General features: G+C 47.4%; 60 protein-coding genes (2 of these 60 cut by a window edge). 36 read left to right on the forward strand and 24 right to left on the reverse strand.

Annotated features, from left to right (window positions below; all coding sequences use genetic code 11):
- Nucleotides 1–950, forward strand: the 3' portion of a protein-coding gene (gene pseC, locus MTBPR1_RS15245; protein ID WP_069189882.1) for a UDP-4-amino-4,6-dideoxy-N-acetyl-beta-L-altrosamine transaminase. The gene continues 190 nt to the left of window position 1, outside the view; the window shows 950 of its 1,140 coding nt (coding positions 191–1,140); its start codon lies off the left edge, out of view; it ends in the stop codon at nt 948–950.
- 84 nt (nt 951–1,034) lie between these two features.
- On the opposite strand, the gene flgH is transcribed toward pseC, so the two are convergent.
- From flgH to flgF, 4 genes are read right to left on the reverse strand one after another with little or no spacing between them, the layout of a single operon-like run.
- A complete protein-coding gene (gene flgH / locus MTBPR1_RS15250; RefSeq protein WP_069189883.1) occupies nt 1,035–1,790 on the reverse strand; it encodes a flagellar basal body L-ring protein FlgH in 756 nt (251 codons plus the stop codon).
- A gap of 54 nt (nt 1,791–1,844) precedes the next feature.
- A complete protein-coding gene (flgA, locus tag MTBPR1_RS15255; RefSeq protein WP_069189884.1) occupies nt 1,845–2,855 on the reverse strand; it encodes a flagellar basal body P-ring formation chaperone FlgA in 1,011 nt (336 codons plus the stop codon).
- A gap of 14 nt (nt 2,856–2,869) precedes the next feature.
- Nucleotides 2,870–3,655, reverse strand: a complete 786-nt coding sequence (gene flgG / locus MTBPR1_RS15260) for a flagellar basal-body rod protein FlgG (RefSeq protein WP_069189885.1) — start codon at nt 3,653–3,655, stop codon at nt 2,870–2,872.
- 53 nt (nt 3,656–3,708) lie between these two features.
- Nucleotides 3,709–4,440, reverse strand: a complete 732-nt coding sequence (flgF, locus tag MTBPR1_RS15265) for a flagellar basal-body rod protein FlgF (RefSeq protein WP_069189886.1) — start codon at nt 4,438–4,440, stop codon at nt 3,709–3,711.
- 340 nt (nt 4,441–4,780) lie between these two features.
- Between flgF and MTBPR1_RS15270 the strand changes: the two genes are divergently transcribed.
- From MTBPR1_RS15270 to speE, 11 genes are all read left to right on the forward strand, one after another.
- Nucleotides 4,781–5,329 carry a flagellar basal body-associated FliL family protein gene (locus tag MTBPR1_RS15270; RefSeq protein WP_069189887.1) on the forward strand — a complete coding sequence of 183 codons (549 nt, stop codon included), beginning with the start codon at nt 4,781–4,783 and terminating at the stop codon, nt 5,327–5,329.
- 61 nt (nt 5,330–5,390) lie between these two features.
- Nucleotides 5,391–6,524: a flagellar motor switch protein FliM gene (gene fliM / locus MTBPR1_RS15275; RefSeq protein ID WP_069189888.1), complete on the forward strand. Its 1,134-nt coding sequence runs from the start codon at nt 5,391–5,393 to the stop codon at nt 6,522–6,524.
- 5 nt (nt 6,525–6,529) lie between these two features.
- Nucleotides 6,530–7,024, forward strand: a complete 495-nt coding sequence (locus MTBPR1_RS15280) for a DUF6468 domain-containing protein (RefSeq protein WP_083223141.1) — start codon at nt 6,530–6,532, stop codon at nt 7,022–7,024.
- 18 nt (nt 7,025–7,042) lie between these two features.
- Nucleotides 7,043–7,816, forward strand: a complete 774-nt coding sequence (locus MTBPR1_RS15285; RefSeq protein WP_069189890.1) for a MotE family protein — start codon at nt 7,043–7,045, stop codon at nt 7,814–7,816.
- A 174-nt stretch (nt 7,817–7,990) separates the two neighbouring features.
- The gene (locus MTBPR1_RS15290) at nt 7,991–8,377 is read left to right on the forward strand and encodes a chemotaxis response regulator CheY (protein WP_069189891.1); all 387 of its coding nucleotides are present in this window, start codon (nt 7,991–7,993) and stop codon (nt 8,375–8,377) included.
- A 41-nt stretch (nt 8,378–8,418) separates the two neighbouring features.
- Nucleotides 8,419–9,081, forward strand: coding sequence for a protein phosphatase CheZ (locus MTBPR1_RS15295; protein WP_069189892.1), 663 nt, complete (start codon nt 8,419–8,421; stop codon nt 9,079–9,081).
- Nucleotides 9,082–9,100: 19 nt separating this feature from the next.
- On the forward strand, nt 9,101–10,015 hold the full coding sequence (locus tag MTBPR1_RS15300) for a flagellar motor protein MotB (protein WP_069189893.1): 915 nt from the start codon (nt 9,101–9,103) through the stop codon (nt 10,013–10,015).
- Nucleotides 10,012–10,746 carry an OmpA/MotB family protein gene (locus MTBPR1_RS15305; RefSeq protein WP_083223142.1) on the forward strand — a complete coding sequence of 245 codons (735 nt, stop codon included), beginning with the start codon at nt 10,012–10,014 and terminating at the stop codon, nt 10,744–10,746. Before MTBPR1_RS15300 ends, MTBPR1_RS15305 begins: the two co-directional genes overlap by 4 nt.
- Nucleotides 10,747–10,768: 22 nt before the next feature.
- Nucleotides 10,769–14,188, forward strand: coding sequence for a tetratricopeptide repeat protein (locus MTBPR1_RS15310; protein WP_069189894.1), 3,420 nt, complete (start codon nt 10,769–10,771; stop codon nt 14,186–14,188).
- A 176-nt stretch (nt 14,189–14,364) separates the two neighbouring features.
- On the forward strand, nt 14,365–14,853 hold the full coding sequence (speD, locus tag MTBPR1_RS15315; protein ID WP_069189895.1) for an adenosylmethionine decarboxylase: 489 nt from the start codon (nt 14,365–14,367) through the stop codon (nt 14,851–14,853).
- Complete coding sequence (gene speE, locus MTBPR1_RS15320; protein ID WP_069189896.1) at nt 14,850–15,695, forward strand: polyamine aminopropyltransferase; 846 nt, start codon at nt 14,850–14,852, stop codon at nt 15,693–15,695. Before speD ends, speE begins: the two co-directional genes overlap by 4 nt.
- A gap of 67 nt (nt 15,696–15,762) precedes the next feature.
- On the opposite strand, the gene fliP is transcribed toward speE, so the two are convergent.
- The 4 genes from fliP to MTBPR1_RS15340 are packed head-to-tail and all read right to left on the reverse strand — an operon-like array spanning nt 15,763 to nt 17,605.
- Nucleotides 15,763–16,554, reverse strand: coding sequence for a flagellar type III secretion system pore protein FliP (gene fliP, locus MTBPR1_RS15325; protein WP_069189897.1), 792 nt, complete (start codon nt 16,552–16,554; stop codon nt 15,763–15,765).
- The gene (locus MTBPR1_RS15330; RefSeq protein WP_069189898.1) at nt 16,551–16,886 is read right to left on the reverse strand and encodes a FliO/MopB family protein; all 336 of its coding nucleotides are present in this window, start codon (nt 16,884–16,886) and stop codon (nt 16,551–16,553) included. The genes fliP and MTBPR1_RS15330 overlap by 4 nt, the downstream gene beginning before the upstream one ends.
- A gap of 21 nt (nt 16,887–16,907) precedes the next feature.
- Entirely contained in the window at nt 16,908–17,234 is a 327-nt protein-coding gene (locus MTBPR1_RS15335; RefSeq protein ID WP_069189899.1) for a hypothetical protein, read from the reverse strand.
- Nucleotides 17,231–17,605 (reverse strand): EscU/YscU/HrcU family type III secretion system export apparatus switch protein, encoded by a 375-nt coding sequence (locus tag MTBPR1_RS15340; protein ID WP_069189900.1) that lies wholly within the window; start codon nt 17,603–17,605, stop codon nt 17,231–17,233. Before MTBPR1_RS15340 ends, MTBPR1_RS15335 begins: the two co-directional genes overlap by 4 nt.
- Nucleotides 17,606–17,838: 233 nt before the next feature.
- Between MTBPR1_RS15340 and flgB the strand changes: the two genes are divergently transcribed.
- The 7 genes from flgB to MTBPR1_RS15375 are packed head-to-tail and all read left to right on the forward strand — an operon-like array spanning nt 17,839 to nt 23,692.
- Entirely contained in the window at nt 17,839–18,240 is a 402-nt protein-coding gene (gene flgB / locus MTBPR1_RS15345; RefSeq protein WP_069189901.1) for a flagellar basal body rod protein FlgB, read from the forward strand.
- 60 nt (nt 18,241–18,300) lie between these two features.
- A complete protein-coding gene (gene flgC, locus MTBPR1_RS15350) occupies nt 18,301–18,714 on the forward strand; it encodes a flagellar basal body rod protein FlgC (protein WP_069189902.1) in 414 nt (137 codons plus the stop codon).
- Nucleotides 18,715–18,737: 23 nt separating this feature from the next.
- The gene (gene fliE / locus MTBPR1_RS15355) at nt 18,738–19,055 is read left to right on the forward strand and encodes a flagellar hook-basal body complex protein FliE (RefSeq protein ID WP_240492930.1); all 318 of its coding nucleotides are present in this window, start codon (nt 18,738–18,740) and stop codon (nt 19,053–19,055) included.
- A 12-nt stretch (nt 19,056–19,067) separates the two neighbouring features.
- Nucleotides 19,068–19,334: a flagellar biosynthesis protein FliQ gene (fliQ, locus tag MTBPR1_RS15360; RefSeq protein WP_069189903.1), complete on the forward strand. Its 267-nt coding sequence runs from the start codon at nt 19,068–19,070 to the stop codon at nt 19,332–19,334.
- A 12-nt stretch (nt 19,335–19,346) separates the two neighbouring features.
- Complete coding sequence (locus MTBPR1_RS15365; RefSeq protein WP_069189904.1) at nt 19,347–20,108, forward strand: flagellar biosynthetic protein FliR; 762 nt, start codon at nt 19,347–19,349, stop codon at nt 20,106–20,108.
- Nucleotides 20,109–20,132: 24 nt separating this feature from the next.
- Nucleotides 20,133–21,203 carry a flagellar biosynthesis protein FlhB gene (flhB, locus tag MTBPR1_RS15370; RefSeq protein WP_069189905.1) on the forward strand — a complete coding sequence of 357 codons (1,071 nt, stop codon included), beginning with the start codon at nt 20,133–20,135 and terminating at the stop codon, nt 21,201–21,203.
- Nucleotides 21,200–23,692 carry a hybrid sensor histidine kinase/response regulator gene (locus MTBPR1_RS15375; protein ID WP_083223143.1) on the forward strand — a complete coding sequence of 831 codons (2,493 nt, stop codon included), beginning with the start codon at nt 21,200–21,202 and terminating at the stop codon, nt 23,690–23,692. The genes flhB and MTBPR1_RS15375 overlap by 4 nt, the downstream gene beginning before the upstream one ends.
- 19 nt (nt 23,693–23,711) lie before the next feature.
- Here MTBPR1_RS15375 and MTBPR1_RS15380 read toward each other — a convergent pair whose 3' ends face one another.
- Nucleotides 23,712–23,897, reverse strand: coding sequence for a hypothetical protein (locus MTBPR1_RS15380; protein ID WP_069189906.1), 186 nt, complete (start codon nt 23,895–23,897; stop codon nt 23,712–23,714).
- Nucleotides 23,898–24,334: 437 nt separating this feature from the next.
- On the opposite strand from MTBPR1_RS15380, the gene recA reads away from it, so the two are divergent.
- From recA to MTBPR1_RS15395, 3 genes are all read left to right on the forward strand, one after another.
- Entirely contained in the window at nt 24,335–25,405 is a 1,071-nt protein-coding gene (recA, locus tag MTBPR1_RS15385) for a recombinase RecA (protein ID WP_069189907.1), read from the forward strand.
- Between the two features lie 169 nt (nt 25,406–25,574).
- Nucleotides 25,575–28,214 carry an alanine--tRNA ligase gene (alaS, locus tag MTBPR1_RS15390; protein ID WP_069189908.1) on the forward strand — a complete coding sequence of 880 codons (2,640 nt, stop codon included), beginning with the start codon at nt 25,575–25,577 and terminating at the stop codon, nt 28,212–28,214.
- Between the two features lie 25 nt (nt 28,215–28,239).
- The gene (locus MTBPR1_RS15395; protein ID WP_069189909.1) at nt 28,240–28,815 is read left to right on the forward strand and encodes an NnrU family protein; all 576 of its coding nucleotides are present in this window, start codon (nt 28,240–28,242) and stop codon (nt 28,813–28,815) included.
- On the opposite strand, the gene MTBPR1_RS15400 is transcribed toward MTBPR1_RS15395, so the two are convergent.
- Both MTBPR1_RS15400 and MTBPR1_RS15405 read right to left on the reverse strand, forming a co-directional pair.
- Nucleotides 28,809–29,555, reverse strand: a complete 747-nt coding sequence (locus MTBPR1_RS15400; protein ID WP_069189910.1) for a Stf0 family sulfotransferase — start codon at nt 29,553–29,555, stop codon at nt 28,809–28,811. The two genes, MTBPR1_RS15395 and MTBPR1_RS15400, sit on opposite strands and share 7 nt — an antisense overlap.
- Nucleotides 29,552–30,361, reverse strand: coding sequence for an AraC family transcriptional regulator (locus MTBPR1_RS15405; protein ID WP_165602687.1), 810 nt, complete (start codon nt 30,359–30,361; stop codon nt 29,552–29,554). The genes MTBPR1_RS15400 and MTBPR1_RS15405 overlap by 4 nt, the downstream gene beginning before the upstream one ends.
- A gap of 76 nt (nt 30,362–30,437) precedes the next feature.
- On the opposite strand from MTBPR1_RS15405, the gene MTBPR1_RS15410 reads away from it, so the two are divergent.
- From MTBPR1_RS15410 to MTBPR1_RS15420, 3 genes are all read left to right on the forward strand, one after another.
- Nucleotides 30,438–31,628 carry an MFS transporter gene (locus tag MTBPR1_RS15410; protein WP_240492932.1) on the forward strand — a complete coding sequence of 397 codons (1,191 nt, stop codon included), beginning with the start codon at nt 30,438–30,440 and terminating at the stop codon, nt 31,626–31,628.
- A gap of 66 nt (nt 31,629–31,694) precedes the next feature.
- Nucleotides 31,695–32,537: an AAA family ATPase gene (locus MTBPR1_RS15415; RefSeq protein WP_069189912.1), complete on the forward strand. Its 843-nt coding sequence runs from the start codon at nt 31,695–31,697 to the stop codon at nt 32,535–32,537.
- 3 nt (nt 32,538–32,540) lie between these two features.
- The gene (locus MTBPR1_RS15420; protein WP_069189913.1) at nt 32,541–33,716 is read left to right on the forward strand and encodes a vWA domain-containing protein; all 1,176 of its coding nucleotides are present in this window, start codon (nt 32,541–32,543) and stop codon (nt 33,714–33,716) included.
- Between the two features lie 15 nt (nt 33,717–33,731).
- Here the strand turns inward: MTBPR1_RS15420 and MTBPR1_RS15425 are convergent, their stop codons facing one another.
- The 4 genes from MTBPR1_RS15425 to MTBPR1_RS15440 all read right to left on the reverse strand — a co-directional run bounded on the left by MTBPR1_RS15425 (nt 33,732) and on the right by MTBPR1_RS15440 (nt 38,097).
- Complete coding sequence (locus MTBPR1_RS15425) at nt 33,732–34,505, reverse strand: potassium channel family protein (RefSeq protein ID WP_069189914.1); 774 nt, start codon at nt 34,503–34,505, stop codon at nt 33,732–33,734.
- An 85-nt stretch (nt 34,506–34,590) separates the two neighbouring features.
- Complete coding sequence (gene der / locus MTBPR1_RS15430) at nt 34,591–36,021, reverse strand: ribosome biogenesis GTPase Der (protein WP_069189915.1); 1,431 nt, start codon at nt 36,019–36,021, stop codon at nt 34,591–34,593.
- A gap of 45 nt (nt 36,022–36,066) precedes the next feature.
- The gene (locus MTBPR1_RS15435) at nt 36,067–37,386 is read right to left on the reverse strand and encodes a PQQ-like beta-propeller repeat protein (protein ID WP_069189956.1); all 1,320 of its coding nucleotides are present in this window, start codon (nt 37,384–37,386) and stop codon (nt 36,067–36,069) included.
- A 45-nt stretch (nt 37,387–37,431) separates the two neighbouring features.
- Nucleotides 37,432–38,097, reverse strand: a complete 666-nt coding sequence (locus MTBPR1_RS15440; protein ID WP_069189916.1) for a tetratricopeptide repeat protein — start codon at nt 38,095–38,097, stop codon at nt 37,432–37,434.
- A 181-nt stretch (nt 38,098–38,278) separates the two neighbouring features.
- Between MTBPR1_RS15440 and MTBPR1_RS15445 the strand changes: the two genes are divergently transcribed.
- The 3 genes from MTBPR1_RS15445 to MTBPR1_RS15455 all read left to right on the forward strand — a co-directional run bounded on the left by MTBPR1_RS15445 (nt 38,279) and on the right by MTBPR1_RS15455 (nt 40,446).
- The gene (locus MTBPR1_RS15445; RefSeq protein ID WP_083223147.1) at nt 38,279–38,881 is read left to right on the forward strand and encodes a tetratricopeptide repeat protein; all 603 of its coding nucleotides are present in this window, start codon (nt 38,279–38,281) and stop codon (nt 38,879–38,881) included.
- A gap of 75 nt (nt 38,882–38,956) precedes the next feature.
- Nucleotides 38,957–40,009 (forward strand): quinone-dependent dihydroorotate dehydrogenase, encoded by a 1,053-nt coding sequence (locus tag MTBPR1_RS15450; RefSeq protein WP_069189918.1) that lies wholly within the window; start codon nt 38,957–38,959, stop codon nt 40,007–40,009.
- A 29-nt stretch (nt 40,010–40,038) separates the two neighbouring features.
- Nucleotides 40,039–40,446, forward strand: coding sequence for a hemerythrin domain-containing protein (locus MTBPR1_RS15455; RefSeq protein ID WP_069189919.1), 408 nt, complete (start codon nt 40,039–40,041; stop codon nt 40,444–40,446).
- On the opposite strand, the gene MTBPR1_RS15460 is transcribed toward MTBPR1_RS15455, so the two are convergent.
- From MTBPR1_RS15460 to MTBPR1_RS18025, 7 genes are all read right to left on the reverse strand, one after another.
- Entirely contained in the window at nt 40,443–41,402 is a 960-nt protein-coding gene (locus tag MTBPR1_RS15460; protein ID WP_069189920.1) for an acetyl-CoA carboxylase carboxyltransferase subunit alpha, read from the reverse strand. The two genes, MTBPR1_RS15455 and MTBPR1_RS15460, sit on opposite strands and share 4 nt — an antisense overlap.
- 94 nt (nt 41,403–41,496) lie before the next feature.
- A complete protein-coding gene (locus tag MTBPR1_RS15465; protein WP_069189921.1) occupies nt 41,497–43,080 on the reverse strand; it encodes a SulP family inorganic anion transporter in 1,584 nt (527 codons plus the stop codon).
- 132 nt (nt 43,081–43,212) lie between these two features.
- Entirely contained in the window at nt 43,213–44,385 is a 1,173-nt protein-coding gene (locus MTBPR1_RS15470; protein WP_083223148.1) for a GGDEF domain-containing protein, read from the reverse strand.
- Nucleotides 44,386–44,531: 146 nt separating this feature from the next.
- Nucleotides 44,532–45,578 (reverse strand): HpcH/HpaI aldolase/citrate lyase family protein, encoded by a 1,047-nt coding sequence (locus MTBPR1_RS15475; RefSeq protein ID WP_069189922.1) that lies wholly within the window; start codon nt 45,576–45,578, stop codon nt 44,532–44,534.
- Nucleotides 45,579–45,734: 156 nt separating this feature from the next.
- The gene (xerD, locus tag MTBPR1_RS15480) at nt 45,735–46,658 is read right to left on the reverse strand and encodes a site-specific tyrosine recombinase XerD (protein WP_069189923.1); all 924 of its coding nucleotides are present in this window, start codon (nt 46,656–46,658) and stop codon (nt 45,735–45,737) included.
- 3 nt (nt 46,659–46,661) lie between these two features.
- The gene (locus MTBPR1_RS15485) at nt 46,662–48,404 is read right to left on the reverse strand and encodes a hypothetical protein (protein WP_069189924.1); all 1,743 of its coding nucleotides are present in this window, start codon (nt 48,402–48,404) and stop codon (nt 46,662–46,664) included.
- Between the two features lie 5 nt (nt 48,405–48,409).
- Nucleotides 48,410–48,625 (reverse strand): hypothetical protein, encoded by a 216-nt coding sequence (locus MTBPR1_RS18025; RefSeq protein ID WP_126465286.1) that lies wholly within the window; start codon nt 48,623–48,625, stop codon nt 48,410–48,412.
- A 96-nt stretch (nt 48,626–48,721) separates the two neighbouring features.
- Here MTBPR1_RS18025 and MTBPR1_RS15490 point away from each other — a divergent pair, with 96 nt between their 5' ends.
- The 5 genes from MTBPR1_RS15490 to MTBPR1_RS15510 all read left to right on the forward strand — a co-directional run bounded on the left by MTBPR1_RS15490 (nt 48,722) and on the right by MTBPR1_RS15510 (nt 52,912).
- On the forward strand, nt 48,722–49,270 hold the full coding sequence (locus MTBPR1_RS15490; RefSeq protein WP_069189925.1) for a shikimate kinase: 549 nt from the start codon (nt 48,722–48,724) through the stop codon (nt 49,268–49,270).
- Between the two features lies 1 nt (nt 49,271).
- Nucleotides 49,272–50,399 (forward strand): 3-dehydroquinate synthase, encoded by a 1,128-nt coding sequence (gene aroB / locus MTBPR1_RS15495; protein WP_069189926.1) that lies wholly within the window; start codon nt 49,272–49,274, stop codon nt 50,397–50,399.
- A 26-nt stretch (nt 50,400–50,425) separates the two neighbouring features.
- The gene (locus MTBPR1_RS15500) at nt 50,426–51,685 is read left to right on the forward strand and encodes an HlyC/CorC family transporter (RefSeq protein ID WP_069189927.1); all 1,260 of its coding nucleotides are present in this window, start codon (nt 50,426–50,428) and stop codon (nt 51,683–51,685) included.
- Nucleotides 51,686–51,794: 109 nt separating this feature from the next.
- Nucleotides 51,795–52,250: a CBS domain-containing protein gene (locus MTBPR1_RS15505; RefSeq protein WP_069189928.1), complete on the forward strand. Its 456-nt coding sequence runs from the start codon at nt 51,795–51,797 to the stop codon at nt 52,248–52,250.
- Between the two features lie 107 nt (nt 52,251–52,357).
- On the forward strand, nt 52,358–52,912 hold the full coding sequence (locus MTBPR1_RS15510) for a DUF2889 domain-containing protein (protein WP_069189958.1): 555 nt from the start codon (nt 52,358–52,360) through the stop codon (nt 52,910–52,912).
- A gap of 60 nt (nt 52,913–52,972) precedes the next feature.
- Here the strand turns inward: MTBPR1_RS15510 and MTBPR1_RS15515 are convergent, their stop codons facing one another.
- Nucleotides 52,973–53,281, reverse strand: coding sequence for a ribbon-helix-helix domain-containing protein (locus MTBPR1_RS15515; protein ID WP_069189929.1), 309 nt, complete (start codon nt 53,279–53,281; stop codon nt 52,973–52,975).
- Between the two features lie 168 nt (nt 53,282–53,449).
- On the reverse strand, nt 53,450–53,731 hold the full coding sequence (locus MTBPR1_RS15520) for a BolA family protein (RefSeq protein ID WP_069189930.1): 282 nt from the start codon (nt 53,729–53,731) through the stop codon (nt 53,450–53,452).
- Between the two features lie 202 nt (nt 53,732–53,933).
- On the opposite strand from MTBPR1_RS15520, the gene MTBPR1_RS15525 reads away from it, so the two are divergent.
- From MTBPR1_RS15525 to cobS, 3 genes are all read left to right on the forward strand, one after another.
- Nucleotides 53,934–54,308, forward strand: coding sequence for a helix-turn-helix domain-containing protein (locus tag MTBPR1_RS15525; RefSeq protein ID WP_069189931.1), 375 nt, complete (start codon nt 53,934–53,936; stop codon nt 54,306–54,308).
- A gap of 147 nt (nt 54,309–54,455) precedes the next feature.
- A complete protein-coding gene (locus MTBPR1_RS15530) occupies nt 54,456–55,046 on the forward strand; it encodes a J domain-containing protein (protein WP_240492934.1) in 591 nt (196 codons plus the stop codon).
- 17 nt (nt 55,047–55,063) lie between these two features.
- On the forward strand, nt 55,064–55,681 hold the 5' portion of the coding sequence (gene cobS / locus MTBPR1_RS15535; protein ID WP_069189932.1) for a cobaltochelatase subunit CobS. Its footprint extends 381 nt past the window's final position; 618 of the gene's 999 nt are visible here — the first part of the coding sequence; it begins with the start codon at nt 55,064–55,066; the stop codon falls past the right edge of the window.

Below are 55,681 nucleotides of genomic sequence, written 5' to 3' on the forward strand. Positions count from 1 at the left end.
CTCTCGCAATTGGATTGAAGCCGGGGGATAAGGTGGTCGTGCCTGCTTTGACTTTTTTAGCCACAGCAAATGCGGTGCGTATGTGCGGGGCTGATGTGGTTTTTTGTGATGTTGATCCTGACACAGCCATTATGACGCTGGAGAATTTAAAAGCGGCTGAAGAAAAAGCAGGGGAGGGGATTGTTGCGATCTATCCCGTACATATCGGTGGACATTGCGCCGATATGAAAAGCCTTTCAGACTATGCAAGGTCTAAGGGCTGGAAGATTGTGGAAGATGCCTGCCATGCTTTGGGCGGCACCAACCAAGCTTATCCTGTTGGGGCATGCGCTTATAGTGATTTGGCGTGTTTTTCCCTTCATGCGACGAAAAGCTTTACGTCTTGTGAAGGCGGGATGGTCACAACAAATGATGCGCAAATGGCTGAGCGCATGCGCATTTTGCGCAATCACGGTATGCTGCGCGATGAAAAAACTGGGCCATGGGCTTATGAGATGAATGAGCTTGGTTATAACCACCGTTTATCAGATGTTCACGCAGCCCTTGCCATTTGCCAATTAAGCCGCCTTCAAGAGGTTGGGCAGCGCCGTATGGAGATTGTCCAGAAATACCGTGAGGAGCTGGATGGTCTTTCGCCTTATATCAAATCGGTCTCGCCAACTGAAAATGGGGAGCCATTGCTGCATCTTTTTCAGTTGTTGATTGATTTTGATAAACTAGGCAAAAAACGCCCTGAGGTTTGTAAGGCCTTAATGGAAAAAGGGGTCGGCACACAGGTGCATTATATTCCGGTGGCTAATCAGCCCTATTATGTTGAGCTTTACGGTGAGCCAAACCTGCCCGGTGCACAGCTTTTTTATGAACGGGTTCTGGCCCTGCCGCTTTATTCCTCCCTGAGTGAGGCTGAGGTGAATGAAGTGATCAGCGCTGTTAAAGACGTTCTTTTATAATCACAAAAAAAAGGCCGAAGTCAGATGACTTCGGCCTGTGAGTTTCCTAGTGTCTTAGAGCGATAAGAGCTAGGGCATAGAAACTTAGAATGGTGCGATGATATCGAGGACCTGCATACCCCAACGTGGTTGTTGCAGTTCAGATACGTTACCGCGCCCACCGTATGTCACACGCATTTCAGCAATTTTTGTGTGGTCGATGGTGTTGGCAGAAGTGATATCTTCGCGACGAATAATTCCTGTAATATTGAGTTCACGCAGCTCGTAGTTCACCAATGTCTCTTGGCGACCGTTGATCACAAGATTGCCGTTTGGCAGGATTTGGGTGATCACAGCGGCCACTGTCATGGTGATGCTTTCATCTCGTGCGATCTTGCCTTCACCTGATGTGGTGTGGTCTGTGTTCAAGCTTACAGTTGAAGCGTTATCCACATTGGAGGAGACGATTTTGGCAAGGCCGGCTTCAAAGCCGAAAAGGTTGGTTAAATTACCTGTCTCGCCGTCAGCGCGTGTGCGTTCTGTTTTATTGTTGATGCTTGCGTTATCAGAAATAGCGATGCTGACTGTCAGGATATCGCCCACTTCGTTGGCACGATTGTCTTTAAAGAAAGCGCGTGCCCCGCTGCGCCAAAGTGAATTTGGGTTGATATGGGCGGCTTTTGGTGCGGGCATCGGCATGCTGACAGGCTGATAATCCGGGCGTTTTGTCGGGTTGACGATTTCTGTTGTTTTTGGGCCGTCACCAACATGGGACAGGCGGGTAAAGAGACCGCAGGCAGAAAGTGTGGACATTAAGGTCACAATGGCTGCAAGGCGGAGAATATTTTTAAATTGTAACATGTCTAGTCTCCTATACATATGCTCTAAGAACGGGGCTCAAGTTCGCTTTTAAAATTAATTGATTGATGCGAGTTGAGCTGGTTGGTCAAGGATCGGAAGAACCGTGACCATGGAGCTACCGATAACGATAGCGTCAATTGTGCGTTTTGTTTTTGTGTTGTTGATGCGGATGGTGTCACCATCAGCGCCATTTTCCATAGCGCGCCCTTTTGAAGTGAGGGTCATGCCGGGTTTTTTCAAAATGATTGTAACAACACTGCCTTTAGGGACGATCACAGGGCGCTGAATGTCCATTGTGCGAATAGGCTGTTCTGGTCGCAAAGAGCGTTTCGGTGTCATGCCGACCACATCTTGCAACTCAGTGATCACGCCGCGTTGGGCACGATCTGCACGAAGCTTGACCCAAGTAATATCATTTTGGGCAATCACTTCACCTTTACTAAGGCGACGTGCCAATGTTGGGATTTCAATCATCTGATGAACTTGGCCTGTTACACGAACACGTTGGCTGGCGTTCATGTTTTTCTCACCCACGCTGAGCATAGCGGCAAAGCGGTTGGTGCGGCGGTTATAGCTCACATCTTCAACAGAAACTTCTGCCATGATCTCACTTGGCACATGAATGCGCAGGTGCTTGTTGCTCAGCTCAATATGTGGGTTAGATGGCAGATCATAGTCATTAAGGGAGGCCATCAAGGCATCAATGATTTCGTCTTTTTGAATTTGGATGCTGTCACGCGTAACCATGGTGCGCAGGTCTGAAGAAAGCGGACGCCATTTCAAGCCATAGGCACGCGCCACACGGTATAACCAACGGGCATCGAAAGAAGCGCGACGACCTGGTTTTGGCGCATAAGCCACCGCTGTTTCGGCTTTGTCGATCGGTGCGTTTGCAAACAGATCGCCCAAACGGATATAGGCACCAGAGACCACAATGTTTTCGCGCAAAGCAATCGGGCCAGTTTCGCCTGTTGCCATTGTGTCGAGGGTATCGGTTGTGGCATTGCCAGCAGGGGCAAACAACAAAGTACCAAGTAAACTTGCAAGAAAAATAAAGTGTTTCATGACTTAGTTCCTTCCTAGCGCATCTGCGACAAGGTGCCCATCATCTCATCAGAAGTCGAGATCACCTTGGAGTTCATTTCGTAAGCACGTTGGGCTGAGATCAGGTTGGTTACTTCTGAAACAGCATTTACGTTTGATGTTTCAAGAAAACCTTGCAGGATTGACCCATAACCTGTTGAGCCCGGAACGGCCGTTGCAGGCTGACCAGAAGCTGGCGTTTGCAGGTAATAGTTAGAGCCTTGTGCGCTCAAGCCCGCTGTGTTTGGGAAGTTTGCCAATGTCAATTGACCAACATTTTGCAGATCAACTTGACCATCGATTTTTGCAAGAACTTCACCAGAAGAGTTAACCGTTACATCAACAGCGTTTGCTGGAATAGTCAGGCCCGGTTGAACGAGGTAGCCATCATGTGTGACAAGCTCGCCATCACCGTTAAGCTGGAATGTACCATCACGTGTGTAAGCTGTTTGACCATCTGGCAGAGTGATCTGGAAGAAGCCGTTACCTTGGATAGCAAGATCAAACGTGTTGTCGGTTGCCGTCAGGTTGCCTTGTTCGTGAATACGATAAACAGAAGCAAGTTTCACACCCAAGCCAAGCTGTACACCAGCAGGAACGACTGAGCCGTCATCTGCAGAGGTGGAACCCACACGACGGATGTTTTGATACAAAAGATCGTGGAACTCTGTACGACGACGTTGGAAAGCCGTTGTGTTCATGTTTGCCAGGTTGTTTGAGATGACTTCAACATTTTGTTGTTGAGCCAGCATTCCTGTAGCACCGATACTTAATGATCTCATTTTCTTTACTCCTAAACTTCTTCGCTCTAGCTAGCCGTTTGATCGGCGCTTACTTATTGGTCTCTAACTAATGAAAGGGCTTTGCGCATACGTTCATCTTCTTTGGTGACAAGGTTCTTTGCCTTTTCGTATGAACGGTGTACCTCAATCATGCGGGTCATTTCGATGATTGGCTGTACGTTGGAAAGCTCAAGTTTGCCCTGAATAACGTGTGGCATTTCAACCTGTGTGCCCGCATCAGCTGAGCTATACAGGGTGTTGGATACCTTTTTCATGAACTGTGGGTTTTCAAATTGAACAATACCCAGTTTGCCGATTTCGCCTGCATCTGTGTAAATCTGACCCGTGCGGCTGATTTCGATGCGGGTGTCGGTTGGGTTTGTCTGGATTTGCTCACCATCTTCAGTCAGAACCGGGTTGCCATCAGAAGTCACAACCACGCCTTCGTCATTGAGTTGGAAGTGGCCGTTACGTGTGTAGCGGTTGCCACCTTCTGTTTCCACAACGAAAAAACCTTCACCGTGAACCGCAACATCAAGAGGGTTGCCTGTTTCTTCTAGGCTTCCTTCTGACATGTCGCGATATTGGGAAACGTCACGAACGAACATCAATTTGTCGCCCATGATGGCGTCGCCACCTTTACTACGCATCAGGTAATCATCAAACATCATGGACTCACGCTTATAAGCATGTGTGTTCATGTTGGCGATGTTGTTAGCCACAGATGCCATTTCACGCTTGAGTGTCGTTTGTCTCGACAGTGCAATGAGTAATGAATTTTCCATTTGGCTATGCCTCTTAAACTTAATTCGCTCTAGTGTGCGACATTTTGCCGCGTTGTTGCGAGTATATATGCAGAGACCGTGCCAGTTTTAAAATATGATTAAAATCAATAAGTTATGTCTTTGTGAGGGTGGAGGTGGAACAAAATGTTCCGGTAATTTTTGTTGCCGGGCGGCAATAAATTCCATGTCAATCTGGCCTCTAAGGGACTATTTTTGCCTTTAAAGAAAAAAAACTCTTTAAACCTGTTGTTAACCACTTGCTAATTATGGTGTAAATAAGGGTAGCCATGTATAGTGGCGACCAATGAATGTATTTGACTATAAGTGTGAGTATTAAGACATGGCTGATGATGATCTCGACGACGACATGGATGACGACGAAGATCTGGATGATGAGGAAGGCGGCTCCGGCGGGGGCGGGGGGAAAAAGAAAATCCTCATGTTGGCCATTCCTCTGGTTCTGATTATTGGTGGTGCGGCAGGTGCTTATTTTACGGGCTTGCTTGACCCGTTGATCGGTGCGGAAGAAAGCGCAGAAGGCGAAGGTGGTGAAGGCGGCGAAGGTGGCGGTGAAGCTGCTGGACCTGTTGCTTTTACAGACTTGCCTGAAATTTTGGTGAACCTGAATACAACAGGGCGTAAATCCAGCTTCTTGAAAATCCGTGTAAGCCTTGAAGTGCCCAATGCCTTGGAAGTTGATAAGGTTGTTGCTGTGCAGGATCGTGTTGTTGATGCTTTTCAGGTATACTTACGTGAGTTACGTGTTGAAGACTTAAAAGGCTCAGCAGGCATGTATCGTTTGCGCGAGGAGCTTTTGGCGCGTGTAAATGCGGCCGTGGCTCCGGTTAAAGTCAATGACGTGCTTTTTAAAGAAATGCTGGTACAATAATTGCGAAGATTATTATCGGTAGTTTTGAGACTGTAAGAGAAGATAGTGAAGGACAGGGTTTATGACTGTCGCCGATGACGAAGGTGAAGATCTCGCTGCAGAATGGGAAGCAGCCCTCGGTGATGACGAGGCGGAAGGTGAAGACGACGATCTCGCCGCAGAATGGGAGTCCATGGTCGGTGACGATGGTGGTGGCGGTGCTGACCTCTTAGGGGCGGTTGGCGGTCGTGAATCTACGCGTGTCCTAAACCAGGATGAGATTGATAGCCTTCTTGGTTTTGACGAAGACCATGATGAAGAAGGCGGGCAAAGCGGTATTCAGGCAATCCTGAACTCTGCCCTTGTTTCTTACGAACGTCTGCCCATGCTGGAGGTGGTTTTTGACCGCCTTGTACGTATGATGTCCACATCCATGCGTAACTTTACATCCGATAACGTAGAAGTTTCGCTGGATAACATTGTATCTATCCGTTTTGGTGACTATCTTAACTCTATCCCTCTGCCGGCCATGCTTGGTGTATTTAAGGCGGAAGAATGGGATAACTACGGTCTTTTGACCATTGACAGTTCCATGATCTATTCCATCGTGGACGTGTTGCTTGGTGGGCGCCGTGGTACGGCGGCCATGCGTATTGAGGGGCGGCCCTATACGACCATTGAACGTAACCTAGTTGAACGAATGGTTCACGTGGTGTTGAATGATTTGTCCGCCGCCTTTGACCCGCTGTCACCTGTGTCGTTCCGCTTTGATCGTTTGGAAACAAACCCACGCTTTGCAACCATTTCACGCCCAAGTAACGCCGCGATTGTTGCCAAGCTGCGTATTGATATGGAAGACCGTGGTGGTCGTGTGGAAATGCTCTTGCCATATGCGACCTTGGAACCTGTTCGTGAACTTCTCTTGCAGATGTTCATGGGTGAGAAATTCGGTCGTGACAGTATTTGGGAAACCCACTTGGCGCGTGAGCTCTGGCAGACCGATGTGGATCTGGAAGCCGTGCTGGATGAGCAATATATGGAACTGACCGATATCATTAATTTGAAGATCGGTTCACAAATTATGTTTAATGCCACACCGGATTCCGATATTGAGATTCGCTGTGGCGGCGTTTCCATGTATACTGGTAAGATGGGGCGCAAAGGCAATAATATTGCCGTGCGTATTGACGACGAAATTACGAAGCAGAAAGGATAAAGGCAGTGCCATTTGCATTAATTTTGGACATGCTGATTGCGATCTTGTTAATCGCGACAATTGCCTACGCGGTCATGTTAAACCGTCGCCTTTCTGATTTGCGCAAGGATCAGTCTGAGCTGGAAGAATTGGCCAATCAATTTAATGATGCCACCATCCGTGCAGAAGAAAGTATTCATAAGCTGACCGGATCAGCCGATGATATGAAACGCGATGTTCAAGAGACCTTGCGAAAAGCAGAAGCCTTGCGCGATGATTTGAACTTCCTGATTGATCGCGCTGGTGCATCGGCTGATAAACTGGAAGATAGCGTGCGCAACAATCGCCCTGAGACTCCTTCTTATGCAGGTAAAAAGGTCAAGGATACGGTTGCACCACCTGAGCCTGCCGCTGCTGCCCAGCCTAAAGCAGCTCAGCCAGCAGCGCCGCAAGAAGATGATTTTAAACCGAAGTCTGATGCAGAACGTGAATTGTTAAAAGCATTGGAGTCGGTCCGTTAAGGGCGGGGAGACACAATTATGATGTCCATGTTGAATAAATTACGCGTCTTACCCGTGACAATCTTTGTTGCGGCCTTTTTGCTGACCATTAAAGTCAATGCCATCTGGGAAGGTATGGGCGATTGGATGGATGGTGTATCAGTGACAAAAGCTGAAGCCGTTCAAAAGACCCCGCAGGAACGCCCCAAATCAGCCTCTGAAATTATGAAAAGCCGCCATCCGGCACCGCCTAAGGTGCTTGAGCTGGCCCAAGCTGATACTGAAGAGTTAAGCGAAGAAGAAAAACAGGCCATAGCTGAGGAAGAAGCGGCTGAAGAAGCAGATGATGAGGAGACATCTTCTGTGGATGATCCGACATTTTATACTCAAGCAGAAGTTGACTTGTTGCAGAAGCTTGCTGAGCGCCGCGAAGAAATTGAAGCCCAAGCCCGCGAGCTTGATGTGCGAGAGAATCTACTTAAGGCAGCTGAAGGCCGAATTGATAAAAAAGTACAATCCCTCAAGGCACTGCAACGAACCATTGAAGACAAGATGATCAAATATGATGACGAGCAAGATGAAAAGCTGGTCAATCTGATCAAAATTTATGAGAATATGAAGCCGAAAGATGCTGGGCGAATCTTTGAAGAACTTGAGATGGATGTACTCTTAGAAGTCGCAGAAAAGATGAACAAACGTCGTCTTGCCCCTATTTTGGCGAAAATGGACCCGAAAAAAGCACGTGATGTGACAGAAGAATTGTTTAGATTACGCAGATTGCCTAAGCCGGGCGAGCTCGAAGGCGGTCAATAACCGCAGAAACATGTAAAAATGAAAAAAAATTGGGCTAATGCGTTGGTTTCTCTTTTAAAAAGGTTGCTTCCTGCGCTAAGCTCAAGTACTAAATCTAAAGAAGCCTTTTTTGCGGCCCGTTCGTGGGGAAGGTAAGCCGATTAAAAAAAAGATACTTTTATCTGGGAGTGCTAGATGGCTGTCGATCCTAATATGCCCATCCTGATTGTGGATGACTATAAAACAATGTTGCGTATCATCCGCAACCTACTTCGTCAGTTGGGTTTCACCAACATTGATGAAGCAACTGATGGTAGCCAAGCGTTACAAAAACTTCGTCAGGCGAACTTTGATCTGATCATTTCTGATTGGAACATGGAACCAATGACGGGTTTGCAATTGTTGCGCGAAGTTCGTTCCGATGCAAAACTGAAGCACATTCCGTTCATCATGGTTACTGCGGAAAGTAAATCCGAGAACGTCATTGCTGCGAAAGAGGCGGGTGTATCTAACTACATCGTGAAGCCATTTAACGCAGAGACGCTCAAAGGTAAAATGGTGAGCGTGATTGGTGACTTCTAAGTTCCCATTCGTAAGATTTGATTCGAGTTCATGAGCCGCTAATGTCAGTACCTTCAAAAGTCGATCCCGACTTGACAGCACGATTAGACGAGCTTCGCGATACTTACGGCGATACCGTAAAAGTCGAAGAAGTGGTCGAAGTCGTAGACGGTCTCCTTTCTACCATGAAAGGTGACGTAACGTCTGCTGACATGGAGCTTTATAACGAACTCGAATCCCTTGCGGATTATATCCATAGCGCCAAGGCTGAAATTGCCCAACTCCGGCCCGACGATGTGAAGGAAAAATACCTGACATCGGCGAGTGATGAGCTTGATGCAATTGTTGATGCCACTGCGGATGCGACCAATAATATTATGGACGCAACGGAGATGATTGAAGAAGCTATGGGGCATGTGGAGCAGGAAATCAGTGATAAGCTGATGGATGCCACCACAAAAATTTACGAAGCCTGTTCGTTCCAAGACATTACAGGCCAGCGTATTACAAAAGTAGTCTCAGCACTGCAACATATTGAAGAGAAGATCGATGCTCTGGTTGAGGCATTCGGGTCTGAAATCGATAAATATAAATCTGAAAACCCTGACACTGAAGATGATGCGCCTAAAGAAATCACGGATGAAGACCTGCTTGAAGGTCCTCAGCTTGATGGTCAAGGCAAGAGTCAGGAAGATATCGACGCCTTACTTGCCAGTTTCGATTAACAAATTTTATTAGAAGGCCATGAACCGAGTAAGGGCAAACTTTAATGGGGGCGATAGACCCAAAAGTGACGCCGGTCGGACGATTACGCTTTTCTTATCCCTTTATCTGCTAGTTCTCGCCTTTTTTATCCTGCTCGTCAGTATTTCTTCCATGGAAGAAGTTAAGTCCAAAGCTTTGATGGAAAGTCTGAGCTCGACTTTTTCCTCTGTCTTGCCACCTCGTATGGACTTGACCGCTTTTAATGCCACAACAGGTGAGTTTCTTGCCGCTGATGAATTTCAGCGCCAAGTCACAGGACTGTTTTCTACTGTTATTGGGGTGGTGAAAGTTGATGCCATCCAGCCCGGTCGCCTTATGCGCATCGAACTTGATGGTGATGGGCTGTTTGAACTTGATCAGGATGTCATTCGCGAAGGCCAGTATGGCTTTATGGACCGTTTGGTGGCAGCACTAAGTGCCAACCCGCCGGGTTTGCGTTTTGAAATGGAATTTGTTGTGCCGACGGCTTGGTCGTCTCAACAGACTTTGCCCACAGACCAAAGCCTCGCCATTCGCCGTGCTGGTGCCTTTGCACGTGATTTGCTCAATCGGGGGGCACCTCCGGGCTCTGTCTCTATCGGGATGAAGGGGAGTAATGATAAAACGGTTGAAATTTGGTTCCATATCCGTGGACGAATGGAAAACCGTATTAAATTTGAAGAGTCGCCTCTCATCAAAATGCCGAAAAAGGTTGAGGCTCTTCCCGAGAAAGTTATTCCGGCACCCGTGACCCTTGCGCCCGTTCAAATGGATGATGGCGGGGTAAGTGCGATTTTACCTTTAGCGCCAGAACCTTTGCCTCAGACGATACCTGAAAGCGTTCCCCAAGAAACCAAGCCCGATGGGCTATTGGAAATCACCCCACCTAAATTACGATTGGGGGTGCAGCAATGAGAAGGCAAACCCGTCAGGTTGGTTTAACGTCTTTTGTGACAAAAACGCAGGATGAAGGAAAAAAAGGCGCATGGATGGTGACTTTCACCGATCTGGTGTCTTTGCTTCTCACCTTTTTTGTCATGCTCTTTTCCATGGCGACAGTGCAGATTGATAAATGGGATGCGATCACAGATTCCCTTTCCACCACGCTTAACCCACAAAAAACACAAACGGTGGCGACTGCCACGGCGGATTACAATATCTCTACCGTTTTTAGAAAACGTGCGATTAATCTGGAATATTTACAGGCTGTTTTAGCTGAAAAAGTAGAAAAAGATGATATTCTAGGGCGCTCAATGATCCAGCTCCTTGATGACCGATTACTCATTTCATTGCCCGGGGACCTACTTTTTACCAGTGGAAGTAAAAACTTAAGCACCCGTTCGCAAGAAACTATGTTAAAAATTGGTGATGTTTTACGACATGTTAGTAATCAGATTGTTATAACTGGACATACGGACCCACAGCCGTCTGAAGGTCAAGATTATGCCTCAAATTGGGAATTATCACTTTTTAGGGCAATTGCGGTGGGAAATGCGCTAAGAAAGTCTGGCTTCACGCAAGAATTCTTGGCATATGGATATGGGGATAGCGGTTATGACCAGTTACCTGCTATACCGGATGAACAAAAAGCGGCACTGGCCCGGCGTGTAGATATTATGGTTCTGCAAACCGGCGTGTTAAAATAGACTAAGAGGTAAGACAAACCATATGGCGTTGCGCGCACTTATAAGCTTGATGGTCTTTATGATCAGCATGTTCGCTGTTGAAGCGGCATGGGCTGAGCGTATTGCCGTGCGCGCAGGCGGGCATCCCGGTTATGGGCGGATTGTCTTTAAATGGTCTATCCCGGTGCGCTACACAGCCAATGCTGAAAACGGTGTTTTAAAAATCACTTTGGGCGAGCCTGCTGAAACATCTTACAATGATGTGCGCCGTAACCTTAAAAAATATATCTCACGCGTAACGCCATCAAATGGCGGGCGCACCATCACCATGCAGCTAACGGGTGATTATGGTGTGCGCAGCTTTTATAGCGGCAGTTACCTTGTTGTGGATATTATTGGGGAACCTGAGAAAAAGGCCCCAGCGCCACAGCCTCAACCTCAAGCACAACCCGCTCCCCAACCTGTGGCCCAGCCCGCACCACAGCCTGCCCCGCAACCCGTTGCCCAACCACAGCCAACGCCTGCACCACAAGCAGCGCCTGCTCAAACGGTGCGCCCTGTGGCTGTGCAGCAGTCTGTCGTGCCCACCAGTGGGCCAAATGTGCGTGTGCGCAAAGGCGAAAAAGGTAACTTTACCCGTATCGTTTTTGATTGGCCGCGCAAGATCAATTATTCCATTGGGGATTATCAAGGTAAAACAATCGTTAATTTTGCCGAGCCTGCCAAATATAACCTTACTGCAGCCAAACGTAACCTAAGTGGTGAAGTACGTGGTTTGCGCCAAAATGGTAATAATGTGGAACTGGACGTGACGTCGGGCTCTCGCATTAAGCATTTCTATGTGGGCTCTAAAGTGGTGGTCGATGTCTATCGTGATCGCTTGGCGCAAAAACCTGCGCCACCTGCAACCACTCAAGTTGCACAAGCTCAGCCCCAGCCTGTTGCTGCACCAGCGCCAACACCTGCACCGCAGCCACAAGCCGTTCAACCGCCAAAACCAAAAGCAGCCCCTGTTGTAAAAGTAGCTGAACCTCAACAGCTAGCCGCACCTGCGCAGGTGACACCAGCCCCGGCCCCTGTTGTGAGCGAACCAGCACAAAATGCAAGTGGTTTGGCAGCAGCCTTTTCCTTGCGCTTTGAGTTTGGGGAGCCCGTTGCAGCCGCCGCCTTTAGGCGCGGGGGCAATGTCTGGCTGGTATTTGATAAGCAGACTGAACAAGACGTAAATGCCATGAAGGCCCTTGCTAAGGGTAGCATTGTTGATATTGAACAGATCGCCATTCCACGTGCCACGGTTTTGCGTATTGAAACGGTTGATGGCTTTAACCCACGCCCAAAACGCGAAGGTCTGGCTTGGGTGTTTGATTTTGGCAAGTTGCCTTTGCTGGCCTTGCAGGAAATTGATGTCCAGTCCCAGCCGCATTCACCTGCGGGCGCACGTATGTTTATGTCTGTCCAAGAAGGTGGCCTGCCTGTACCAATTCAGGACCCGGTTGTTGGCGATAACCTTGTCATCGTACCTGTCATTCCGTTGGGCCATGGTGTTAATACACCGCGCTCATATCCACAGTTTGATATTTTGGCCTCTGCCCAAGGAGTGGTCTATCGCCCCTTAAGTGATGACTTGCGCATACGCACGTTGAAGTCCGGTATTGAGATGACGGCGGCCTCAAGCCTGAAGCTTTCTGATACGGGTAAAAAGGCGGTTGCGCAGGCGAAAATGGGGGGCTTGCGTGGGGTCAGTCGGATTTTCCATTTTGATAAATGGAAAGTCGGCGAGATGGATGAATATCGCAAAAACCGCCAAGACCTTGAAAAATCAGTTGCGGGCTTAAAAGGGCCACGTCGTGAAATTGCGCGTGAAAAGCTCGCCCAATATTACCTGTCTCATGGCATGGGACCAGAAGCGATAGGCGTGTTGAACGTCATTGCCAAATCCAACCCGCAAAAAGCCAAAGAACCGGAATTTATTGCCAAACGTGGTGTGGCTAATTTCATCTTAAACCGCTTGGATGAAGCTGAAGAAGATTTATCAGGTGAGGAAATTTCCGCTAAGGATGAAGGCCAGTTCTGGCAAGCCGCTGTTCAAGCAGCAAAAGGGGACTATTCACAAAGTGCCTTGGATATGAAACGGCTGGGTGGGGTGATCCGTAACTATCCACCACGCCTGAAATTCCCACTGGGTCTGTTATTAACAGAAGCCGCCCTTGAAACAGGTGATGTGCGCCAAGCTGAATCTTATCTTGAAGTGCTTGAAGCTGAAGGTTTGAATAACCGCCAAGATGATGCGGTTAAATACCTGCGTGCACGCAGTAAGGAAATCAGCGGCGACCCTGATGGGGCGGTTGTGGTATATGAAGAAGTTGAAGCGGGCAATCATCGTCCTTCACGTGCCAAGGCGGCCTTGGCCAAGAATGAGCTTCTCTATAAGCATGAGCGTATCGAAGATAAAGAGCTGATCGAGGCACTGGAAAAACTCCGCTTTGCATGGCGTGGGGATGACTTTGAGTTTGATCTGTTGCGTCGTCTTGGTGATATGTATGTGAAAACGACAAACTATCGCGATGGCCTGCGCACCATGCGTCAAGCCGCAACGTATTTCCGCAAACATCCAGAAGCGGAAAGCGTTACCCAAGAAATGATCCGTATCTTTGAAGAGCTTTATCTTGAAGGTAAGGCTGATGAGCTACCGCCTGTAACAGCAATTGCGCTTTATGATGAGTTCCGCGAGCTGACCCCAGCCGGGACAAAAGGTGACGAGATGATCCGCAAGTTAGCGGACCGTTTGGCAGCTGTTGATTTGTTGCGCGAAGCCGCTGAGTTGTTAGAAAACCAAGTTCAGTTCCGCCTAAGCGGGGAGAAGAAATCTCAAGTCGGTACCCAGTTAGCGGTTGTTTACCTTGCTGCCAGCAGTCCGAAAAAAGCCATTCGGGCGCTCAAGAAAAGTAAACGCACAAAAATGACACCGGAAGAGATTGTGCAACGTCGCCATCTTGAAGCGCGTGCCTTAATCGACATGGGGCAATCTGATAAAGGCATCAAGATGCTGGATGATGCGGAAGATGAAACCGTTGCAGCCGATCTCTTGCGCTCAGAAGTTTATTGGAATGCCAGTGATTGGCGCAATTCAGCCGCGACATTGAAACGCATTGCCCTTGCTAAAGGCGCGCGTCGCAACAAGCCGCTTAATGAAGAACAGGCCCGTTTGATCTTGAACCTTGCGGTCTCTTATACGCTGGGTAATAACGAGCGTGGGGTTGCGCGCATTCGTGCCGATTATGGCGGGGCGATGGAGCAAACTTCCTTGCGTGATGCCTTCCGTTTGATTGCCTCGCGTGAAAATGCCGGTATGTTAGACCCACGCACCATCACCCAATTGGTGAAGCCTGCTGAGAACTTCACCAACTTTATGGGTGAATATAAAGAGCGCCTTAAAGCAGGTAAGTTGAGCGAGATTAACTAAAACCTATCGCTTTGTTCATGGTGCGAACATGCAACGGTTTTTGCGAAATATCTAAAAAATGTAACTTATGGATAAATTTGTCTTGAGTTTCACAGTAAACTCAGGCATTCACGTCGCCTTGTCCGCAGAGATTAATTTGCGGTGCCTCTATCTACTGGTTTGGAAAAGGGTTAGAAATGGCTAAAACAGCTGCTCTTGCCGAACTGGGGATGGACTCGGGGACGACACCGAGCGAGACCCAGATCCGCGAAAATGAAGACACTCAATCAGGCTTTGCCGTGATTGAAAATAACAAAGACTATTTTATCGAACGAAACGGCATACGTTATGCCGGAACCCACTTGCTGATTGACCTTTGGGGTGCAAGCAAGCTGGATGATATTGATTTGATTGAACGCACGTTGCGCGCCGGTGCAGATGCAGCAGGGGCAACCATCCTGCATTGTCATCTCCATCATTTTGAGCCCAACGGTGGTGTCTCTGGCGTATTGGTGCTGGCTGAGTCTCATATCAGCATCCACACATGGCCTGAGGCGTCTTATGCGGCCTTGGATGTGTTTATGTGTGGTGATTGTGACCCGCATAAAGCCGTTCCTTTCCTTGAAGACGCCTTCACACCTGATCGTGTGGATGTGGATGAGCAACTGCGAGGAAAAGACGTATGAGTCGCTGGATTTCAGAAACCCTTTATGCGGACTATCAACAACGCTTTAAAGCCACGGATGTTTTGTTTGAAGAAAAGACAGAACATCAAGATCTGATCATTTTTGAAAATGATTTCTTTGGTCGGGTGATGATGCTTGATGGGGTTACCCAAACAACTGATCGTGATGAGTTTGTCTATCATGAGATGATCTCCCACGTGCCGATCATGGCCCATGGGGAGGCCAAGAAGGTTTTGATCATTGGTGGGGGTGATGGTGGTGTGTTGCGCGAAGTGCTGCGCCATAAAGACATCCAATGCACCATGGTGGAAATTGATGCTTCCGTTGTGGAAATGTCAAAAAAATATTTCCCTGATCACAGTGCGGGCGCTTTTGAAAATGAGCGTTGTAATCTGGTTATCGCTGATGGTCTAAAGTTTGTGAAAGAAACAACTGAGCGCTTTGATGTGATCATTGTGGATTCAACAGACCCCATCGGGCCGGGTGAAGTACTCTTTACTTCCGAATTTTATCAAGACTGCCAGCGTTGTTTGAGCGAAAAAGGCATTTTGGTCACGCAAAATGGTGTGCCGTTTTTCCAAGGCGATGAAATCACCACAACGCAGGAACGTATGTCCCCGCACTTTAAGGATATGTCTTTTTATGTGGTGGCTGTGCCAACCTATGTGGGTGGTTTTATGACCCTTGCCTGGGCGTCAAATGATGAAAACGCGCGCACACAATCGGTTGATGTGATTAACGAGCGTTTTGTGGCAGCAGGTTTTGAGACCAACTATTACACGCCGGGTGTGCATGTCGGGGCCTTTTCTTTGCCGCGCTATATTGAAAAATTGTTGAAGTAAATCATTTACGCTGGTTTTGATCGCGCCATGTGAAAAGGGCTTCTTGTTTGTGCAAGGAGCCCTTTCTTCATTCTAATATGCCTTGGCCGAAGCTCTTAACGAGCGAGCCGACAAGCATGTACCAGCCATCCACCAGTACGAAGAAGATGATCTTAAAGGGCAGGGCGATAATAATCGGCGGCAGCATCATCATACCCATGGACATGAGCACCGAGGCCACGATCATATCAATGACCAAAAACGGGATGAATAAGAGAAAGCCGATCTCAAAGGCGCGGCGCAGTTCTGAAATAATAAAGGCCGGAATAAGCGCTTTAAGCGGAACAGCATCCGGGGCAATATCTGGTGATACTTGAGCGATGCCTAAAAAGAGATCAAGGTCTTTATCACGCACATGTTGCATCATGAAACGTTGAAAGGGTTGTACCGTTTTTTCAAAGGCGGCGATTTCTTCAAGGTCGCCTTCCATATAGGGTTTTAAACCTTCATCATAAGCTGCTTCAAAAGTGGGCATCATGATGAAGAAGGTTAAAAACAGGGCAAGTGAGACAATCACTTGGTTGGGCGGGGCTTGCTGGGTCCCCATGGCGGTACGCAAGAAGCTAAAGACAATGACCAGGCGGGTAAAGGAGGTCACCATAATCAGGATACTGGGCGCGATGGACAGGACCGTTGTAAGGGCGATCAACTGAATGATGCGCGAGGTGGTACTTTCCGGCCCGCCTACGTTTGGGTCCCCAAAATCAAGGGTAAAGCTTTGGGCCAGCGCTTCTGAATTGAACAGCGCCATCACCATGAAGGCAAGGCCTGAAATAAAGCCGCCGCTTAGAGAGAGTTTTAAAACCTGTCCTTTGGTCATGCTTTTTCAACCTCCTCAATCTCTTGTGAAGAAGGCGTGTTGTTGAGATGCTCGGAAAAACTCATATCGTCTTCAATGATGTTCTGTTCCACAACAAGGTCCGTTGTTCCGCCAATAACCAGTAGATGTTCTTTATCATCGCGTTTGATTAAAACCAAACGGCGTTTCCCATCTAAGGGCATGATTTCTGAAATGCTTAAACGTCTTTTAGCAGTTCTGGGGATATTGCGATAGCCCATACCATAGCGCTTGGCCATAAAGGCGAGCAAGCCGATGAGTGCAATCACAAAGGCAAGTGCAAACACAAAGCGTAGATAGTCCGCGATATCCATCTTTAATCAAGATCCTTAAAATTACTCATCTTCGTCATCACTGACTTCTTGTGCCATCAAAGGATTGACATGTCCTTGGTTAAACTGCAAGCGCTCAGTCAGCGCATCATGCTGCATATTTAAATCTTTTTCCAGCCGTTCAATCGCATTAAAAAGGTTTTCGATTTGGGGCAGAAGTGGTTTTGCTTCTTTTGGAGGGAGCTTTTCAAGCTCGAAGCACAGCTGGGTCGTGTGGGCTTCAAGGGCGGCCACATCAACCATCTTTTCCTGATAGATGAGCTTTTCAGCAGTTTCAATAAAAGCTGAAATTTTTGCGATTTGTTGTTGGATATCTAAAGGAGTCGTCATTCTGTGTTCTTTTCCTCCTCATCAAGGCTGTCCAACATTGTATCGGGATTTGGTTTTAAAGGTGTATCGACACCGGGAAAGGGTTGACCATTAGCCTGATACACATATGACAGGATTTCTGCAACCGTTGCAAAAGCCTCAATGGGGATTTCTTCGCCCACATCCAAAAGACTGAGGATTTGGGCAAGATCGGCATCTTCGCGCACCTTCACCCCTTCGGCAAAGGCGATTTGTAAAATCTGTTCAGCAACCGCACCGTGACCAGAGGCAAGGATTTCAGGCGCCTTATCTTCAATGCCGTCATATTTAAGCGCGACCGCAATTTGGTCGGGGTCAAAATGTTCTGGCAATTTTTTCTTAATGTCGCTCACGGATATTGATTTCCAGCCATAGGGAAGGGGTACTTGAATATCTTATTCTAAAGACTTTTAAAAAATCTTAAAGAACCCCATATAATAAAAACACTTACACTGCCCTTTACCATTTGTTAATATAGGGGCTGCATAGTAAATTGGTACCAATGGGCAAAATACGTGTGCGTTTTTACTATATGCTGATTTTGTTCTTGGGAGGTCGAGGGCATGTGTCAGTTTAGGAGTTCGAAATGGACTTAGGTAAAATGTCTCTGTTCGCTGTGTTGAAAAAGCGGATGGACTACATTGGAAATAGACAGGAAGTATTGGCGGATAATATCGCAAACGCCGATACACCAAAATATGTCGCTAAAGACTTAAAACCGTTCAATTTCAAAGATTTGATGCGGCGTCAGTCTATGCATGTCCAACCGATCGGCACCAACCCGAACCATATCGGTGTGCAAGCGGCGCGCATTCGTGATTATGCAACAGATGAACCAAAACCATATGAATCATCTATCAACAAAAACCAGGTGGTTTTGGAAGAGCAAATGACGAAAATGAGTGAGACGCAAGTAGATCACGAATTGACCACACAAGTGTATAAAAAGAATATGCAGTTGTTCCGAATCGCACTGGGCAAGAGATAGGGCGTTTCTTTTTCTTGTTTTTTATTGAGATGAGGGCCAAAGAGGTTTTGAGGTTCAATTATGGATGATCTTTTCAAAAGTATGCGTATTTCCACAGCGGGCATGAAAGTGCAAGGCGCGCGCCTGCGTGTGATTTCTGAAAACGTGGCCAACGCGGACTCTTTACCGACAAAACCGGGCGAGAACCCGTACCGTCGTAAAAAGATCCTGTTTCGCAATGAGTTGGATAAAAATATTGACGCTCATACGGTGCGTGTCCATAAAGTAAAAGAAGACAGTACGGCAAACTTTAAAAAGTTTTTTGACCCGGCCCATCCGGCTGCGGATGAAAACGGGTATGTTTTGCGCCCCAACGTCAATTCATTGATTGAAATGATGGATATGCGCGAAGCACAGCGTTCTTATGAAGCCAATGTAAATACCATCAAGGCGTCAAAGAAAATGTTGCAACAAAGTATTGGGATTTTGCGCTAAGCGCATGAGGAAGGATAGAGGATATGGCTGATAATATGATGGCTTCTGCGGCAGCCGCCTATGCCAAACAAGCCCAAGAAATGAACAACCTGCCGACGCTTGATAGTACCAAGCAGGCAGAAGAAGGCGGTTTTGCAGACCTGTTGAAAGAAGCTGTTCAAGAAGCGGCAAGTATTGGGTATAAATCCGAAGCCATGTCTTTAAAAGCAGCGGCTGGTCAGGCTGATGTAAATGATGTTGTGACCGCAGTTGCAGAGGCTGAAGTGACATTGCAAGCCGTGACAACCGTGCGCGATAAGGTCATTCAGGCCTATCAAGACATCATCAAGATGCCGATTTAACGGTGACATTTTATGAATGATGTTGGTGTAATTGAAATTGGTCGCGAGGCATTTTGGGTCATCCTGCAAACAGGTGGCCCCATTTTGATTGCGGGTCTGGTCATCGGCCTGTTGATTGCCCTGTTTCAGGCCCTGACCTCCATTCAGGAAATGACCCTTGTGTTCGTTCCTAAAATCATCGTGATCTTTTTTGCACTGATGGTCATGCTACCCTACATGATCAATAATATGGTCGCCTTTGGGGAAACGATCTTTGACAAGATCATTGCCCTTGGATAGCGGGCATATTTGATGCTCAGCGAAATCTTCACTTTCAACATTTTTCATTTTGGCTTGATCTTTGCTCGTATGAGCGGGGCTTTAATCGTCATGCCGGGGATTAGTGCGTCATTTGTTTCTGTACGGGTACGCTTGATGTTGGGGTTGATGCTGGCTTTTATTTTGGTGCCAGCGGTTTCAGAAAATTTCCCGCCTTTTCCCATACACCCTTTGGAATTGATGGTTCTGCTTGGTGGGGAAATTCTGGTGGGGTTTTTCTTTGGCATGTTGATGGCAATTATGTTGAGCGCCATGCATGTGCTGGGTACGATCATCGCCTTTGTGGCTTCGCTTTCAAACGCCTTCTCATTTGATGCGGTCTCACAGGCTCAGGGCTCAATCATTGCGACTTTCTTTGTGAATTTAGCCCTGATCACCATTTTTGTCACCGACCTTCATCATTTGATGTTAACGGCTATTGTGGATAGCTACAGCCTGTTTGAGCCCGGAAAAATGCCGCCCATTGGGGATTTTGCTAGTTTTATGACCCGCACTGTCGCCGATGCTTTTAAGATCGGGGTGGAATTGGCTTCGCCCTTTATTTTAATGTCTTTTGGTTTTCAACTCTCCATGGGGTTGATCAGCCGCCTAAACCCGCAGTTTCAGGTTTATTTCGTCGCCATGCCCGCGCAGATTTTGCTCGCGTTGCTAATGCTAATGTTTACAATCTCTGGCATTATGATGGTATTCTTGACCTATTATCAAAATGGTCTCATCGGTTTCTTGGAACCGTAAAAAGAGACGATTTAAAGGATTGATATGGCAGAAGAAGACGACGCGTCAAAAACAGAAGAACCGACCGAGAAGAAACTTTCCAAGGCAAAGGAAGAAGGTCAGGTCTCACAGTCGCAAGAGATTAAAAGCTGGGCGACGTTCTTTTCTGCTGCCTTGTTCGTCATGTTTATCGGGCCGTATTTTGCCAAAAGCGTTGTAGAACCGATTATTTTTTACTGGGCAGATGGCTATCAGGTACGCATTGATGAAAACAGCATTATTGTGTTGTTTGAACAGATGCTCAGCGATATGGGCATCCGTGTTCTGCCGCTTCTCTTTGCTTTTATGATTACAGCCGTGCTTTCAGGTGTGTTTCAGACAGGTATGATCTGGGCACCTAAGAAGATTGAGCCGAAACTATCAAATATCTCTTTGAAAAAAGGGATCAAGAAAATGGTTTCGGTGCGCTCTGTTGTGGAACTGGTTAAAACCATTTTCAAAATGACCTTGGTTGGCGGGGCGGCCTTTGCGGTTGTTTTACCTGTTTATACCAACGTGGAAATTTTACCGTCTTATGATGTCTTCCAGCTTTTAGAACTCATGTATGACGTTTCCATTTATATTTTGATTACGGTAACGGCGTTAATGTCTTTGATTGCCGGGCTCGATTTTGCTTATCAGCGCTATACCTTCATGAAACAGATGAAAATGACCAAGCAGGAAGTCAAGGATGAGCATAAACAGTCCGAAGGTGACCCACAGATCAAGGCGAAAATTCGTCAGTTACGTATGGAACGTGCGCGCCAGCGTATGATGGCAGCGGTGCCGACCTCTGATGTGATCGTGACCAACCCGACCCATTACGCCTGTGCATTGGAATATAAACAGGATGATATGCAGGCCCCTAAATTGGTCGCAAAGGGCATGGACGATCTTGCCATGCGTATTCGTGAGGTTGGTGAAGCCAATGAAGTTCCGATTGTGGAAAACCCGCCCTTAGCGCGCGCACTTTATGCCAGTGTTGAGATCGATCAGGAAATTCCGGCAGAACATTATGCCGCGGTGGCAGAAGTAATCGGTTATGTTATGCGTTTGAAAGGGCAGCTCAATCAATGAAGCCATTAAGCCTGTCTATGCGTTTAAAAAGACGCGCCAACCGTATGGTCCGCCAACCCGTCAGCTGGGGTTTATGTGCGTGGGCGACCTTGTTGCTGGCTGCAGGTAATCATTTTTTGATTGAGGCCCATGTGGCATGGACCTATGTGCCATTACTTTTATCTATGATCTGTCTTTCTATGCTCGGCTGGGCCATTGGGTCTGCGGGTAACGCAGGTGCTTTTGGTGATTTATTGCGCCAAGCCATTGATGTTTTGCCCGAAGCCCGCCTGATAACCGCGCGTGATGGCTCAACCGTCTATGCCAATCCGGGCTTTAAACGCTTAATGCCCTTAATGCCGGGTAAGGTGGAACTGGCTGGTATTATTGATCTTCTTGATGGCGATCATGCTATTGAGGAATTTAAACGTCTGCAAGCCAATGCGAGAAACGGTATTGGCGACCATACGGAAATCCCTATTCGCTTAACCAATGGCAGTCGTGAATGGCGCCGTATTTCAGTTGCCCCGCTTGGCAAACCTGTGGGCTTTTCACTTTGGCTGATGCGTGATGTGAGTGCGCGCCGGGAAATGGAAACCGCGCAACGCAAAGAGTTTCGCCAGACCTTTGATTTTGTCGATAATCTACCCATCGGTTTTTTCAGTTCAGATCAGCAAGGGCGCTTTCGTTTTGTGAACCAGACCTTAGGTGACTGGCTTGGAGTCTCACCGGAAATGGTGCGCGCCAGTGGCTTGGGCCTATCTGATTTTGTGGTGGAACTGAAAGACGGGGCCAAAGGGGCGATGAGCCTGAAGGGCGCAGATAGCAAACCTTTTGAAGTTCATGTGCGCCAAACTGAGCTTTATGATGAGCAAGGCCAGTTCGTGCATAATCGCTGTGTTGTTTTGCGCGAAGGTATCGAATTTGGCTCTGTGGCAACAGAACGCCCCTCACAAAACTCTCAAAAAGCCGCTCTTGGCTTTGATCCACGGGTGCGCTGGCTGTTTAATGAAGCACCTGTGGGGATTGCCGTGCTGGACTTGGACCGCACGGTGGTGGATTGCAACCGGGCCTTTCTTAAAATGCTCGGGCGCCATCAAGATGCCATTGTCGGGCGGCCTTTATTTGACCAGATCAAGCAGGATTATCATGAAGACGCCACACGTCAGCTCGGCAAAGTGGCCATGGGGACCATTGCGGCTGTGCGTTTTGATGTACAGATGCAAACCGCAAAAGGCCGTATGTTGACGGTGAGTGTTTTTGCCGGGCACATGGAAGATGAGGCCGGGCAGATCAGTGGGCTTGTGCTGCACTTTATTGATGCAACTGAACAGCGCGATCTTGAGCTGCAATTTACTCAAGCCCAGAAAATGCAGGCCATTGGTCAACTCGCAGGTGGAGTAGCCCATGATTTCAATAACGTGTTGACCGCCTTGACCGGTTTTTGCGAAATTCTGTTGGAGCGCCATCCAAAGGGTGATCCTGATCATCAGGAATTGCAGCAGATTTATCAAAGTGGTAACCGGGCAACCGATCTTGTGCGCCAGCTTTTAGCCTTTTCACGCAAGCAGACACTGCGTCCCAAAATTGTTGATATTTCAGAAGTAATTTCAGACCTGTCTGCCATGTTGAATCGCTCTTTAGGGGAGACTGTACATCTGCGCATTGAACATGGTCGCGACCTTAACCAAATTCGCGTGGATACAGGGCAGCTTGAACAAGTGGTGGTGAATTTGGCCGTTAATGCCGGACATGCCATGAATGGGGAAGGCGAAGTGATTATTCGCACCCTGAATGCGGAAATTAACGAGGCTGTTGAGCAGGCCCATGACACTATGCCACCGGGACAATATGTTTGTGTGGAAGTTTCTGATACGGGCTGTGGTATTGCAAAAGAAAACCTGACCAAGATTTTCGAGCCGTTCTTTACCACCAAAGATGTGGATAAGGGAACCGGGCTTGGGCTATCAACCGTTTACGGTATTGTGCGCCAGACGGATGGTTATATTTTTGTCGATAGTATTATTGGACAGGGCACGACCTTCACCATTTTCTTCCCCGCCATCGAAGAAGATGCCGAGGCCCCTAAGGAAGAGAAAAAAGCCCAGCCTGATCTGTTTGATCATGCCGATCTTACCGGAACGGCAACCATTTTGTTGGTGGAAGATGAAGACCCTGTGCGTTTGTTTGGTGCGCGTGCACTGAGCGCGAAGGGCTATGAAGTGCTGGAGGCTTCCAGTGGTGATCTAGCATGGGAGATCATGAAGTCAGAGGCCAATAATATTGACCTCATTATCACCGATGTGGTGATGCCGGGCATGAAAGGCCCTGACCTCATTGAGTTGGTGCGCACGCAAGTGCCTGATATGAAAGTGATCTTCATGTCAGGCTATGCTGAAGACGTCATTCCTGAAGGTATTGAAAATGACCCGACCATTCACTTCCTGCCTAAACCGTTTAAGCTGAAAGACCTCGCCTATAAAGTGAAAGAAGTTCTGGGCGAGATTTAACAGACAGGCTTTTTTTGGGTTAGAGGCGATCAACGCCCTTAAAATCAATTTCAACAATCTTCCCAAGTGAAGATGTATAATGTGCTTCTGCTTTTTGGGTGAATTTTGCTTTGGCATCATCTTCATTTTGAGCTGTAACCTTAAGGGCAACTTTTTTAATGGTTGTGTCAAAGGTAAGGTTTGCTTGAATTTGATACTGTGACATTGATTTTAAACTCCATGTAATTCAATAAGGTTAGCTTTATTTCGGATTTAGTCGCGTTAAACGCGAGTTCTACAGCTGTTTTTAACAATGCTGTATAAACACCCCGTGTTACTTTCTACTCTTTGGTCCCTTATTAACTGGGCTTTTCGAAAGATTGATTGATCTGAATCAATCTTTTGAGCCCATCTGTAGATTGAATATCAAAAAAAGGACAATAAAGGCAATCAAAAGATAAGAAAAAAGTAGAGCTCCTTGCTACGCAATAATGGAGAATCGGATGTTCCTATATCCGATTCGCATAGAATTTAATGAGAACATTGTAAAAAAGAGTATTTAAAAACAATGAGTTCACAAATGTTCTTGCTAATGAGAACATTATGAGTACATTTAAATCAATTGCAACGGCCCTGTTACTTGTGGAATAAGGGAGTACTGATATGTCTCAGACCGCACTAAAGCTCGTGGATAAGGATACAATGGATAAAAATAAAGCATTGGAAGCAGCAGTCGCACAGATCGAACGATCTTTTGGCAAAGGCTCCATTATGAAGTTGGGCCAGCGTGAAAACGCGGTGGAAACAGAAGTTATTTCAACAGGTTCTTTGGGCCTTGATATCGGTCTTGGGATCGGCGGTGTGCCAAAGGGGCGTGTCGTTGAGGTTTATGGTCCTGAAAGTTCCGGTAAAACAACTTTGGCCCTGCATATTGTGGCTGAAGCCCAGAAAAATGGCGGCACCTGCGCCTTTGTGGATGCCGAGCATGCACTTGATCCGGCTTATGCCCAGAAACTGGGCTGTAATGTGGATGATCTGTTGATCTCCCAACCTGATGCGGGTGAGCAGGCTTTGGAAATTACCGATACATTGGTGCGCAGTGGTGCGGTTGATGTCTTGATCATTGATAGTGTGGCCGCCCTTGTGCCGCGCGCTGAACTTGAAGGCGAGATGGGCGATACCCACGTTGGCCTGCAAGCGCGTTTGATGAGCCAAGCTTTGCGTAAATTAACCTCGTCGGTTTCACGTTCCAACACATTGGTGATTTTCATCAACCAGATCCGTATGAAAATTGGTGTGATGTTTGGTAACCCTGAAACCACAACAGGTGGTAACGCCCTTAAATTCTATTCTTCTATCCGCATGGAAATTCGCCGTATCGGTCAGATCAAGGACCGTGATGAAGTGGTGGGTAACCAGACCCGTGTGAAAGTTGTGAAGAACAAGATGGCACCGCCGTTCCGTACCGTTGAATTTGACATTATGTATGGTGAAGGCATTTCCAAAATGGGTGAAATCCTTGATCTGGGTGTTAAAGGCGGGATTGTTGAAAAATCCGGTTCGTGGTTCTCTTATAATTCCACACGCATTGGTCAGGGGCGTGAGAATGCCAAGAATTTCTTGCGTGAAAATACTGAAATGACACAGGAAATTGAAACCCTTATTCGCCAAAATGCAGGGCTGATTTCTGATGCCATGACAACGGGTGAACCTGCCAAAGGGGATGACGATTAAGTTCGTCGACATGATGGTATAATGAAACGAGCCCTAAGCAACCTTGTTTAGGGCTCGTTTTTTTTGGATACAAAATGATAAGGATTCAGGAGTTACGCTGGACAGGGCAGAATTTGCACGGTAAAAACGACACTCTTGAATTCATGATAACCACTTAAAGTGAAGACCTATGCAAAGTGCGAACGACATCCGTAAAACGTTTCTTGAGTATTTCGGTAAAAATGGTCACGAGATTGTAGATTCATCTCCTCTTGTGCCACGAAATGACCCGACCTTGATGTTTACAAACGCAGGGATGGTGCAGTTCAAAAATGTTTTCACAGGGGTTGAAAAACGTGAGTATAGCCGTGCGACCACATCACAAAAATGTGTGCGCGCCGGTGGTAAACATAACGACCTTGAAAATGTTGGCTTTACAGCGCGTCACCATACATTCTTTGAAATGTTGGGGAACTTCTCTTTTGGTGATTATTTTAAAGACAATGCCATTGAGCTCGCCTGGAACCTGATCACTAAGGAATTCGGCCTGCCCAAAGACAAACTGCTCGTCACGGTTTATCATGAAGATGACGAAGCTTTTGATCTGTGGAAAAAAATTGCGGGCCTAAGTGATGATAAAATCATCAGGATCCCGACCTCAGATAACTTCTGGGCTATGGGCGATACGGGCCCTTGTGGTCCTTGTTCAGAGATTTTCTTTGATCATGGCGATCACATCTGGGGTGGCCCTCCGGGCTCACCTGAAGAAGATGGTGATCGTTTTATCGAGATTTGGAACCTCGTGTTCATGCAGTATGAGCAAACGGCTGATGAACGTTTGAACCTGCCCAAACCATCGATCGATACAGGCATGGGGCTGGAACGTATTGCCGCTGTCATGCAAGGCACCCATGATAACTATAATGTGGACCTCTTGCGCAAACTGATCGAGGCTTCTGCTGATAAATCTTCAACGGATGCAGATGGTGATTTCAATACATCCCACCGCGTAATCGCCGACCATTTACGCTCAAGTGCGTTCTTGCTCGCTGATGGTGTTTTGCCGTCCAATGAAGGTCGTGGCTATGTGCTGCGTCGTATCATGCGCCGCGCCATGCGTCATGCTCATATCATTGGGGCGAAAGACCCGTTGTTGCATAAGCTTGTGCCCACTCTAACATCTTTGATGGGTCAAGCTTTCCCTGAGCTAACACGTGCAGAAGCGTTGATTACGGAAACGTTGGAACTTGAAGAAGCACGCTTTAAAAAGCTGCTTGATCGTGGTCTCTCGCTCTTGGATGCAGAGACAAAAGAACTTGGTGAAGGTGATGAGCTTAAAGGTGATGTGGCCTTTAAACTGTATGACACCTATGGCTTCCCAGTTGATTTAACCCAAGATGCCCTAAAGCCTAAAAATATCGGCGTGGATATGGATGGTTTCGAAACCGCCATGGAAAAACAACGCGCAGAAGCCCGTAAAAACTGGTCCGGTTCTGGCGGGCAAGCCGATGAGGCTTTGTGGTTTGACTTAAAAGAAAAAGTCGGCGCAACCGATTTCTTGGGCTACGATACAGAAACAGCGGAAGGACAAATCGTCTCCATCGTTGTGGATGGCAAAGAAGTTGACCGCGCCCAACCGGGCACAGAAGTGATCGTGCTTTTGAACCAGACACCTTTTTATGCAGAAAGCGGTGGTCAGGAAGGCGATAAAGGTCTTCTTAAAGTCGGTGATATTGCCGAAGTTGAGATTTCAGATACACAAAAACGCATTCATTCGCTTTACCTACATGTGGGTAAAGTTAAAGGTGGTGTGATTTCTGTTGGCGAAGATGTTTCTGCTGAAGTGGATAACACACGTCGCTCCTCCATTCGTTCAAACCACTCTGCAACTCACTTATTGCATAAAGCTTTGCAACAGGAACTGGGTGATCATGTCACTCAGAAAGGTTCCTTGGTAGCAGAAGAACGTCTGCGTTTTGATATTGCCCATAACAAAGGCTTGAGCGCAGAAGAAATTGCGGCTGTTGAAGCCAAGGTAAATGCACAAGTTCGCTCCAACACCGAAGTTGTCACCCGTTTGATGACACCGGATGAAGCCATTGAACAAGGGGCGATGGCGCTCTTTGGTGAGAAATACGGCGATGAAGTCCGCGTTGTTGCCATGGGTGATGAAGCAGGTAAAAACTTCTCTGTTGAGCTATGTGGCGGAACGCACGTTAAACGCACAGGCGATATCGGCCTGTTTAAAGTGTTGAGCGAAGGTGCAGTGGCTGCTGGTGTGCGCCGTATTGAAGCACTTACGGGCTCAGCTGCTGTGGCTTATCTGGCAGAACAAGAAGAACGCTTAAATGAAACCGCAGCACTTTTGAAATCAACACCGGCTAAAGTGGCCTCGCGCGTTGAAGCTTTGCTTGATGAGCGCAAGAAGATGGAGCGTGAAATCGCTGATCTTCGCAAAAAATTGGCAACAGGGGGTGCTTCTGGTTCTGCCTCTGAAGTTAAAGAGGTTGAGGGTGTTAAATATATGGGCAAGGTTCTTGACGGTATTCCCGGTAAAGAACTTAAGTCCATGGTTGATGAGATGAAGAATCAGATCGGTTCGGGCATCTGTGCGGCGATTTCTGTGAATGATGGTAAAGCCTCTCTTGTTGTTGGTGTTACGGATGATTTGAAAGATAGTCATAGTGCCGTTGATCTGGTGCGTGCAGGGTCTGCTGCAGTTGGTGGTAAAGGTGGCGGTGGTCGCCCTGACATGGCCCAAGCTGGTGGCCCTGATGGGGATAAGGCTGATGCTGCTTTGGCTGCGATTGAAGCAGCCATTGCGGGTTAATTTAAATAAATAAGAGGCAAGAGTAATGGAAACGATAATTCTTGGCCTCTGGCTATGGATCTCCGCCCATATGATCCCGGTTGTTGCACCGGATATGCGCGCGCGTCTTGTCGCGCGTTTGGGCGAGATGCCGTATAAAGGGCTTTTTGCCCTTGTGGTGCTGGCTTCTGTCGGCTTAATGGTGTTGGGCTGGCGCTCTATCAATACGGTGACGCCGCTTTATGATATCTATAATATTGTGGCTTTCCCCGCACTCGCGATGATCCTTGCCGGTTTTGTCTTGATGGCAGCAGCCAAGGTGAAATGCAATTTCCAACGCGTAATCCGCCATCCTCAACTAACGGGCTTTAGCCTGTGGGCCATTGCCCATATGCTGATGAATGGGGATTTACACGCTGTTGTCTTGTTTGGTGGATTAGCTGCTTGGTCTATCTCGACTATCTTTTTGCTGAATAAACGCGATGGGGCCTTTATACCGCCAGCTAAGCAACTGCCCCATAAAGGCGTGATTGCCGCTGCCATTGGCTTTGTGATTTTTATCGCCCTTGTGATGGGCCATGAATATTTTTCAGGTATTGACCTGACCGTAAAACGTCACTGATTAAAGCTGTTCTTGGACTTTCTAAAACGCTCAATCCAGTCTTCATTCATCTGATTGCGCTGTTTTGCCAAAGGTGAGCTTTCCAGCTTAAAGGGCGCGACATCTTCAACACCAACTGCTTTGCATATTTTCTGGCAATGGTGATTGGTATCTTCAAGCAGCTGTTCATAGCTCAGCGTAATTGGCGCGATATTGTTTAGGGCAAAGAATTTTTGCCAGGCAGTGTTCTGATTTAAAATATCATTGAGGCATTTCTCAATCATCTCTTCATCATATTTCGCCTCAGTCTGGCTGGGTTGCAGGCTGGACCAATGGCGTGTCTGGTGCGCAATCGCATAAGATACCGCTTGGGCTAACAGGTCTTTACGGGTGATGTGAATATAGGCCTTTGTTGTTTTCAAAAACTCTTGAAAAGGGGCTTTTCTTAGTAAAGGACCAAACTGGCTAAAATGGGCTTTTAGGCCAAAAACACCATTTTCACTGGTGCGCTTTTTTAAGGCTGTTTGAATATAACGTGCTGTTTCAACAGGTGCTTCTAAGCCCCAGTTTTGGGCAAGCTCTGGCGTGTTTTCCTGTAGATGAAAATATTCATGGGGCATGCCCATTTTGCCCGTTTCTTGTAAAAGACTGCCAAGCAATGTCCCCCCACATCGTGGTGCCGTACAAAGGATATAAGTGCGCACAGGGCGGTTATAGTCAGCGAGATCATATTCACTGGCATTAAAGGGATGGCTGTTCATCTATCCATATCCTTAAAATAATTACCGGGGGTGACCCCAAGTGCTTTTTTAAACATAGCACTAAAGGCACTTTGGGAGGAATAGCCAAGGTCCTGGGCGATATGGGCAATGGGTTGATGTGCAGCAAGGCGGCTTAAGGCTTCTAATAATCTGGCCTGTTGGCGCCATTGTCCAAAGGTCATGTCGGTTTGTTTTTTAAAATTTCGGGCTAATGTGCGGCTTGTGGTGCTCAACCGTTGTGCCCAATCTTGCAAGGTGGCTTCATCACTTGGGTTTTCTTTTAAGAAATGGGCAATTTTTTCAATAGGGCCATTGGTGGGGACAGGCAGATGAAGTGGGGCCCGTGGGGCAGATTTTAAACAATCCAGTATAAGGCGGCAAACCCGGCCTTGCATGGCATCTTGATCATAAAGGGCAGGGTAGTGAATTGCCTCAGCAATGAGTTCACGCAACAGCGGACTGATGGACATGACCTGACAGGAAAGCGGGAGGCCTTCAATAACATGAGGGGCAAAATAGACATTGCGCATGGTCACGCTTTGGATCACCTTGATGCTGTGTATGGTCTGTGGCGGGATAACCCAGATGGAGCCTTGTGCCATCACCTGCATCACCCCTTGTGAGGCATAGAGCAATTGCCCCCATTCATGGCAATGGGGTGGGGCCTCACTCCCTTTGGCGCGGATACCTTCGCGAAGTGTCATATCACGCGGGATATCTTCCAGCCGTTTGATCTCTACCCCGTCATCAGCTGTAAAGGGGGTAAAGGTGGAAACGAGTGTCTCTTTTGCGTTAAGTTTTGTCATATATGTGTATATACGACATTTTAGCCTTGTTTTAAAGTAGGGCAATAAAGCGAATAGCCTGATGAGGATGACGACCATGTCAAAGACAGCGTCTTGGAAACGACCGGAAATGCTCTTGTTTGTGATGGCAGCGGCCATGCCATTGGCATTTGGCGTGTGGCAGGCATTGTTGAATAACTTTGCCATTGAGCGGGCCAGTTTCACAGGGGTTGAAATTGGTGTGCTTCAATCCTTGCGCGAAATTCCCGGTTTTCTCGCCTTTGCCGTGGTGTTTGTTCTCTTTTTAATGCGCGAACAGACCTTGGCGATTGTTTCGCTTTTGATTTTGGGCATTGGCACAGCCATTACGGGCTATTTCCCATCTGTTATGGGGCTTTATGTGACAACGGTTTTGATGTCCATTGGCTTTCACTATTTTGAAACCATCAACCAATCTTTACAGCTCCAGTGGTTTGATAAGAAAATGGCGGCCTATAATATGGGGCGGGTGCGTGCCATTGGTTCCTTTGGCGCGTTGGTTGCCTTTGGGATGGGCTGGATCTTTCTGGATGTGTTTAATTACACTATGGAAACAATGTATGTGATTGGCGGTGTGGCAACCATGGTGTTGGCGCTTTATTGCTGGGTTGCCTTTCCTTCCTTTCCTGAAGAGGTGGAACAACATAAAAAAATCATCTTGCGCAAACGCTATTGGCTTTATTACGCCTTGCAGTTTTTAAGTGGGGCACGGCGTCAAATTTTTGTGGTTTTTGCCGGGTTCTTGATGGTGGAAAAGTTTGGTTTTGATGCCGCTGCCATTTCAGCCATGTTTTTAATTAATGGCGCGCTTAATATGGTCTTGGCCCCAAAAATCGGCAAACTGATTGGGGTGTGGGGGGAGAGGCGCTCCCTCAGTGTGGAATATATCGGTCTGGTGGTGGTGTTTGTGGGTTATGCCTTTGTGCAAAACCCATGGGTGGCAGTTGCGCTTTATATTTTAGATCATTTGTTTTTCTCCATGGCGATTGCCATGAAAACCTATTTTCAAAAAATTGCCGACCCGCGCGATATGGCACCTACGGCTGGGGTCTCCTTTACCATTAATCATATTGCGGCGGTGGTTTTGCCTGCTGCTTATGGTGTGTTGTGGATCATCTCGCCAGCAGCAGTATTTATCACTGGGGCAGGTTTGGCTTTTGTCTCGCTTATTTTATCGCGTTTTGTGCCAGTTTATCCTGAAGAGGGAAATGAGGTTTGCTGGAGAAAAGCAGCTCAAGGTGCAGAATAGCTTGATCATATGGGGCTTGCACCTTACCTTAGGGACAAATCGTTCGATCAGCTAACAGGTTTATAAATGAGCTTTACAGGCACTGACAATTATGTCGCCACAGATGACCTTCGTGTTGCGGTGAATGCCGCGATTAATCTGGAACGCCCGCTTTTGGTAAAAGGGGAGCCCGGAACAGGTAAAACCGTCCTCGCCCATGAGATTTCAAAAGCCTTAAATGCGCCGATGATTGAGTGGCACGTGAAATCCACTACCAAGGCACAACAGGGCCTTTATGAATATGATGCGGTGTCACGCTTGCGCGATTCTCAGTTGGGGGATGAGCGCGTGCATGATATCGCAAACTATATCGTGCGTGGTAAAATGTGGGAGGCTTTTGAAAGTGAAGAGCGCCCTGTTTTATTAATCGATGAGATTGATAAGGCCGATATTGAATTTCCAAATGATCTGTTGTTGGAACTGGACCGTATGAAGTTTCATGTCTATGAGACAAAGGAAACCATCAAGGCCAAGAACCGCCCGATCATTGTGATTACGTCTAATAATGAAAAAGAACTGCCCGATGCCTTCTTGCGTCGCTGTTTTTTCCATTACATTCGTTTTCCTGATAAGGACACCATGGCTGAGATTGTTGAGGTGCATTATCCGGGCTTGCAAAAACGCTTGGTGAGTGAAGCCCTAAATGCTTTTTATGACTTGCGCGATGTGCCGGGCCTGAAGAAAAAACCATCCACATCTGAGCTGTTGGACTGGATCAAGCTCTTGATGGTGGAAGATATCCCGCCTGAAGCTTTGCGTGATAACGATAATAAAAAAGCCATTCCACCCCTGCATGGAGCCTTGTTAAAGAATGAGCAGGATATCCATCTTTTTGAACGTCTGGCTTTCATGGCGCGTCGGGACGGCTAGCGCATGTTTCTCAACCTTTTCTTTGAACTCAAACAAGCCAATGTTCCGGTCTCCTTAAAAGAATATCTTTTATTGATGGAGGCCATGGATAAGGGCGTGGCTGAATATGCACTGGATGATTTTTATTATCTGGCCCGCTCTGCCCTGATTAAGGATGAGCGCCATCTGGATAAATTTGATCGCGTCTTTGGTCATGTGTTTAAAGGATTGGAGCCTGCTGAAGGTGGGGAAACCCAAGAAATCCCTGAAGAATGGCTGCGCAAGATGGCTGAGCGTTTGCTTAGTGATGAGGAAAAGGCGCAGATTGAGTCCCTTGGCGGTTGGGATAAATTGATGGAGACGTTGAAAAAACGTCTGGAAGAACAGAAAAAACGCCATCAAGGCGGCAGTAAATGGATTGGGACGGCAGGGACGTCGCCGTTTGGCGCTTATGGCTATAATCCTGAAGGCATTCGCATTGGACAAAAAGAATCGCGCAATCGCCGTGCGGTTAAGGTCTGGGATAAGCGCGAGTTTAAAAATCTTGATGATCAGGTGGAGCTGGGCACGCGCAATATCAAGGTGGCGCTGCGTCGCCTGCGGAAATTTGCAAGGTCTGGTGCACAGACCCAGCTTGATCTGGATGACACCATTAAATCAACCGCCCATAAGGGGTTTTTAGATATCAAGATGGTGGCAGAGCGCCATAATGCGGTGAAGGTCTTATTGTTCTTTGATGTGGGCGGGTCCATGGATGACCATATCAAAGTCTGTGAAGAGATGTTTTCAGCGTGCCGTTCAGAATTTAAGCATCTTGAATATTTCTATTTCCATAACTGCATCTATGAAGGGGTGTGGAAAGACAATAAACGCCGCCATAATGATGTGATCCCATTGTGGGATGTGCTTCATACCTACCCCAGTGATTATAAGGTCATCTTTGTGGGTGATGCCTCCATGAGCCCGTATGAAATCAGTTACCCCGGTGGGGCGGTGGAATATTGGAATGAAGAAGCTGGGGCTGTGTGGATGGAACGTGTGTTGGAAGTCTACCCCCATGCGGTCTGGATCAACCCTGTGCCACAAAACTGGTGGCGCCATACCATGTCTATCCAGATGATCAAACAATTGATGAGTGATCGTATGTTCGGCTTGACCCTTGATGGTATTGATCGCGCCATTCAGGAACTTAATAAGTAAGCTCTTAAATTGATTTTATACGACATCACCGGCGTTTTTGATGTTGAGAATTACGCCGCAATGTTTGCAATGGACCGCATCGGGTTCATGGCGCATCAGGCCACAGGTAGGGCAGGTGTAGTTAACTTTTGAAGGGCGAAAGATGGTCTGCACAAGGCGCAAGAACAGGGAAATGCCAAAGACCATAATGATCACACTGAGCATACGCCCCATGGAACCTTCAAGCGTGATATCGCCAAAGCCTGTTGTTGTGAGTGTGGTGACGGTGAAATAGAGCGCATCAATATAGGTATTAATTTGCTCGTTTTGCTCAACTTCAAACACATAGACAAGGGCTGTAACAAAGAAGATGAAGACCATCAGGTTTAGGATGCTCATCAAAACCTGTTCATGCTCACGAAAGAAGCTGAACTGATCCCTGAAGTCTTTAAGGACGTGATAAGAGCGCAATAAACGTAAAGCCCGCACGACCCGTAAAAAAGCGAAATTCTCAATCCATAAGGGGGCAAGCAGGGTGCCGATAACCACCAGATCAGCCAAATTCATGGGCTTAAATATAAAGCGCAAAGGCCGATTAGCTGCCAGCATACGGGCGAAATAATCAATAATGAGAACAACCGCGATGGCGTAATCTATGATCAGGAAAGTCTCATTATGCTCAATCATGGAAGCGACAATGAAAAAGCTGATGGTCACCACATCAAAGGTTAGCAACGCATAACGAAAATACAGCGATGTTTTTGAATCACCATAATGTAGGTCACGTAATTTTTGACGGAACTTTTCCATGTGCGCACTGTTTCCCTATTTAGATTGAAAAACAATATCAAAATAAGTAACCCCGCATCAAGTGCGGGGTTCTTGTTAAAACGTCTTAGCGTTTTTTCTTTTTATGCTCATAAGGGTTATCGCCTTTGCGCAACATCACCCGGATCGGCACGCCTTGAATATCAAAATCCTCACGGATACTATTTGAAAGATAACGCAGATACGAGCCGGGAAGGTCCCCCGGTTTATTGGCAAAAATCACAAACGTCGGCGGGCGCGTTTTGGCTTGTGTCATATAGCGCAGGCGCAAGCGACGACCTGAAGACAAAGGCGGCGGGTGCATCTCTGTCATTTGTTCAAGCCAGCGGTTAAGTTGGCCTGTTGGCACCCGTGCATTCCAGCTTTCATAAAGATCAAAGATCGCCGGAAAGAGACGATCGGTACCTTTACCCGTTTTAGCCGATAGCGTAATCACCGGAATACCGCGCACCTGTGGCATGGAGGTTTCCATACGGTCAGATAGTTTTTGCAGTACTTCCTTGCGATTTTTAACGTCATCCCACTTGTTACAAACAATAACAAGCGCGCGGCCTTCATCAATGGTTTCTTTGGCAATGACCAAGTCCTGCTTTTCCAGCATGACGTTAGAATCCAAAACCAGACAGACGATCTGGGCAAAACGAATAGCACGGCGAGAATCGGCCGCTGATAATGTTTCAACCTTTTCATTTACTTTGGTGCGACGGCGCATACCTGCTGTATCGATCAGCTTGATCTTGCGCCCGTCAACTTCATAATCAAGGGCGATGGAATCGCGCGTGATCCCGGCTTCTGGCCCGGTGAGCAGGCGCTCAGTGCCCAGCAATTGGTTGATCAGGGTGGATTTACCCACATTTGGGCGTCCAACAATGGCAACTTGCAAAGGTGATTTTGAGAAATCCTGTTCTTCGATTTCTTCCCCATCTTCGGTGATGATGGTACGTGTTTGGACTTGGGCGAGAAGCTTTTCTTCTTCAAGAAGTTCAGCATTATCTTCACACCATTTGTCATAGGCTGGCTGAAGCGCATCATAGACATTGCTCATGCCTACGCCATGTTCAGCTGAAAATGGATAGGGGTCGCCAAGGCCAAGGCCGTAAGCTTCGTAAATGCCATTATCCGCCTTGTTGCCCTCACATTTATTGGCAAGCAGCACCACGTCTTTATTGCGCTCGCGCAGCCAATCAGCGAAATGCTCATCAAGCGGGGTCACCCCTGCACGTGCATCAATCATGAAGAGGGTCATATCCGCTTCATCAAGGGCAAGCTCGGTCTGTTCACGCATGCGTGCTTCAAGGGAATCATCAAAGGCTTCTTCAAGGCCTGCTGTATCAATGACCTTAAAGTCCAGATCACCAATGCGCCCTGTTCCTTCGCGGCGATCGCGTGTGACACCGGGGGTATCATCAACAATAGCCAGCTTCTTGCCGACAAGACGGTTAAACAGGGTCGATTTCCCCACATTGGGGCGACCAACAATTGCCACGGTAAAGGGCATGACATTAAATCCTAAACTTCGTTTTTTAACCTGCAAAAAAGCGGGTTAGCGGTATGCAACCAAATCTGCACCGTCTGATAGGAAGAACAAAGAGCCATTGGCTGCCAGTGGTGGCACAATGATCTTGTCCGGCATTTCTACACGACCCAAGATTTCACCCGTGTAAGGAGAGAAGGAATAAGCTTCCTCGTTACTACCCGCAACAATCAGTCGATCAGATACTAAAATCGGTGTACTCCAAGTCAGGTTACCTTTGCGCTCTTCCGGGTCTTCCCAACGCGGCAGTGTAGTGACCCAATGAATGCGACCATCCATCCGGTTTACGCACAACAATTCTGCGTTTGGTGTGACAACAAAAAGATAGTCACCCGCAATCCAGGGTGTTTCCTGACTGGAAATTTCTTTGGACCAATAACGCCGTCCGGTCTTTAAGTCAATGCTTGTGAAACTACCGGAGTTGGAAATCGCATAAACACGACCCCGATCAATAATGGGGCGTCCACGAATGGCAGTAAGGGCGGAGATTGCATCAACACGGCGCGCGCCACTCAGGCTTTCCGTCCAAATGGCCTGACCGTTTTCAACTTTCAAAGCAACAATGTCACCTGATGAAAAGGCGGCAACCACAACACCTTGGTCTACAGCAGGGCTTGCCCCGCCAAGGATACTGGCGGTTTCAGAAATACCTTTATGGTTCCACAGTTTTTCACCTGTGCGACCGTCATAGGCAATCAGTTCGTTATTCAGGTTAATTACAAAAACGCGATTGCCGCGCCCGGTTGGGGCGGCGCGCATGGGCGCATCGGTTTTTGTGACCCAAAGGGTCTGACCGGAATTTGCATCAATACCAAACAACAGGGCAAAGCCCGTTGCCACATAAAGGCGACCATTATCATAGGCAAGACCACCTGTGATATGACCGTCATCTTCATGTTCCGGTGTAAGCTCCAGCTCCCAAATCTTCTCCCCTGTCTCTGCATTAAAAGCACTTACAAGGTTTTCAGAATCTACGGTAAAGATTTTGCCTGCTGCCACAACCGGTTGGGCCACAATACGTTCTGAATCATCAGAGGCAGAACCCACTGATGTGCGCCAGGCTTTAGCAATGTTTGGCGCGACGGCAATGTGATGCATGGCATGGCTGGCAAAACCACCAGCTTGGGGCCAGCTCAGGTTTGTTGCCGGTGGGGGCAGCAAAATAGCTTCATTTTCAAGCTCAGGGTCCGGTTTGATATTGCGCTCATGAAGCAGCACAGAGATGCGCTCACCCGGTAGGGGCGGGGCTTCGATCTCGCCAAACCACATATCGCTACATCCATTAAGAGAGACGACGCACAGGCCAGCCATAAATAAACGGCGTATCATCTTTTGGGTCTCCGTCTGTTTCATGAAGTTCATCATCATAAATCTTTAGTTTGCGTAAGCTTGGGCAAATTCATTGGCGCGTTGGCGCACACCGGGAGGCGCACTTGCATCTTCAGCCAGATTTTTCATCAACTCAGCTGCTTTTGCCCCATTGCCAGCTTTGGCTTGGGCATAAGCCTGAATTTCTTTTGCACTGTGGCGCCACGGGTTTGTGCCACCCACAAGTGGATCAAGGCGTTGAATAATGTCTTGAGCATCTAAAACATCAAGGCCGTTAAGCGCGCCCAAGATCAGGGCCATGTCGCGAAAGACCGGGTCAATCTCGCCATTTTGCGCAATTAGGAAATAGGCGTTTGATGCCTCTTGATATTTATTCTCGCGTGCCAGAAGTCCCGCTTCTTGCAGGCGTGCCAATGTGCCATAGCCCAGACCACCTTGACCAGCTAGCTCTTGAAAGGCCTTAGAAGCATCGGCAAAATTATCTTTGCGTGCCAGATCAAGGGCAGAGGCATATTGATCCCCAAGAACCTGACGGTTATCAAGGTCATAAGCTTTCCAGCCTTCATAGCCCCCAACCGCAATGATCACTGCGACAATAGCCGCAATTAACGTGTTACCATATTGCTTCCAAAGCAGAGTTGCTTTGTCTTGGCGCAGTTCTTCATCAATTTCTTTAAAAAGATTGCTTACGGAAGCGTCTTCTTCAGCCACGGCACTTATTCCTAAATAATTCAAAATCGTTGCGATAACATAGCTTTTCACATCCGCCAATGCAAACGCGCTTTCACTTTCAAACAGCTATTTATCGTTTTTTTGTGACGAAAATAGGGAGAAGCTGATAAAAACATCAAGAAAGATGCTTTTAAAATAAATTTGAAGAAGAAAAAAGCCGATGAAACGACTTTTGTACATGCTCGCCCTTGGGCTATCGCTCATAACCGTGATTGGTTATGTGGTCGGTAAAAACTGGGAAGAAGCAGCCCTGCTGGCCGAAGTGGAAATGGACCAGCAACAAAAGATCAAATACTGGAAAAGCCAGTCAAAAAAAGGCAATCCTGATGCCCAGTATAAGCTGGGAATATATTATGAAAAGCAGCGCACCGATTTTTTAAATGCGCAAAAATGGTACAGGGTTGCAGCCAGTAAAGGCCAGCACGCTGGCGCACAATATAAGTTGGCCCAGCTTTATATGAATGGCCAAGGTGTTGAAAATAACCTGCCAGCCGCGATGAAATGGTTTCGCAAATCCGCAACCAAAGGCGATGCACGCGCGCAATATTTTTTAGGCATTGCTTATCGTGATGGCTGGGAGCGCGGTGAAAATTTTATCGAAGCTTACAAATGGTTTTTACTGTCAAACCGTAACGCTGCATTGGTGCGCGCAGAAGATCCGCGTTTTGACCCCACAGTTGCACTTGCAGAGATGGATGAACGTATGAGCCGATTTGATCGTGAACAAGCGCAAAAACGTGTGGATAAATGGCGCAAACGCTAAGTTGCAATTGCCCTTTGGTGTGGTTTTCTATAAGGTCCGCGCCAAGGAAGTATTGATAAAAAAGGAAGTGTCGTTATGGGTCTTTATGCTTTAGCTGGTCCTTTGTTGCGTTTGGTCTCACCTGAAAAGGCCCATGGGCTTGCCATTACGGCGTTAAAAAACGGCCTTCTTCCAAAAACACCAGCCGTGATAGACCCTATCTTGGCCCAAAGCTTATGGGGAATGGATTTCAAAAATCCCGTTGGCTTGGCTGCAGGTTTTGATAAAAATGCAGAAGTGCCAGATGCGATTTTAGGCCAAGGGTTTGGCTTTACTGAAATTGGCTCTGTCACACCTATCGCCCAACCGGGCAACCCACAACCGCGCCTGTTTCGCCTTAGTGATGACCAAGCTGTCATCAACCGCATGGGCTTTAATAATGAAGGGCTTGAGGCGGTGGCTGCGCGCTTAAAATCACGTGCGCGAAACGGGATTGTCGGGGCGAACCTTGGCAAAAATAAAACCCAAGAAGACGCCGCGGCTGATTATGTTGCCGGGACAAAAGCCTTGGCAGGTCTTTCTGATTATCTTGTGGTGAATGTGTCATCACCCAACACACCGGGCCTGCGTGCCTTGCAAAGTAAGGATCAACTGGCGGCTTTGCTCAATGCGGTTTTGGTTGCGAGAAACGAAACGGTACCCCAAGGTAAAGCGCCGTTATTGTTAAAAGTTGCGCCTGACCTGACAGATGAAGATAAGGCTGATATTGTGGATGTGGCTTTGCAAACTGGTATTGACGGGATGATCGTTTCCAACACCACGATTGAGCGTCCTGAGAGTTTAACAAGTGCTGATAAAGGCGAAGGCGGTGGCCTAAGTGGTCAGCCGTTGTTTGAACCTTCCACACAAGTGCTTAAAGAAATTGCCAAACTGGTTGATGGGCGTTTCCCCTTAATCGGGGTTGGCGGTATTTCAAATGCAGATCAGGCCTATGCCAAAATTCGCGCAGGCGCTTCACTCGTGCAGCTCTATTCTGCCCTTGTTTATGGTGGGTTGGAACTGGTTGGTGAGATCAACCGCGGTTTGGTTGAGCATCTTAAGCGCGATGGCTTTGAAAATATTAAACAAGCTGTTGGTGCAGACTTGTGATAAGAGACGAGAGTAACTAGATTAGAACTATGTCAAATCTCATTAGAATCTTAAAAGCCGAACATCTTAATATCGCTCATACCTTAAGCGAGGTCATGCTCTTTGGTGTTAATACGCCTGAGGGCAAAGAACAGCTGATGGCGGCAAAGTCCGGCTTGTTGATGCATTTACAGCGCGAAGATGCCGAGCTTTACCCGGTACTGGTTGAAGCTGCAAAAACAGATGAAAACCTTGGTAAAACAGTGGATTTGTTTTTAGCTGACATCATGGAAGTCACAGAAAAAGCATTAGCTTTTTTTGCAAAATACGAAAATGTAAATGATCATGCAGAGTTTGAGGCCGATTTCACAGAGCTTCTTGCACTCTTAACACAACGTATCAAGAGTGAAGAGCAAGTGATTTACGAACATTATGACCAGTTGGTGAATTGCGATTAAGCAACACCTGCACGACCCATGGCGAGGAACTTCTCGCGACGGCGCGCTTTTAAAACACCACCATCATGGGTGAGCTGTTCACGAATGGATGTATCAATAACTTTGCGAACCGCATCAAAGGTATCATCCAAGCTGCGATGAGCCCCGCCAAGAGGCTCAGGAATGACATCATCAATAACAGCCAGACGATGCAGGTCTTGCGCGGTGATGTTAAGCGCATCTGCCGCAGATTCTGTATAATCGTTAGAACGCCACAAGATTGATGCGCAGCCTTCTGGTGAGATCACCGAATAGATGGAATGTTCCAGCATGTAGATATCATTGGCACAGGCAATGGCAATGGCCCCGCCAGAACCGCCTTCACCAATAACGATAGAGGTAAAGGGCACTTTAACCTGTAGGCATTTTTCAATTGAGCGAGCAATGGCTTCAGATTGTCCGCGCTCTTCTGCATCCGCACCGGGAAAGGCCCCTGCGGTATCCACAAAAGTCACAATCGGCAGGTTGAAACGTTCTGCCATATCCATCAAGCGCTGGGCTTTGCGATAGCCCTCAGGCTTTGCCATGCCGAAATTATGTTTTACACGGGTTTCGGTACTGTTGCCTTTTTCATGGCCCATGACCACAACGCTATGACCTTCAAAGCGGCCCAAGCCACCAATGATGGCGCAATCTTCTGCATAAAGACGATCGCCCGCCAAAGGGGTGAAATCTTCAATCAGATTTTCAATATAATCAGATGTATGAGGGCGCTCAGGATGGCGCGCAACTTGCGTTTTCTGCCAAGGTGTAAGCTTGGAATAAGTGTTTTGCAGAAGCTTTTCTGCTTTATTTTGCAAACGGCTGACTTCTTCAGCGATATTGATTTCCTCGCCGGAAGCGCTTACATGGCGCAATTCCTTGATTTTACCTTCTAATTCGGCAATCGGTTTTTCAAAATCAAGATACGTATGCATAAAATCCTCAGGTGCAAATTAACTGTTCGCAAAGACAACGACTTTAAAGCCGCTGACATCTTTTTGCGCCAGCGGCTTTGAGAATGCAAGCTTTTTAAGTATCAGCTGCTTTTGTCGGTGTAATATGATCGCTAATGGGGAGTTCTTTTTCGCTCGGGTAATCAACGGCAAGGCCATATAAAGGGTCTTCAATCACGTTGATTTCCACCATATCACCTGCTTTTTCCAAGAGAACCTGACAATCAGGGCTCAGGTGGCGCAGATGCAGCTGTTTGCCTGCTTTTAAGTAACGTTCCGCCAAGGCATCAATGGCTTCAAGGCCGGAGTGATCCCACACGCGCGATTCTACGAAATCAATCACCACATCATCCGGGTCATTTTTGGGGTCAAACAGCTCTTTAAAGCTGGTGATGGAACCAAAAAACAGCGGACCATGAAGTTGATAGACTTTAGAGCCATTGGGCAAAATCTTGGTTGTGACATCAACGCGTTTGGCAGCTTTCCAGGCAAAGACAAGGGCAGAAACAATCACCCCAACAATAACTGCAATCGCGAGATCACTAATCACGGTGACACCGGATACCAAAATGAGAACAAAGGCATCCGTGCGTGGAATTTTGTTTAAAATGCGCAGTGAGCTCCATTCAAACGTGCCAACCACAACCATGAACATGACACCAACCAGCGCAGCCAGTGGAATTTGTTCAATGAGGGAGGAGGCAAACAGGATGAAGGAAAGCAAGAACAAGGCGGCTGAAATACCTGCCAAGCGCCCGCGACCACCTGAATTCACATTGATCATGGATTGACCGATCATAGCGCAACCACCCATGCCGCCAAAGAAGCCTGTTGCAACATTGGCTGCACCTTGGGCGATACATTCTTTAGAAGCACGACCATGTGTTTCGGTAAGTTCTGCCACAAGGGTAAGGGTCAAAAGCGATTCAATCAGGCCGATAGCAGCAAGGATCACTGCATAAGGCAGGATGATATAAAACGTTTCCAGACTAAACGGGACAGCCGGAATATGGAACTCAGGCAAACCGCCTGCAATGCTTGCCATATCACCAACCGTGCGCGTATCAAGCCCGCCATAGATCACTGCTAAAGAAACCACCGCAATGGCTGCTAGGGGTGCGGGGATCAGGGTTGTGAATTTAGGTAGATATTTAATGATAGCCATGGTCACAGCCACAAGGCCAAGCATCAGGTATAAGGGCTCTCCGCTCATCCATTCAAGGTTGCCTGTGATATCTTCAACTTTAAACTGACCGAGCTGGGCCAAAAAGATCACAATTGCCAAACCGTTGACAAAGCCAAGCATAACCGGATGAGGGACAAGGCGGATGAATTTACCCAGATGCAGCGCACCGGCAATCACCTGTAAAACACCCATCAACACCACGGTTGCAAAGAGATATTCCACCCCATGCTGGGCAACAAGGGCAACCATAACAACAGCCAAGGCGCCGGTTGCACCACTGATCATACCCGGACGACCGCCAAAAACAGCCGTGATGAGGCCAACCATAAAGGCTGCATAAAGGCCAACAAGGGGATGAACACCAGCAACAAATGCGAATGCAACAGCTTCTGGAACAAGGGCAAGCGCGACGGTTAAACCGGATAAGATATCCACGCGCGCATTTGCGGATGCCTTGGAGACAAGCTGAAACATAGGGGGAACCTCAATAAATTAATATTATTGTGCAATGCAAAAAGAGTTCTTCGGGTCATAGCAATTATTTTGCTGAACCGCAAATGGTTATTTTTCAGCGCCTTTAAACCCATGCTTTGGTTTTTACTGATCTTAAGCGATGAAATTTTCGATATTTTGCTCAGTTTGGGGGCCGTATGATTTGTTTCGCCCAGACTGTTTGGCTTTATACATACGCTCATCCGCTTTTTCGACCATTTCCAGCCAATCCAAACATTTGTCTTTTTGCAGCTCACAAATGCCGATACTGGCTGTCATGGGGGTGCCATCAGGTCTTTCGCCAAATTTATGTTCTCTGATGCGCTCAGTAACGGTGGTGATATGCTCACACGATGTATTGGGCAAAATGATGACGAATTCTTCACCGCCCCAACGGATCAGCTGGTCACTGCGACGCAGGCATTTAAAAAGCTGGGTTGAGATTTGTTTTAAGGCACGGTCCCCGCGTTCATGACCATGGTTGTCATTAATCTCTTTAAAATGGTCAATATCAATAAACATCAGGGTTAAAGGCGTGTGGGTGCGCGATGAAATGCGAAACTGAAGATCGAGAAACTCTTCACCTGAGCGCCGTGTATAAGCACCTGTGAGGGAATCTTTAGAAGCCTGATTGATCAAGGAGATCATATAATGCAGCTGGCTCATCCCTGAAAAGACAGAGACCCCAAGAACCACAAACATCAACCAAGTGACATTGATAAAGCTTGCCAAATCAAAGGCGGGCTGTTGAGCAGCACCAATGATCACCACAATAAGCACAGAGACACCCGCAAGCAGGGTTTCAAGCGCGGTTAGCGGAAAGATGCTTAAGCCCGCAACCACAATAAAGGGCAGGAAAGTGTAGATGCTTGAAAGCACACTACCCAGTGCAGAAAGCTCAAGATTGACCAAGAAGGGTTGGGAAATCAGATAGAAGATCGGTGGGATAGATAGCATGCCGCCCAAGAGCAGGTAGGCATTTTGCATATCCCGAAAGGCGCTATGTAAACGATATAAAGAAAAGAAGATAACCGCTGAACACAGGCGCAATAAAACAAGCAAGCCCCAATAAGGCCATTGAAAGGCGTAATAATCCAGAATGCTCCACAGGGGGACCGTGATGGCAAAAAACAGTGAAAGCAGGCCGACGCGGCTGGCGATGATTTTTGCACGGTGGCGCTGGATATGGGTGGAATGGGAAAACGGGTGGAACAATTCCCCGTATCTGGCAAACCAGTCAGACAGGCTAAATGAGGGGGGAGTGTGGTTATGCTCGTTCATATTCATAGCGCGCCAACTTATCGTTTTTTAGTGGTTTCTTATATTAATTGATACTGGCAATACCACTGTTTGTTTTGGATTTCAATTAAAAGGCAAACAAAAGGCCCGAAAGTAAAACTTTCGAGCCTTTTAAAAGAAACGAAGTGGTCAGATTAAAGACCGTAAGCCTCTGCCAAGTCAGGGTCTTTTGCCGCAACCTGTTTGGCAAGGTCAACGATCACCTTGGCTTGTTTCCATGTGGCATCATCCTGCATTTTACCATCAATCATGACAGCGCCTGTGCCATCTGGCATGGCTTCGATAATGCGAATGGCGAATTTGGCTTCTTCAACATCTGGTGAGAAGACTTTTTTCGCAATGTCGATCTGTTTAGGGTGAAGCGACCATGCGCCCACACAACCAAGCAAGAACGCATTACGGAACTGTGCTTCACAAGCCTCGTTATCAGAGAAATCACCAAAGGGACCGTAAAAGGCTTTAATGCCGTTTGACTGACAGGCATCAACCATTTTCGCAACAGTGAAGTGCCACAAATCTTGTTGATACAAAGTACGTGCAGCGCCTTCTTCAGTGGCATCTTCCAAAACGCCGTAGAACGGATGACCACCGCCAACGCGTGTTGTTTTCATACCGCGTGAAGCCGCCAAATCAGCAGGGCCAAGGCTCATACCGTGCATACGTGGGCTTGCTGCCGCAATTTCAGAAACCTGTTCCACACCCAGTGCTGTTTCCAAAATAGCATGGATCATGATCGGCTTTTTAACGCCATGTTTGGCTTCAAGCTGAGCCAGAAGTTGATCCACATAGTGAATGTCCCAAGGACCTTCCACTTTTGGCAACATCAAAACGTCGAGCTTATCACCAGCGGCTGCAACAATTTCTGTCACATCATCAAGGAACCATGGTGAGTTCAGGCAGTTCACACGTGTCCATAAAGACGTTGAGCCAAAATCTGTGCTTGTTGCCACTTCGATGAAGCCAGCGCGGGCTTCTTCTTTGGCATCCATAGGAATGGCATCTTCAAGGTTACCAAGGATCACGTCTACTTTTTTGACCATGTCCGGCACTTTGGCGCGCATTTTTTCCATGTGCGGTGGGAAGAAGTGAACCATACGTTCCAGCTTCACCGGAATTTCACGATAAGGCTCAGGTGCACCAATGGCGAGGGGCTCAAAAAACTTCTTAGCTGGTTTGGTCATATCTAAACGTTTCCATTGTTCTTAAAAGGGAGCCATAAAAGGCAGCTCTCGAATCTGAAAAGGATTGTGCATTGCGAAGACGCACCGCACAAGTGTTTTTTGATAAAATGAAGTTGCAAATGTTACTATGGTAACTAAGGCTTTGAAGCGGAGCTGTTATTCATCATCGGGATTAAATAATGCCGCCAGTGGGTGCTTATTGAGCACCAGTTGTTTTTCACGCTCGCCAATCATATGGGTATAGATGGTGGTGGTGGAAATATCGGCATGACCAAGCATCAGTTGCAGGCTGCGTAAATCCACATCACGGTCCAGCAGATGGCTGGCAAAAGAATGGCGAATAACGTGGGGAGAAACTTTTTTGGTGATGCCTGCCTTAATGGCCATAGAGCGCAGTTCTTTATCAAAAGTCGCGCGTGAAACATGGCCTTCTTTGGCGCTGCGTGATGGAAAGAGCCATGTGCTTTCTTGGCCTTCGCGCAGGAACTCATGTCGTTCTTGTATATAAAGGTCAACCGCATCAATGGCGGCTTTGGTCAGCGGCACCATGCGTTCTTTATTGCCTTTACCTGTGACAATCAACATTCCTGTCTGGCGGGTAAAGGCAGAAAGGGGCAAGCCGACCAGTTCAGAAACGCGCAAGCCACAAGCATAGAGAATTTCCAGCATGGCAGAAAGACGCAGGCCTTTGGGTGAATTGTCCTTTTTAGTCTCATTTAACAGCTCATCGACTTCTTCTTCGGTGAGGAATTTGGGCAGTGTGCGCCCAAGCTTTGGCGTATCAAGGCTGGCTGCTGGGTCATCTTGGCGCAGGCGCTCGCCATACATAAACTTAAAAAACTGTTTCATGGCTGAAAGGCGGCGCGCGGCTGTGCGCGGGGCATAGCCACTGTCATGAATGACTTTGATAAACCCGCGTAAATCTTCGGTCGTCGCGGTTTCTATGCGTTGGGATTTTTTAACCAGATAGGCTTCAAGCTTTTCAAGGTCGCGGCGATAATTATCCAGCGTGTTTTGCGCCGCACCTCGTTCCACCGACATCATTTGTAAAAACGAAGTGATGTGACGCGAGGATTTCATTAATTAGAAACCAGCCTGCAAGGACGTTTCAACCGCAACCGCGCGGGCATCACGCTCCAGCCCAACAGAACGCAGGGCAAAAAGCGCATCACGCAGATAGTTGCTATCCATATTGGCTGTTTTTTCATGGCCTAAACCATGAAGGGCGAGCAAAACCGTTTCGCCAAGGCGACCTGCCATGGCAGCTTTATTCATCTTCAGCCAAATTCCGGCCTTTGGCGCTTGGCCCATGGCAAGTTTCGGGCCTTGCATTAAAGACAGCCAAAGTTGGTCAGAAACGACCAAGCCTAAGCCGTCTGCCACACTAAAGAGGCGATTGGCACGGGCAAAAGATTGTGGTGTTTCGGCTTGGGCTTTCCACCAACCCGCAAGGGCTTGATTGACCGCTTGGGGAGCCACATCAAAACCAGCAAAAACAGCGAGTGGGCGTACATCTGTCCAGCTTTTAGCTGCTTGCACATCAGTAAAGGCGGCGTTTCTTAGCATGAGAAACCACGCTTTTGCACTCTCCCAATCCCCTGCGGCAAGTAAGGCGCGCATGGCTTTGGGGGCAAACCATAAAAGGTCGATGCTGCGTGCTAAATTAGAGATCATCGGGCGATAAAGACGCGCAATGCTAAAGAAAGTCCCGTTCTTTTTTGCCAAATCAAGGGCAAGAGATATGGTTTCTGTGCGAATAACAGCTAGTTGATTAGGCTTGGCACTGACTTGATAGAGCAAGGCTTGGGCTTTTAAGGGCTCAAGGCTTTGTGCAGAGCTAAGCGCATCGGCAAGTTCTTTATCGGAAAATTTAATGCGCTTAAAGGTTTCGCGCAGGAAATCAACACTGGCAAGATTTGCTTCAACCGCTTTTTGAATGGCGTAAATGTCCCCGGCCTTGGTGAGAAGGCTCAACATGTTCGGGTCATCAGAGGCACGGACTTCTTTTGATAAAATCGCCTTGCTTGCGCTAATGAGGGCGAGCTCAAGCGGTTTTGCGGCGGGCAGGCTTTTTACATGGCCGCGCTCGCCTGCATTTAAGGAATTCATCAGGTCGTAATAGACAGGATCATTATCGCCACTGTCTTGTAACAGGGATAAGGACAACATGGCTTGATCATTTTGTTTTGCCAGCATGCGGCAAAAGGCCATGGTCTTGACCCAGAAAGTATCTTGATTGGCTGAAAAATTACTTGAGGCGAGTGAGCAAGCGTCTGAAATTTTGTTATTTAGCAACAGGGCTTCTGTTTCTAAAATGGCAAGATCGTTGTTGCGTTCATTTTGTGGGGCACTTTTGATGAGGGAAATCACATCATTTGTCTGGCCCATTTCCGCAAGCTTGGCTGCGCGAATGGATAAAAGCGATTTTTGTGCGCTCACCCCTTGTGGCGGCTGGGCTGCACTTAATAATAAGCGGCGCTGTAAAATGCGCAAATAAGGCGCTGAGGGGCGCGCGGGCAATGTTTCCAGCAGGTTTTCCACAAACGGGCGATTGGTCCCCGACCACATGGTAGAGGCAAAAGCCTTACTGCCGCTGAGCACACCCAAAGCTTCTTTATTCACCTGATCAAGGGACTGTACGTTAATTCCGCCTGAAATGGTTTTTACCGGAACGGGGGTAACAGAGGGCACGACCGTTGGCGCTTGACCCACAGGGCTTAACGTGCGCGGGGCTAGGGTGCGCGGTGCGTTGTCTTGAGCATATACGGTGCTGGCACATCCAAAAAGGAGCGTGGCGGCGAGCGAGGCTTTAATAAATGAACGCATGTTTTTTATCTTGGAAAACGGTCGTCAGAAATCTTTTTGGTCACCGGGGCCGTTGGCGCAGGGATATCCCACGTTGCCAAGAAAACACCAGCTCCCCCAAGGGTGAGCAGGACGAGTATGAGTAGGAATTTTGAAAAAGCCTTCATGGCGTATTTATCTATTTCATCATGGTAAAAACGAACGTTGGAGCGCAGTCTAACCGTCTCTTGAGACAGTTTCAACGCAATCTATGAAGAATTCTACTTACGAAAATATAAAATCTTAATTAAAGTAGGACAAAATCGTGAAAATAAATCTTTTTTCGGAAACGGACAAACGTGCCAAATAAACAAAAAAAACTCCCCCTGCCCAAAGGGAATTCCCTTGTAATTGTGGGGCTGATGGGGGCAGGGAAGTCCTGCATCGGGCGCAATCTAGCAGCACATTATGGTGTCCCCTTTGTTGATGCAGATCGTGAAATTGAAGAGGCCGCAGGCTGCTGCGTGGCTGATATCTTCGAAATATATGGCGAAGCGGCCTTTCGCGATGGCGAGCGCCGCGTGATTAAACGCATCTTGGAAGGTGAGCCCTGCATTCTCGCAACAGGCGGGGGGGCTTTTATGAATGATGAAACCCGCAAGCTGATTGAGGAAACAGGCACATGCCTGTGGTTAAAGGCCGATGTGGAGGTGCTGATTAAACGCACAACAGGGCGTAAACACCGCCCGCTTTTAAACCAAGGCAATCCGGCAAAGGTCTTGCGCAAATTGGTGGATGAGCGTTATCCGGTCTATGCTATGGCTGATATTACGGTAGAAACAAAAGATGAAGCGCTGGATGCAACGGTTAGCCGCGTGATTACGACATTGAAAAAATTGAGCAAATAGAATGACAACACAACAAAATACCCTTCATGTGGACCTTGATGAGCGCAGCTATGACATTGTCTGTGGCCCCAATGTGCTTGAAAAAGCTGGTGAGCTGTTTGCGCCTTTATTAAAAAGCAAACGGGTTGTGATTGTGAGCGATAGCAATGTGGCCCCGCTTTATCTTGATAAACTTTGTGGTTTTTTAGAAGACGCGGGCCTATCTTGTGAAAGCGTGGTTTTACCCGCAGGTGAAGCCACAAAAAGTATTTCAAACTTTGAAAAGCTGCTCGAAGATATCTTAGCCATGGGTATTGAGCGTGGCACCAGCCTCGTGGCCCTTGGTGGCGGCGTTATTGGCGATATCACAGGCTTTGCTGCCAGTGCCTTGTTGCGTGGGATTGATTTTATTCAGGTACCGACAACCCTTTTGTCACAAGTTGATAGCTCCGTTGGGGGCAAAACAGGGATTAATGCCAAGGCGGGTAAAAACCTGATCGGGGCCTTTCATCAACCCCGCCTCGTCTTGATTGATACCCAAAGCCTCAATAGCTTGCCAAAGCGGGAATTGCTGGCAGGTTATGCCGAGGTGGTGAAATACGGCCTGTTGGGCGATGCTGAGTTTTTTGCATGGCTGGAAGAAAACGGGCAGGCCTTGATCGATGGTGATCAGGAATTGCGCCGTGAAGCCATTTTAAAAAGCTGTGCAGCCAAAGCCAATGTGGTGGCCCAAGATGAAAAAGAAGGCGGCGTGCGTGCCTTGTTAAACCTTGGTCACACCTTTGGTCACGCGCTGGAAAAAGAATGCGGCTATGGCGGGGACCTGTTGCATGGTGAGGCGGTTTCCATCGGGATGGTCATGGCCTTTGAATTTTGTGCACAACAGGGCCTATGTGCGCCAGAAGATGGCGAGCGTTTGAAAAAACACTTGGTCTCGCTTGGTATGCCGGTTGATCTGTCTTCTTTGCCCTGTCAGGACTGGACGGCAGAATTGCTCATGAAGCATATGATGAAAGACAAGAAGGTTAAAGATGGCAAAGTGACCTTTGTTCTTGTGCGCGCCATTGGGGAGGCTTATCTCAGCCGTGAGGTTGAGGATGCAGACCTGAAAACCTATCTGGATGACTTATTGAAACGATCTAAAGCTTGATCACGTTTGGAAATTGAGGGGCGATTATGACCTTTATTATATGTGCGATTGTTTTGCTGATTTTATTCTCGGCCTTTTTCTCTGGTTCAGAAACAGCATTGACGGCAGCCTCGCGCCCTTTGATGCATCAGCTGGAACAAGATGAAGAAGATAGCCGGGCAGCTACGGTAAACCGCCTGCTTGATTCAAAAGAGCGGCTCATCGGGGCGATCTTGCTGGGGAATAATCTGGTTAATATTTTAGCCTCAGCCCTGGCAACAAGCCTGATGATCCAGCTTTTTGGCGAGACCGGCGTTGTCTGGGCGACCTTGGTGATGACGGTTGTGGTATTAATTTTTGCTGAAATCATGCCCAAGACTTTTGCCTTACAAAATGCCAATAAAATGGCCTTGAGCATTGCACCGATCATGCGCGTGCTGGTCTTTATTTTGGCCCCGATCATCGCGACCATCCAGTTTATTGTGGCAGGTACCTTAAAACTCTTTGGGGCTAAAAACTCTGAAGATGGCGGGCAAAGTGAGGCGGAGTTGCGCGGGGCGATTAACCTGCATGATAGTGATGATGATGACGCTGTCAGCCAAGAACGCACCATGCTTCACAGTATCCTTGATCTCACAGATGTTGAAGTCAGAGAGATTATGACACACCGCAAGGGGGTGGTGATGATTGATGTGGACTTACCAGCTGAAGAGATTGTCGAACAGGTTCTCGATAGCCCTTATACCCGCATCCCGCTTTATCGTGATGAGCCGGATAATATTATCGGTGTGCTACATGCCAAGGCCCTGCTGCGAGCTATTCGCTCACAAAAAGGGGATTTGTCTGGGCTTAATATTGAAGAGCTTGCCAGTAAGACATGGTTTATTCCAGAAGCCACATCCCTGATGGGCCAGCTTGAGGCCTTTCGCGCGAGACGCGAACATTTTGCCATTGTGGTGGATGAATACGGCAGCGTGATGGGCATTGTCACGCTGGAAGATATCTTGGAAGAAATCGTCGGTAATATTGAAGATGAACATGATGATCAGGTCGAAGGGGTGCAGCTCCAAACAGATGGATCTTACTTTGTAGATGGGATTGTTACCATTCGTGATCTAAATCGTGAATTTGAATGGCGCTTGCCTGATGAAGAGGCGGCAACCATTGCAGGGTTGTTATTGCATGAAGCAAGACGCATCCCTGATGTGGGGCAAATCTTCCATTTCTTCGGCTTTCGTTTTGAGGTACGTGAGAGAAAACGCAACCAAATTACATCGATTCGCATTTCTCCAGCTCAAGACTGTTAAAATTTTAGATAATTCGAAATAAAACTAGATTGCATTTGAAACATATGTTTTCATTCCCATGTATAAAAAGCTCGAACAGGGCAAATGTAGTTCTACAGGGAGGGACAAAATGCAAAAGAAGTTGGTTCCAAATGTTATTAAAGAATGCCGTTGCACAACAATGACGGCAGATAAAACAGTGCGCGACGCTGCTGTTTTAATGACGGGGCAAAATATCGGTGCACTTGTTGTGGTGGATGGGGACGCAATTGTCGGCATTGTGACGGAACGCGACATGATGTGTAAAGTTGTCGGGGCAAGTGTTGACCCGGATACGGCGAAAATCGCAGATATTATGACACCAAACCCGGATACAATCACAGGCGATGCGCTGAGCGGTCAGGCTTTGGAAATGATGGTTGAAAAAGGCTATCGTCACCTCCCGATTGTAGATGAAAGCCAAAAACCCATTGGCATGGTTTCTGTGCGCGACCTTTATCAGGCTGTCCAAGAGGGCTTGGCAGAGGACTTACAAGCCTGTGAAACTTATGTACAAGGTGGGGATGGATACGGTGTAGGGGCTTGACGCCTTTGACATATCAGCCTATTTGAAAATAGAATTTAAGTCATGCAGCCGCATTTTTATAAGTGATGCGGCTGTTTGATTATGTGCAGTCTATAAACGGTGATCCCATGCCTTTACCAGAACCCGCCAAACGCAAACATCTTCATACCCGTGAAGTTTCTTTTACCGGGTATGAGCGCGAAGACGGCCTGTTTGATGTGGAAGGCCATCTGGTGGATACCAAGACCTATTCCTTCCCCAATAAGGACCGTGGCGAGATCAAGGCGGGGGAGGCTATTCATAATATGCGCCTGCGCCTCACGGTCGATGAAGAGATGATCGTGCGCGATGTGGCGGTTTCAATTGATGATAGCCCCTTTAACATGTGCACAACCATCACCCCTGCCTTTGATGTGCTTAAAGGCATGCAGGTCGGGCCGGGCTGGAACAGGCGTGTGCGTGAAAAGTTGGGGGGTGTAAAAGGCTGCACCCATTTGGTGGAGATGCTCGCCCCCATTGCCACAGCGACCTATCAGACACTTTATCCCGCCCTTAAACGCCGCCGGGAAAACCTACCTGAAGAAGAACGCGATAAGCCCTCTCTCATTGATGGTTGCCATGCGATGGATAGCAACGGCCCACTGGTGAAAGAGCGCTGGCCTGAATATTACGTGGGCAAATAAAAAGAGCCTGACTTGAACATTCAAGAAAGGCTCTGAAATACACTTATGTGTGGAAAGTCTTTAGTGCGTCAGGATGGTGCAGAGCTCTTCGCTCATGTCATCTTGCTTATGGCATGGACAGTTCGGCCCATGCTGAGAAGATTTCTTGCCATCCAGTTGTGCACGTAGATAGGCCACAATAAAAGCACGGATTGCCGACGTCCTGTTGGAACGCGGTTTATAATCAGAAATCCACGTACATAATGTATGTAAATTGGTATGTTCTTCTTCACAAATATGGTCAAGTGCCGACCACATTTCCGGTTCTAGACGGAAGCTTGTACGTTGTCCTGAAATGACCACGTTGCGGCTCACCAATGATAAAGTCATCACTACCCCAGAGTTAATATATATATATATATATATACAGCCATCAATACCCCTATTGATCTCGCAATTGGCTGTATTTTTTAACTTTAAGGTGAAATGTGACCTATGTCAATTCCCTTACATACAATGTGCTTATTTTTAAATTACACCACCTGCATACAGTAGTATTTATTCGGTGTTTTTATACTCATTTGGGGTAAGTGTTTTAAGGGCCAATGCATGGACTCGACCCTGCATTTCATCGGCTAAAACATCATAAACCATGCGCTGACGTTGAACACGCGAAACATTCTCAAACGCACTTGAAACGATTAGAAGTTGGAAATGGCTTTCACCTTGTGGGTTTGCACCCGCATGACCTGCATGACGAAACGATTCGTCTTCAAGCTTTAAAAACTGGGGCTTAAGCGCCTTTTTTAGTTTTTCTTCCATTTTTTCAGCAACGGACATTTAGTTTTCCTTTTTAGTAAAATTGTTGATTTCCAACGCCTTATAGTTGAAGCTCTTTCTCAACTTAGAGATTAAGAAATGTAAGGCTTGATAACTTTTTTGCAATACTATACTAAGGGAGTATAACAAAAGAATAGTTTTGAGGGCATTTTCATGACTCTAAAAACGGAGTCACTAATTTCTAAGTGGGAGCTATAAGCCGATGTCGGATATAGTAAACAAAAAACGAGCCGATGATGTAGACCGTTTTGTCGGCGAAAAAATCCGTGAACGCCGCATTATGCTTGGCCTGACGCAACAAGAGCTTGCAAAAGGAATCGGTGTGACTTACCAGCAGGCGCATAAGTACGAGCAAGGTGTAAACCGTGTTTCAGCAGGTCGCTTGTTTGAAATTGCCCGTATGCTCAATACACCCGTTGAGTTTTTCTTTGACGGTGTTGGTGGTGAAACGCAGCGCGAAACCAACCCGCGCGAACGTATGGGGCTGGAGCTTTCGCGCCATTTCTCTATGATTCGCAACGAAAAATACCAAGAAGCGATTTCCAGCCTGGCGCGTGCGCTGGCGGACGAAAAATAATCATTTTTTGAGACTTCTTAAAAAATCCGGTGAGTGAGAACTTTCACCGGATTTTTTTTGTGCCTTTTTCATTGCTGCCTCCCTTGCTATAAACAGGCAACTTTCCCATATGAGCCATGGGTGATTTTAATATTTGGGTTTTAAGTCGTGAACTTTAAAAGTGATCTTCGCTTCAATAGCCGTTTCTGGGAAGAGCCAGAAAACGAGATTGACCCGGACACGCCAAAATGTGCGTGGCCCGATTGCGAGGACTATGGCGAGTTTAAAGCCCCAAAATCGCGCGATACTTTGCGCAATTACCATCACTTCTGCCTTGATCATGTGCGTGAATATAATAAACGCTGGAATTACTATGAAGGTATGAACACAGCCGATATTGAACGCGACATGCGCAAAGATTACACATGGGATCGCCCAAGCTGGAATTTTGGCACCTTTAAAAACGGGCGCGGTGCAGGCGGGGCTGGCTTTAAGGATGATTTTGGCTTTTTCAACCAAGATGGCAGCTTTAAAAATGAGCCCGAAGATGACATTGCCCAATATGAATGGGAAGAGCGCAAAGCCTTTGCCTTGCTCGACCTGAAGCCCCCTGTGAGCCAAGATGAGTTAAAGGCGCGCTATAAGGTTTTGGTAAAGAAATATCACCCTGATGCCAATAATGGGGATAAAGACGCAGAAGAACGCTTCAAAATCATCAGCCAAGCCTATACATTGCTTAAAAACGTAATTATCGATTAATCCGAAAGAACTGACTTATGACTGACGTTACTGGCACACAAGCCTTTCCTTTGACGCAACCTGATACAACAGTGGATGTGCGCAAGACATTCGGTATTGATATCGATATGGACGTTCCGGCCTTTTCTGAAGGAAATGAATATGTGCCTGATCTGGACGAAACCTATCGCTTTGATAAAGAAACCACCTTGGCGATTTTAGCAGGCTTTGCCCATAACCGTCGTGTGATGGTGCAAGGCTATCACGGTACAGGGAAATCGTCTCATATTGAACAGGTGGCAGCGCGCCTAAACTGGCCCTGTGTGCGCATCAACCTTGATAGCCATATCAGCCGAATTGATCTGGTGGGTAAAGACGCCATTGTGCTTAAAGATGGCAAGCAGGTGACAGAGTTTCGTGAAGGCATCCTGCCTTGGGCCTTGCAACACCCTTGCGCCCTTGTATTTGATGAATATGATGCAGGTCGCCCCGATGTGATGTTTGTGATCCAGCGTATTTTGGAAGTTGAAGGTAAGCTGACCTTGCTTGACCAAAACCGTGTTATTCGCCCCCATGACCATTTCCGCATGTTTGCCACAGCCAATACCATTGGCCTTGGTGATACAACGGGCCTTTATCATGGCACGCAACAGATC

It is taken from the genome of Candidatus Terasakiella magnetica (assembly GCF_900093605.1).
GTDB lineage: Bacteria > Pseudomonadota > Alphaproteobacteria > Rhodospirillales > Terasakiellaceae > Terasakiella > Terasakiella magnetica.

What these genes read in the sequence shown, in the direction of transcription:
- MTBPR1_RS15425 (WP_069189914.1), bottom strand. Translation starts at nt 34,505, where the DNA reads ATGGAAAAGTTCCGTCAAAAATTACGTGACCTACATTATGGTGATTCA.
- MTBPR1_RS15445 (WP_083223147.1), top strand. Translation starts at nt 38,279, where the DNA reads ATGAAACGACTTTTGTACATGCTCGCCCTTGGGCTATCGCTCATAACC.
- flhB (WP_069189905.1), top strand. Translation starts at nt 20,133, where the DNA reads ATGGCAGAAGAAGACGACGCGTCAAAAACAGAAGAACCGACCGAGAAG.
- speE (WP_069189896.1), top strand. Translation starts at nt 14,850, where the DNA reads ATGAGTCGCTGGATTTCAGAAACCCTTTATGCGGACTATCAACAACGC.
- MTBPR1_RS15505 (WP_069189928.1), top strand. Translation starts at nt 51,795, where the DNA reads ATGCAAAAGAAGTTGGTTCCAAATGTTATTAAAGAATGCCGTTGCACA.
- flgC (WP_069189902.1), top strand. Translation starts at nt 18,301, where the DNA reads ATGGATGATCTTTTCAAAAGTATGCGTATTTCCACAGCGGGCATGAAA.
- MTBPR1_RS15415 (WP_069189912.1), top strand. Translation starts at nt 31,695, where the DNA reads ATGAGCTTTACAGGCACTGACAATTATGTCGCCACAGATGACCTTCGT.
- MTBPR1_RS15295 (WP_069189892.1), top strand. Translation starts at nt 8,419, where the DNA reads ATGTCAGTACCTTCAAAAGTCGATCCCGACTTGACAGCACGATTAGAC.
- MTBPR1_RS15435 (WP_069189956.1), bottom strand. Translation starts at nt 37,386, where the DNA reads ATGATACGCCGTTTATTTATGGCTGGCCTGTGCGTCGTCTCTCTTAAT.
- aroB (WP_069189926.1), top strand. Translation starts at nt 49,272, where the DNA reads ATGACAACACAACAAAATACCCTTCATGTGGACCTTGATGAGCGCAGC.
- MTBPR1_RS15515 (WP_069189929.1), bottom strand. Translation starts at nt 53,281, where the DNA reads ATGACTTTATCATTGGTGAGCCGCAACGTGGTCATTTCAGGACAACGT.
- der (WP_069189915.1), bottom strand. Translation starts at nt 36,021, where the DNA reads ATGCCCTTTACCGTGGCAATTGTTGGTCGCCCCAATGTGGGGAAATCG.
- MTBPR1_RS15290 (WP_069189891.1), top strand. Translation starts at nt 7,991, where the DNA reads ATGGCTGTCGATCCTAATATGCCCATCCTGATTGTGGATGACTATAAA.
- flgA (WP_069189884.1), bottom strand. Translation starts at nt 2,855, where the DNA reads ATGAAACACTTTATTTTTCTTGCAAGTTTACTTGGTACTTTGTTGTTT.
- MTBPR1_RS15365 (WP_069189904.1), top strand. Translation starts at nt 19,347, where the DNA reads ATGCTCAGCGAAATCTTCACTTTCAACATTTTTCATTTTGGCTTGATC.
- MTBPR1_RS15400 (WP_069189910.1), bottom strand. Translation starts at nt 29,555, where the DNA reads ATGAACAGCCATCCCTTTAATGCCAGTGAATATGATCTCGCTGACTAT.
- MTBPR1_RS15395 (WP_069189909.1), top strand. Translation starts at nt 28,240, where the DNA reads ATGGAAACGATAATTCTTGGCCTCTGGCTATGGATCTCCGCCCATATG.
- flgB (WP_069189901.1), top strand. Translation starts at nt 17,839, where the DNA reads ATGGACTTAGGTAAAATGTCTCTGTTCGCTGTGTTGAAAAAGCGGATG.
- fliP (WP_069189897.1), bottom strand. Translation starts at nt 16,554, where the DNA reads ATGACCAAAGGACAGGTTTTAAAACTCTCTCTAAGCGGCGGCTTTATT.
- MTBPR1_RS15285 (WP_069189890.1), top strand. Translation starts at nt 7,043, where the DNA reads ATGATGTCCATGTTGAATAAATTACGCGTCTTACCCGTGACAATCTTT.
- recA (WP_069189907.1), top strand. Translation starts at nt 24,335, where the DNA reads ATGTCTCAGACCGCACTAAAGCTCGTGGATAAGGATACAATGGATAAA.
- MTBPR1_RS15375 (WP_083223143.1), top strand. Translation starts at nt 21,200, where the DNA reads ATGAAGCCATTAAGCCTGTCTATGCGTTTAAAAAGACGCGCCAACCGT.
- MTBPR1_RS15420 (WP_069189913.1), top strand. Translation starts at nt 32,541, where the DNA reads ATGTTTCTCAACCTTTTCTTTGAACTCAAACAAGCCAATGTTCCGGTC.
- MTBPR1_RS15270 (WP_069189887.1), top strand. Translation starts at nt 4,781, where the DNA reads ATGGCTGATGATGATCTCGACGACGACATGGATGACGACGAAGATCTG.
- fliE (WP_240492930.1), top strand. Translation starts at nt 18,738, where the DNA reads ATGGCTGATAATATGATGGCTTCTGCGGCAGCCGCCTATGCCAAACAA.
- speD (WP_069189895.1), top strand. Translation starts at nt 14,365, where the DNA reads ATGGCTAAAACAGCTGCTCTTGCCGAACTGGGGATGGACTCGGGGACG.
- MTBPR1_RS15475 (WP_069189922.1), bottom strand. Translation starts at nt 45,578, where the DNA reads ATGACCAAACCAGCTAAGAAGTTTTTTGAGCCCCTCGCCATTGGTGCA.
- MTBPR1_RS15500 (WP_069189927.1), top strand. Translation starts at nt 50,426, where the DNA reads ATGACCTTTATTATATGTGCGATTGTTTTGCTGATTTTATTCTCGGCC.
- MTBPR1_RS15450 (WP_069189918.1), top strand. Translation starts at nt 38,957, where the DNA reads ATGGGTCTTTATGCTTTAGCTGGTCCTTTGTTGCGTTTGGTCTCACCT.
- MTBPR1_RS15520 (WP_069189930.1), bottom strand. Translation starts at nt 53,731, where the DNA reads ATGTCCGTTGCTGAAAAAATGGAAGAAAAACTAAAAAAGGCGCTTAAG.
- alaS (WP_069189908.1), top strand. Translation starts at nt 25,575, where the DNA reads ATGCAAAGTGCGAACGACATCCGTAAAACGTTTCTTGAGTATTTCGGT.
- fliQ (WP_069189903.1), top strand. Translation starts at nt 19,068, where the DNA reads ATGAATGATGTTGGTGTAATTGAAATTGGTCGCGAGGCATTTTGGGTC.
- MTBPR1_RS15305 (WP_083223142.1), top strand. Translation starts at nt 10,012, where the DNA reads ATGAGAAGGCAAACCCGTCAGGTTGGTTTAACGTCTTTTGTGACAAAA.
- MTBPR1_RS15405 (WP_165602687.1), bottom strand. Translation starts at nt 30,361, where the DNA reads ATGACAAAACTTAACGCAAAAGAGACACTCGTTTCCACCTTTACCCCC.
- MTBPR1_RS15525 (WP_069189931.1), top strand. Translation starts at nt 53,934, where the DNA reads ATGTCGGATATAGTAAACAAAAAACGAGCCGATGATGTAGACCGTTTT.
- MTBPR1_RS15470 (WP_083223148.1), bottom strand. Translation starts at nt 44,385, where the DNA reads ATGAATATGAACGAGCATAACCACACTCCCCCCTCATTTAGCCTGTCT.
- fliM (WP_069189888.1), top strand. Translation starts at nt 5,391, where the DNA reads ATGACTGTCGCCGATGACGAAGGTGAAGATCTCGCTGCAGAATGGGAA.
- MTBPR1_RS15330 (WP_069189898.1), bottom strand. Translation starts at nt 16,886, where the DNA reads ATGGATATCGCGGACTATCTACGCTTTGTGTTTGCACTTGCCTTTGTG.
- MTBPR1_RS15300 (WP_069189893.1), top strand. Translation starts at nt 9,101, where the DNA reads ATGAACCGAGTAAGGGCAAACTTTAATGGGGGCGATAGACCCAAAAGT.
- MTBPR1_RS15460 (WP_069189920.1), bottom strand. Translation starts at nt 41,402, where the DNA reads ATGCATACGTATCTTGATTTTGAAAAACCGATTGCCGAATTAGAAGGT.
- MTBPR1_RS15410 (WP_240492932.1), top strand. Translation starts at nt 30,438, where the DNA reads ATGTCAAAGACAGCGTCTTGGAAACGACCGGAAATGCTCTTGTTTGTG.
- MTBPR1_RS15380 (WP_069189906.1), bottom strand. Translation starts at nt 23,897, where the DNA reads ATGTCACAGTATCAAATTCAAGCAAACCTTACCTTTGACACAACCATT.
- MTBPR1_RS15310 (WP_069189894.1), top strand. Translation starts at nt 10,769, where the DNA reads ATGGCGTTGCGCGCACTTATAAGCTTGATGGTCTTTATGATCAGCATG.
- MTBPR1_RS15510 (WP_069189958.1), top strand. Translation starts at nt 52,358, where the DNA reads ATGCCTTTACCAGAACCCGCCAAACGCAAACATCTTCATACCCGTGAA.
- flgF (WP_069189886.1), bottom strand. Translation starts at nt 4,440, where the DNA reads ATGGAAAATTCATTACTCATTGCACTGTCGAGACAAACGACACTCAAG.
- MTBPR1_RS15485 (WP_069189924.1), bottom strand. Translation starts at nt 48,404, where the DNA reads ATGCGTTCATTTATTAAAGCCTCGCTCGCCGCCACGCTCCTTTTTGGA.
- MTBPR1_RS15465 (WP_069189921.1), bottom strand. Translation starts at nt 43,080, where the DNA reads ATGTTTCAGCTTGTCTCCAAGGCATCCGCAAATGCGCGCGTGGATATC.
- xerD (WP_069189923.1), bottom strand. Translation starts at nt 46,658, where the DNA reads ATGAAATCCTCGCGTCACATCACTTCGTTTTTACAAATGATGTCGGTG.
- MTBPR1_RS15455 (WP_069189919.1), top strand. Translation starts at nt 40,039, where the DNA reads ATGTCAAATCTCATTAGAATCTTAAAAGCCGAACATCTTAATATCGCT.
- flgH (WP_069189883.1), bottom strand. Translation starts at nt 1,790, where the DNA reads ATGTTACAATTTAAAAATATTCTCCGCCTTGCAGCCATTGTGACCTTA.
- MTBPR1_RS15335 (WP_069189899.1), bottom strand. Translation starts at nt 17,234, where the DNA reads ATGACGACTCCTTTAGATATCCAACAACAAATCGCAAAAATTTCAGCT.
- flgG (WP_069189885.1), bottom strand. Translation starts at nt 3,655, where the DNA reads ATGAGATCATTAAGTATCGGTGCTACAGGAATGCTGGCTCAACAACAA.